This is a genomic window from Daejeonella sp., from assembly GCF_036405355.1.
GTDB lineage: Bacteria > Bacteroidota > Bacteroidia > Sphingobacteriales > Sphingobacteriaceae > Daejeonella.
The window spans coordinates 1-57,671 of record NZ_DASWXT010000093.1 but is presented as its reverse complement, the minus strand read 5'-3'; the positions used below and the strand labels follow the sequence as shown (position 1 = coordinate 57,671).

Below are 57,671 nucleotides of genomic sequence, written 5' to 3'. Positions count from 1 at the left end.
CCTCTTTGTGAAGGTTAAGGTTTGCAGTATACTCACCTACAAATTTAGGCTCAGTATCGAAAGTGATGCGACGACGGTCAACGTCAAAGCCTTCTTTCTTCAAAGCATCTGCAATCTGGATCGTGTTAACAGATCCGAAGATCTTACCACTTTCACCAGCTTTTGCACCAATAGAAAGTTTTATACCTTCTAGTCTGGCAGCAATTGCATCTGCATCCTTTTTAATTTTATCCTGCTTAAAAGCAGCTTGCTTCAGGTTTTCAGCTAATACTTTTTTTGCTGATTCGGTCGCCAGTGTAGCATAACCCTTTGGAATAAGGTAGTTACGTCCAAAACCCGGCTTCACATTCACAACATCATCTTTCTCTCCGAGATTCTTGATGTCTTGTTTTAAAATTAGTTCCATTTCGCTTATCTCCCTCTTATTTTAATGAATCAGTAACATAAGGTAATAAACCGATATGACGCGCACGCTTAACAGCCTGAGCTACTTTACGCTGAAATTTCAATGAAGTTCCGGTCAAACGACGTGGTAAAACCTTACCCTGATCATTGATGAACTTTAACAAAAAGTTTGCGTCTTTGTAATCGATGTATTTAATACCGTTCTTTCTGAAACGGCAATATTTTTTACGGCTCTCGTCAACCTTTGGAGCGGTAACATATTGGATTGTATCTTTTGCCATTATTTCGCTACCTCCTCAGTTTTAGTTTCCTTGTTTTTGTTGAAAGCTCCGCTACGTTTCTTCTCACTGAAAGCAAGTGCGTGCTTATCCAGAGAAACAGTCAGAAAACGCATAATGCGTTCATCGCGTTTGTATTCAACTTCAAGTTTGTTAATAAACTCACCCGGAGCTTTGAATGTAGTTAGGTGATAGTATCCTGTTGTCTTCTTTTGAATCGGATACGCTAGTTTTTTCAAACCCCAATTGTCTTCATGGACAATTTCGGCTCCGTTATCAGTCATAAGCTTATTGAATTTGGTTAATACCTCTTTCACTGCTTCTTCAGATAACAACGGGGTCAGAATGATCACTGTTTCGTACTGTTGCATTGTTGCTATTTGTTTTTTTAATTTATTAAACTCCAAACCCTGTAAATCAGGCTTTAAAGCGGGATGCAAAAATAGACATAATTTTCTATTTATCAAATGGTTTTAAGAGATTGAGGATAGAAATCAGAGAATGTCCCCCACCGGGAGTATTTAGAATTAAAATTTTCTAGGAAAATTTTAATAAAATGGCTTGAGAAAGGCAATAAAATATAAAAGACCTAAGAATTATCTCGTATTACTTCTTATTACGTATGCAATAAACCCAATAGTAAATTTTATAAAATTATTAAATGATTTCATATTAAAATTATGGCTCAAATATCCGACATAACCAAATATTGTGCCATACCCAATAACGGGTATTTTTGTTGCAGGGAGTTGGGAAGGCATAATCCCAAACTACCATTAAATTTACACACTCCTTTTTTATCCTAAAAGAGGTTTAAGCCTGATTTTTTCATGGCCTAAACTGTTAAGAAAAAACTTAATCTAAGTTTGGTTTAACCCATTCCTCTTTCTAATTTAGTCCCGATGGATAATTTCGTAGTATCAGCCAGAAAGTACAGACCAGCAACCTTCCAAACTGTTGTTGGTCAGCAACATATAACTGGCACTCTGAAAAACGCCATTGTAAACAATCAGCTGGCTCAGGCATTTCTTTTCTGCGGGCCGAGGGGAGTTGGTAAAACTACCTGCGCCCGGATTCTTGCCAAAACCATCAATTGCCAGAATTTAACCGCTGATGCCGAAGCCTGCGGGGAATGCAATTCCTGCATTTCTTTTCAGAACGGTAACTCCTTTAATTTCCATGAACTGGACGCTGCTTCCAATAATTCTGTGGAAGATATCCGTAACCTGATTGAACAGGTTCGCATCCCTCCTCAGGCTGGAAAATATAAGGTCTATATCATTGATGAGGTCCATATGTTATCGCAACAGGCTTTTAATGCCTTTTTGAAAACATTAGAGGAACCTCCTCCATATGCGATCTTTATTTTAGCAACTACCGAGAAACATAAAATTCTGCCTACGATCTTATCGCGCTGTCAGATATTCGATTTTAACCGTATCCGGGTTGAAGATATGGCTCAGCATCTCGCAGAGATTGCAGATAAGGAAGGTATTAGCTATGATCAGGATGGTTTACACATGATCGCACAAAAAGCAGATGGCGGATTGCGGGATGCCTTGTCCATGTTTGATCAGATCGTCAGTTTTTCAAATAAGAATGTTAATTATAAAGCTGTTATTGATAATCTGAACATTCTGGATTATGATTATTACTTCAAATTAACAGATGCTATTCTTGCAGAGGATGTGGCAGGTTCACTGCTTATTTTCGATGAAATTTTAAGCCATGGATTTGACGGGAATCATTTCATCACCGGCCTGGCTTCTCATTTCAGAAATTTATTGGTTACCAGGGATAGCTCTACCTTAAAATTGCTTGAGGTGAGTGAAGGGATCAGGCAGAAATATCAGGCACAGTCGCAAATTGCACCTGTTTCCTTCTTAATTTCTTCCCTGAATATCAGTAATCAATGCGATCTGAATTACAAGACCAGCAAGAATCAGCGATTGCAGGTCGAACTGGCATTGATAAAACTATGCCATATCCCATCGGTCATCAACCTTTCAGCTGCAGGAATGCCCTCCATACCGGAAGGGGAAATAAAAAAAAAACTTAATCCCCAGCTAAAACCTGAAATTTCTGCCAATCCGGAATACCCTTTACCAGAAAAGGAAACTATCCAATCGATACAGACTCTTGAAGAACCTGTAAAAATCACAGCAACTGAAATTCTTGCCCAAGCGCCTCAAAAAGATAATCCTAAGCCCGAAACTGAGGTAAAAAAGCCTATTGTCAGTATGCCGAAGCCTTCACTGAGTGCAAACAGTGTATTAATTCCAAATCTGAATGATCTTGAAGCGAATTACAACAAAAAGCAGGAGGAAAGACCTGAATACCTTAGCGGCGACAGCAAAATGGATTTTAATGCAGATTCACTGCTCCGATTCTGGAATACCTATGCTGCTAAGATGAAGAATGAAGGTAAGATCAATATCTTCACGATCATGACTTCCTACCCTCCCCGTCTCCTGCCCGATTATGTTATCGAACTGGACATTGAGAACAAACTTCAGGAAGATCTTTTGCAGGCTGAAAAAGTTGATCTGCTGAATTTCCTTAGAACAGAGCTTAAGAACTTCAGTATAGACCTCCAAACAAAACTATTGGAGCAAACTCAGAAAAAACGTTTGTACACTTCCAACGAAAAATACCAGCATATGCTTGAAAAGAACCCAAATCTGGAGGAGTTCAGAAAGCGATTCAACCTCGATCTGGATTTTTGATCCTGCTTAACAGGATTTTCCTGATTACCAATTATATAATCATCCTTAATAAATCTATTCTATCTATATTTTTACGTTCGTATGAAGCCTGAATTGAGGCCAATTTCAGGCAGATTAGTATTCTTTAGCCTCTATTTCCTTCTGAAGATAGAATTTAGCCGAATTTTCCTCATTATCAGATTTTCAGGTGTATTCAAAATTCCTATCTTTGTCGAAATTCCAAAAACCTCATTATTAAGTATATGTCAGTACAAAAAATTAAAGTTGCAAATCCGGTAGTAGAATTAGACGGTGATGAAATGACCAGAATTATCTGGAAGTTTATTAAAGATAAACTGATTACCCCATACCTGGAACTGGATATTAAATATTACGATCTTGGGATGGAATACCGGGACGAAACTAACGATCAGGTAACCATCGACGCAGCAAATGCGATCAAACAATATGGTGTTGGTATCAAATGTGCAACCATCACCCCTGATGAGGCACGTGTTACCGAATTTAAGTTAAAGCAAATGTGGAAATCGCCAAATGGTACGATCAGAAATATTCTTGATGGTACTGTTTTTCGTGAGCCAATTGTGATGAGCAATGTTCCGCGTCTGGTGCCAAACTGGACCGCTCCAATCTGTATCGGTCGTCATGCATTTGGTGACCAGTATCGTGCAACTGATTTTGTTACTAAAGGAAAAGGTAAATTAACCATCACTTTCAGTCCTGAAGATGGTGGTGAAACACAATCATTTGAGGTTTATAACTTCAAAGGTGATGGTGTAGCTCTGGCAATGTACAACACCGACGAAAGTATCTATGGTTTTGCGCGTGCCTGCTTTAACCAGGCATTATCAAAAGGATGGCCTCTATACCTTTCTACAAAGAATACTATTTTAAAGAAATATGATGGCCGCTTCAAAGATATTTTTGAAGAAGTTTATCAGAATGAGTTTAAAGCAGCTTTCGATAAAGCAGGTATTGTTTATGAGCATCGTCTGATCGATGACATGGTTGCTTCTGCATTGAAGTGGAACGGTAACTTTGTATGGGCTTGTAAAAACTACGATGGCGATGTTCAGTCAGACACTGTTGCACAAGGTTTCGGTTCATTAGGTTTAATGACCTCAGTATTGATCACACCGGATGGTTCTACAATGGAAGCTGAAGCAGCTCACGGAACAGTGACTCGTCACTACCGTGACCATCAGGCTGGAAAACCAACATCAACCAATCCGATTGCATCAATCTTCGCATGGACCAGAGGTCTTGAATTCCGCGGCAAACTGGATAATAACCAGGCATTAATCGATTTTTGCCATGCTTTAGAGCAGGTTTGTATCGAGACCGTAGAAAGTGGAAAAATGACCAAGGATCTTGCTGTTTGTATCCACGGAAACAAAGTTAGTCATGGAGATCATTACCTGTACACTGAAGAATTCCTGGATGCCATTGACCAGAATCTGAAAGCAAAACTCGCTTAATTCCAATTTGAATTATATTGATAGCCGCCATTGAATTATGGCGGCTATTTTTTTTGCACTGAAATCCAGCTTCAATCTTAAATGAGTTCGATATAATTAGGTATCAGCGCTAAGCATTTGAGAAGAATTGGGCCATGAAATTTTACTATCTCCACTCTAAATTTCAATTTCTACTCTATTTCCTATTCCCCATTTCCTATTTCCTATTTCCTATTCCCCATTTCCTATTCCCTATTTCCCATTTCCCATTTCATATCGAAATCTCGCTATTTTAAGTATTCCTGATTATTAGTAAATTGCAGCATGAATACTTCAAACCGAATTTGGCTGATCACGGGTGTTTCCGGCGGACTGGGAAGAGCATTGGCAAAAGAAGCAGCCATGCAGGGAGAGACCGTTTATGGTACTCTCAGAAAACCTGAACAGGTATCTGCATTCAATGAATTGGTACCGGGTAAAACTTTCGGTCTTAAGTTAGATGTTAATCACCACAATGAGATAAAAACTATTATTGAACAGATCATTGCTAAATCAGGGCGACTGGATGTTCTGGTAAATAATGCCGGATATGGCTTATTGGGTGCTATTGAAGAACTGAGTATGGACGAAGCCAGAATGCAGATGGAAACAAATTTCTTTGCTGTGCTGGCAATGACTCAGGCAGTATTACCTATTATGAGAAAGCAAAGGTCAGGTCATATACTCCAAATTTCTTCGATGTCGGGTTTACGGGCTAATTCGGGAACAGGATTATACAATGCCAGCAAATTTGCGTTGGAAGGCATGAGTGAAGCTTTGGCTTTAGAGCTTCAACCATTGCATATTCATTTAACTCTGGTAGAACCCGGACCATTCCGAACCGACTGGGCTGGCGCATCCTCTGTCATAGCCAGGAATAAGATTGACGACTATGAGATCAGTTCAGGAGCCAGACTCCGGCAACTTCAAAGTATCAGCGGAAAGCAACCAGGTGATCCTGCAAAAGCAGCCAAAGCGATACTGCTTGCTGTTAATTCAGAACATCCTCCTCTTCGCTTAATACTGGGCAAAGTAGCTCTTGATGCTGTTCGTGATAAGTTCAGAACTGTGGAAGAGGAATTCTCGAAATGGGAGGCTGTAAGTTTAAATACCTCATTTGAGGATTGAATCTGAGCCAGAAGAGGTTAATATTTATTGTACATAGCGGTCAGGTACAGAGGTATTAGTCAGCTATAGCTTGATACCTATTCCCTACCCGATAGCTATAGGATTCCTATTCCCTATACCAAATTTACCTTCAATCCTAAAAATCCTCAAATCGCTCCCAAAATCCATCCTTTGGTAAGGGAGCAAAGATATTGACTGGTTCCTGCTTTACAGGATGCATGAACTGCAATCTTCTGGCATGAAGGCAAATACTCTTTTTTAGACTGCCACGGGGGTAGCCATATTTATTATCCCCAACAATAGGGCAATTCATTGTTGAAAGTTGCACACGAATCTGATGGGGTCGACCTGTTATCGGATCTACCTCTATCAGATAATAACCCCCGAGCTCTCCTATTAATTTGTAATGAAGTTCTGCCCTCTGACTACCGGAAACCTCCTTATCATAGGCCTTGGTTACATTTTTCTGAGGATTTTTGATCAGCCAATGCACAAGGGCACCCTGTTCAATAGCCGGACGGTTTCTTACCACCGCCCAATAGGTTTTGTGCATATCCCTGCTCTTGAACATCTTATTGATGCGATCAAGGGCCTTACTTGTTTTGGCAAATAGAATTACTCCGCTTACAGGCCGGTCGAGGCGATGCACTACACCCAAAAATGCCCCGTTAGGTTTATTATACTTTTGGGCGATATATCTTTTAACTTTCTCATCCAGAGACTCATCACCTGTATCATCAACCTGCACGATATCACCGGCACGCTTGTTTACTGCAATCAGATGATTGTCTTCAAATAAAATATCCTTATCGGTAATATCTGCAGCAAGGACAGGAAATTTAGCCTTCTTATATTCGGGAGCAGCCATGAAGAGGTATTAATTAATATTGTTCCTTTTCATTCGGGAAGTCGCCTTTTTTCACATCCTTTACATAGGATTGCACAGCACCATTAATCTGATCAAACAGGTTGAGGTATTGCCTCAGAAAGCGGGGCTTAAACCCTTTGGTTAATCCAATCATATCATTAATTACCAAAACCTGTCCATCGCAATAAGGGCCAGCCCCAATCCCTATGGTTGGAATTTTAACTGAATCTGTTACTTCTTTAGCCAGCTTTGCAGGTATCTTTTCGAGCACAACAGAAAAACAGCCTGCATCCTGCAAAACCATTATATCCTGTTTTAGTTTTTCGGCTTCGGCTTCTTCTTTGGCTCTGACTGTATAGGTGCCGAATTTATAGATCGACTGGGGAGTTAAACCCAAATGTCCCATTACCGGAATTCCTGCTGTAATGATTCGCTCAATTGATTCACGTATCTCAAGTCCGCCCTCAAGTTTTACAGCATGAGCTCCTGATTCTTTCATGATCCTGATTGCCGAATTCAGGGCTTCTTTTGAGTTTCCCTGATATGAACCAAATGGAAGGTCAACCACAACAAGGGCACGTTTCACAGCCCTGACCACAGACTGGGCATGATAGATCATCTGATCCAGCGTAATTGGCAGCGTAGTTTCGTGTCCGGCCATTACATTTGAAGCTGAATCACCAACAAGGATGACATCGATCCCACCTTCATCAACAATTGTAGCCATTGAATAATCGTAAGAAGTCAGCATGGCGATTTTTTCGCCCTTTTGCTTCATTTCCTGGATCGTATTTGTCGTGATCCGCTTTACCTCTTTGTGTACAGACATGTAGCAGGAGTTTATTTTGGCTCAAAGTTAGGATTAAAAGAAACAATACTTCCATAATATTCTATATCCGGAAATGAAAAACAATATAAATTTTCATGCTAAATCCCTTTTACTTTTAGTATTTATTCACTAATTTTGTCCCCCGTGATAAATGAAGTAAAAAACTTCAGTGTTCAAGCCTCAACACAACGGAAAATCTTCCGGAATCTTTGCTTTTCAATTGATTTTCAAATCCCTTGTCAATATTTAATAAATGAATAATTACATCAAATTACCTGCTGTTCTCTTACTTGCAGATGGAACTGTCTACCACGGAAAAGCGGCTGGAAAGATTGGTACAACAACCGGCGAAATTTGTTTTAATACGGGTATGACCGGATATCAGGAGATATTTACAGATCCATCCTATTTCGGACAAATTATGGTAACTACCAATGCTCATATTGGTAATTATGGGATTCATAATGAAGAGATAGAATCTGATAATATCAAAATTGCGGGACTGGTTTGCAAAAACTTTAACATTACCTATAGCAGAAAGATGGCCGATACTTCCATTCAGGATTATTTTCTTGAAGAGAAGATTGTTGGAATCTCTGACGTAGACACAAGATCCCTGGTCAGACATATTCGTGATAAAGGTGCTATGAATGCAATCATTTCATCAGAAATACTGGATATCGAAGAATTAAAGGCAAAATTAGCTAAAGTTCCATCAATGGACGGTCTTGAGCTATCCTCACAAGTTTCAACAAAGGAAGCATATGAGTATGGCGATAAAAATGCCCCAAAACGTGTTGCTGTTCTGGATCTTGGTGTGAAGAAGAATATCCTCAGAAACTTTGATAGCAGAGGTGTATTTTCAAAAGTATTCCCGGCAAAGACTTCTTTCGCTGAAATGGAAAAATGGAATCCAGATGGATATTTTATTAGTAATGGCCCTGGCGATCCTTCGGCAATGCCTTATGCTATCGAGACCGTAAAGGCAGTTTTAAAATCAGAAAAACCACTCTTTGGCATTTGCCTTGGTCATCAGTTACTGGCACTGGCTAATGATATCCGCACAATGAAAATGTTCAACGGACACAGAGGATTGAATCATCCGGTAAAAAATATCATTATCAATCATTGTGAAGTTACTTCACAGAATCATGGTTTTGGAGTAATTCCTGAGGATGTCAGAAATTCGGATAAAGTGGAAATTACCCATTTGAACCTGAACGACCAGTCGATAGAAGGAATCAGAGTGAAGGGTAAGAAAGCATTTTCAGTGCAATATCACCCGGAATCATCGCCAGGTCCGCACGATTCAAGGTATCTGTTCGATGATTTTGTGAAACTGATGAATAACTAAATTCTTTGGTCTATTTATACTCAAGCAAAAAATCCGTCAATACTCCTGAAAATGAGTATTTTTATAAATATAAATTAAGTGTATTAAGTACACTATGCAATCAAAATATATACATTTCTTAATAAGATAATATTATGAGTTTAATTCTCGACGTTCACGCTAGACAAATTTTGGATTCACGCGGAAATCCAACCATAGAAGTTGATGTAATCACCGAAAATGGCATTTTGGGCCGTGCGGCAGTACCTTCAGGAGCATCCACTGGTGTTCATGAAGCAGTGGAGCTTCGCGACGGTGACAAGTCGGTTTACCTTGGAAAAGGAGTATTAAAGGCTGTAGCGAATGTGAATGATAAAATCGCCCCTGAGTTAAAGGGAATTGATGTTTTTGAGCAAAACAGTATAGATAGTTTGCTGATTGCAATAGATGGAACTGAAAACAAGGGGAATCTGGGAGCCAATGCCATTCTGGGTGTTTCTCTGGCTGTAGCCAAAGCTGCAGCTCAGGAAAGCCGGCAGCCATTATACCGCTATATTGGTGGAGTAAATGCAAATACTTTACCAATCCCAATGATGAATATTGTGAATGGTGGCTCACATTCTGACGCTCCGATCGCTTTTCAGGAATTTATGATCATGCCAGCCGGTGCTTCTTCATTTTCTGAAGCTTTACGTTGGGGAACAGAAGTATTCCATACCCTGAAAAAAATCCTTCACGACAGAGGATTATCAACTGCTGTTGGTGATGAAGGTGGATTTGCTCCAAAATTTGAGGGTACTGAAGACGGAGTAGAAACAATTCTGGAGGCAATCGAAAAAGCAGGCTATACCCCAGGAAAAGATATATTTCTGGCATTTGACTGTGCCGCTTCTGAATTTTATAAAGACGGGAAGTATGATTACACCAAATTTGAGGGTCCAAAAGGTGCAATCAGAACAAGTGCAGAACAGGCGGAATATCTTGCCTCTCTGACAGAAAAATACCCAATCATTTCAATTGAAGATGGAATGGGCGAGGATGATTGGGATGGATGGAAGTTATTAACCGAAAAGATCGGCTCCAAAGTTCAGCTGGTAGGTGATGACTTATTTGTTACAAATGTAAAGCGCCTGCAGCAAGGTATTGATACTGAAACAGCTAATTCAATTCTGGTTAAAGTAAATCAAATCGGAACATTGACTGAAACCATTAATGCAGTTTCATTAGCACAAAACAGCGGCTACACTTCGGTTATGAGTCACCGCTCAGGAGAAACCGAGGATTATACAATTGCCGATCTTGCTGTGGCATTAAATTGCGGACAAATAAAAACAGGTTCTGCATCACGTTCAGACAGGATCGCAAAATACAATCAACTTCTACGTATTGAAGAAGAACTAGGCAGCAGTGCCCGCTTTTTGGGGAAGAACTTTAAATACGTTAAATAAACATAATACATACTCAGAAACCAGGGCCTCAAAACCTGTTTGTTAATAAGTTGATAATAAGCCATCCCGGAATTTATAATTCCGGGATGTTTTTGTTTTATATTTGTATTGATGTACCGTTTTTTAGATCTGATTCGTAATAAGTATTTCATTGCAGGCATAGCATTTATGACCTGGATGTTATTTTTCGACCGTAATGATCTGATGTCGCAATATGAATACCGCACTCAACTAAACAAGCTACAGGCTGAAAAAGAATTCTATCTCAAAGAATCAGCAAAAGCAGTTAATGACCTCAATGAACTGACTACAGACAAGACAAAGCTCGAAAAGTTCGCCCGTGAAAAATATCTTATGAAAAAGGAGAATGAGGATGTTTTTGTGATTATTACAGAGGAAGCAAAGAAAGAAAAATAGATTCCAATCTCCGGAATTTATGGTATTCGCCTTAGGAACAAATACTCTTTACCTTCTGGGAATATTAGGGCAAGAATTCCAAAAGTCTTATTCAACCAAAAAGAATCCAAATAAATTGTAGGATGTATGCAAAGCAATTGTCAGCAAAACCGCAATAAGTTCATTTTTGTTCTTGAGAATGTAGACATAAAAATAATTTAAAAATAGTCCGTTGATGAATGCTGCGACTACATAAAGCCAATGATACCAATGTGCTTGTGAAAAAGCAAATGACATGACAATGATGATAATTGATGTATTATTAATTCTTGTTTTATCTAATAATCTATAAAGAAATAATTGAAATATCAGGGTCTCTATTATTGGGGCAAATACTATAGCAAAAAAGAACATTTCCTTTTCAGATAGTTGTTCAAAAATCTCATTCTCAAGTTTAAAGAACCTATAATTAATGTAAATGAATACATAACTAATAGTTATCTTAAACAGAAGTATCATAAAATATAATTGAATAATTTTTTTGTCACCTATCCTAATCATATTATGATTTTGTTAGCAGACTATATAAAATAGTCTGCTAATTTTTAAACTTTACTTATATAACATTGGATTACCAAAACTCGAATTACTCTTTAGTGAATCCGAAATATCAGACGCTAAAGCCAAAGCCCTTGTAGCTGCATAAAACAGCTCAAAGAAAAAATTCCCATGGGCTCCTCCAATACTCATCAATTCTTCTGTTGTTAACTCTTGTAGTTTCATGATTTATTAATTTTAATATTTGGTGTTATAAATACAATTAAAACCATCAGAAATATCCGCCTTAATCGCATCCCAGGTTGATGCGGGTTCATAAACAATAGTTTCCTGAATGGTTGTGTTAATTCATTTCAGGCCTTTTGAATTGCTTAATTCCCAGAATTAAGTTCAATTACCTCCAATATCTACAAATTCATAGCTTCTAAATTTTAACTGAACAATAAGACCTAAAAAACTGCAATTAATATTCGAGCTTAAGCGCCCATTCAGGTATGCCTTTACTTGTTCAAGCAAATCCGGTGGTAATTCTCCTCGTATAAAACTCGTAAGCACCACTTGAATACACCCTGTTCCAAAGGATTCAATAAACCCGCATTAGCTTAAAGTCAAAAACCTAAATGCAAATTCTTACTTATTAGTTCAATTTATATTAAACCTACTCTTTCCAGGCTTTTCGGTTTCTGCCTTCTGCTGTACAGCATTGATCGCGATAGTCTAAGTAAAACATCTTCAATACAAAAAAACTATAGTGGAGTAAAATTATTTTAATGCTGAAAAATGAATGTAGGGTAACTGGGGGAGAATAATCGTCAATTGTGGACAATCAAAAAATCAGAAATCGAAATCATTCATTTACAAAAGTTCCGGTATAACCAAATCCAGAGTTATAGTTAAACTACCGCGGTAACTCTTCCTCTCCAATAGTTTTAAAATCAATAGAGATCTTCATCTGAAAACTGTGGCTATAATAATAAGTGCCCATTTGACGGGAATATACAATTGGGGCCTCCCGCAATTTCAACTCATCTATTAGTTTATAAACCATCGAAGTAGATAGATTCAGTCTCTGAGCCAGCTGACTTGGAGTACCTGTACGCCGATGCTTGATTAGCTCATGCAGCCGGTTAATACGCTCAATTTGTTCCAGCAACTTCATTTGGCATCAGATAAACTTCGAAATTCCATGGGCATTTGCTGAGACCATAAGTGATAATACTCTCCCGGATAAGCTATCAGTTCAGTATGTTTTCCCTCTTCCATTACTTTTCCATCTTTTAAAACAATGATCTTTCCGGCCTTCTGAATACTGCTGAGGCGATGGGATATTACGATTACGGTCTTCTTCTCAGAAAGCAAAGATTCTATTGCATTCTGGACATATTTTTCAGACACCGGGTCGAGGGAAGAACTCGCTTCGTCCAAAATAAGGATTTCAGGATCACGGTACAGGGCTCGTGCTATTGCAATTCTTTGCTTTTGTCCGCCCGAAAGACTTGCTCCGTTCTCGCCAAGCTGGGTTTGAAATCCATTGGGTAAATCATCAATAAATTGGGTAATTCCTAACATAGTGCAAATACCCAGGATCTTCTTCATATCAGGTTCATCATCCCCTATAGAAATATTCGTGCTTACATCAGCGGCAAAAAGTTCTATCTTCTGTGGTACTACAGCAATGATATGGCGCAAGGAGCTATTACTGATATATTTTATCTCAGAATCACCAATAAAAACATGACCACTATGAACCGGATAAATGTTCTGCAGGATAGACATAAGGGTAGATTTTCCGGATCCGCTCTCCCCCACTATTCCTGTCATTTTCTGATATGGGATCTCCAAATTTAACTTATCAAAAACCATGACCCGCGAACCATAGCGAAAGGAAACATCAACGAATCTGATATTTCCGAGGTTTGATCTTTCGAGTTCAAATTTATGGTCCTCACTCTCCTGTTCCATATCCATAATTTCAAATAAGCGATCGGAAGCAATGATTGCATCCTGAACAGTTTTATTCATCCCCACAAAAGAAGAAACGGGCCCTGTAAAATAGCCGATCAGGGTATAAAAAGAGAGTAATTCACCCGGACTGATTTGCTTATCCAGAACAAATCCTGCACCGACCCAAAGTAATATAATGGTAAATGAATGGGAAACCAGCTCAGTAGAAGATCCTGAAAAAACTGCGTTCAGACCAGATTTATAAACCGTTGTCAGTAGTTTCATGAAACGCATTTCAGTTTTCTGATTCGCATAATCCTCCAGCCCGAAACGTTTGATGGTTCCTACTGCATTCAGACTTTCTACAAGCTGAGATTCTAAGTTGGCTGAATTCTCCATCAGCTTGCGCTGCACCATTTTATTGAGCCTATTGCTTATCAGATAAATGGCAGAATAGAGTGGAATGAGGATCAAAAGATACAGGGCAAGCTTCCAGTAATAGGTAAACATCATCGTGAAAGCAAATACCAGCATAAAAAAGTTTACCGCCAGATTGATGGACACATCATTTATAAACAAACGAATCTTTACAGCATCCCCAATTCTTGAAGTAATTTCACCTACCCGCATAGTGTCAAAAAACTGCTGAGGCAATTTAAGAAGGTGCTTATAATAGCCCAATATGAGCCTGGCATCAATCATCTGCCCGGTTCGAATTATAAAAATGCTCTTTAAGGTGCCTATAAATATCTGCAGGAAGAGTATGATGAACATCCCGACACTCATCAGGTTGAGCAAATTTCTGTTTCCATCAACCAGTACAAAATCCACAATCTTCTGAACAAAAACAGACATGGAAAGTCCCAGGAGAGTATAGATTAAGGCACCGAACAAAGCCTGAACAAGAACAGCACGATGAGGCTGTAAAAGTTTGTAAAGACGTCTGTAAAGGCTTATTTTTTGATTCCCATGAACAAAACTATCATCCGGTGCCAATAATATAAGTACCCCGGTCCACTCCTCTCTGAAATCGTTCAGCTTTTTCACAAGCAATTTCCCATCAGCAGGATCCATAATGCTGATCTTCTGCTTATTTATCTTATAGATGACCACATAATGATGAAGCTGAACATTGACAATGACATGTGCTATTGCCGGAAGCGGTATTTTAAAAAGGCTTTCAAAGGTTCCCTTAACCCCTTTTGCTTCAAATCCAAGTCGAACGGCAGCTTCGAGCATACCGGCAACATTTGTCCCCCTTATATCTGTTCCAGCATGCTGCCGGATTCTTGCAAGCGGAACATCAAGATTATAAAACCTCGCAACTGAGGCCAGGCATGCTGCCCCACAATCAGATATGTCACGCTGTTTTACCCGGATGTTCATATTTCAGAGGATGTAAGCAAAAGATTTGGATTAAGCCAATCGTCGAGTTTATCATAAAGCAATTCGAACAAAGTACGCTCTGCTACTAAAAAGCGGGCGGTAAAACTCATTCCCTTTTTGAGGTATCCTCTATACTCATTCTTAAGTTTCAAATGATCGCTCCCGAGTACACAACGCACCTTGAATACAGCCACTCCCTGATCCGAAAAAATAACATCATCCGAAATATCAATTACTTTGCCCGAAATAAAGCCCCATTGATTATAATTGAAGGCATCAACCTGAAAGTTTACCGACTGACCTTTTCTGATCAGGCCGATATCTGTTGGCTTAATATAACAGAGAGCAATCAATTGAGCATTTGGAGAAATTTCTGCAATCTTTTGGTTTGCAAAAACGTAAGAACCTGCTTGTATGCCTGTGAGGCTTTGTAACGAACCATTAACAGGTGCCCGAAGAGTAAACAGCTTATTCTGTTCTTTAATTTCAGCCTCCCGCGAAAGCAATTCACTCAGCTCTCTTCGATAGCCGCCGGCTTCAATTTCCCACTGTGATCTCCATCGGTTTATTAGCAGGGCTTGATCAGATACGGACTTATCATATTCAAACCTGACTTTTTCACTTTCTGACAAAGTAATTGCTCCCTTCTCGTACAAGAGATGATACCTCTTATAAACTCGCTCTGACTGATCTCTATTCAACTGGTGTTCTTCGAATTCCTGACAGAACTGCAGCCACGAAGCTCTGTACTGCTCAGTTAAAAATACCGGTTCTGTTGAGGACTTATCCCTTGAACCAGCATGATTGACTATACGCCCTGCATCTTCAAGTAGCTGTCTGAGCAGTTCTGATCGCCTGCTTAAGATTTTGCCTTGTTGTCCAGGTAAAGAGGAATCAATGACCAGAACAGTATCTCCGGCTGATATACTTTGATTGTCCTTCATCCTGACCTCTATTATCCTTCCACTTACTGCTGCAAAAAGATCTGTGCGCTCTAATGACGACTGTATCACACCCCGACTATTAATACTGACCTGAACAGGAATGAAAGGCAACAAAATCAAGGCAACGATGGTCGCAGATAGGATGACAGTATATATAATTCCAGTGCCTGAACCGAAACTATACCTATATCCAATGGATATTAAGGGAGTATGCTGATCATTCCAGGCTGATACTGACATTTTCGGGAATTTATATTTTAAGAGATCGGGTAACCATCGAGATCTATTTTCAATTACCGGAATAAATATAGTTTAGAAGGTTTCAAGCCTGAATTTGATGCAAAGTTTTTTAGCAAGTGGTATCTCCTGTCAAGTAAACGGCAGGTAATTGAGAAAATCAGAAATTGGCACTAAAGCCCGTTTTACAAGATCCAATTTTAGATTTTGTGGTAATTTAATATGTGTTCGAAAATAAAATCTTTCCTGGGCTATATTATATTGGATAGTTTTTCTTGTTGTAAATGCAAGTTATGTTTCTGGCTAGCGCAGCGGCAATGTCATTATTTAATAGATTGGGTTGGTCTCATGGCATCAAAATCTGTGTGGTATACTATTGAGGTTAAGGCTTACGATGGTTCCGTTTCTTTCAGGAAGACAACGTTAACCGGAATGTGTTATCAGGTTCCAGCTTTCGCTGGAATGACAAAATTGTTGGGGGGAGATAGCGGAGATTCCAGCCTTCGCTGGAATCGATTCAGATCACTCCTCATTTCCAAAATTTATCTTTCCTGAAATATACAAAGACAAAAAATGAGTAAATCCACTACATCATATATAATACGGTTCCGTCTTGCGATTCCAGCGAAAGCTGGAACCTCCCGACTCTTAGCAGCACCGGGTAAAATAAACCTTACCGTAGGAGGTAGCTTCCGGCTGTTGGAAATTCGAAATAGAAAGCGATTACATGCCGGAACTACTCCCCGAGGAAAGGGCTGAACCAGCCTATAACAAACAGGTATTGATTTCCAAAACCTAATCCCATGGCTTAAGAGCCTTATCCCCAAATTAATAACTGCACTATTATAAGCTTTCTTCTATCAAACTCAGGTTAAGTCAGTCAATCTTATCAAGCTGATCCAGAAGATCGTCGAGCCCGTCTTCAGTCTTCGTAATCAGTTTCCTGACCTGCATATAAAAAGAATCCAGACCTTCTATATCCGGCGAATATCCGCCATACTCCAGGAGGCCAATTTTTGTGTTTAAATGATTAAATAGTTCAAAGGAAATTGTACCTGCACTTTTACCAATATAGATCTTAAAGTCACTGATAGATGTGTAAAATGTATTTCCATCTGCCTCTTCATTCCAGTGCAGTTTTCCCTCTCTGGTTAGTTTCCTGACCTTATTATAAACTGATAATGTTTTATTTGCTTCCATAATTTAGCTTTAAAGAAGATTAAATTTCGCCATTTCGCTTTCTTGAAAGCCATTCCAGACTCAATAGAGCAAGTATTATAAAAAATAATAGTTTCAGATCTATAAGCTCACTATATTTTGGATTTTCATAAAATACTGATTTCACCTGCTCGTTTGCTTTAATCAAGGCAGGCAATTCATCAAGCTGAGCCGGAAAGAGCATCTGACCGCCATTCTGCTTTGCAACAGTGAATAATAACTGATGATTTGCGATACTCTGCTTGTATTCAGAATCTTGTCTGCTTATTATAAATTGTCCTTCTGTCTGATGCTTTATCTTCCCAAGAGTCGTTCCCGCAGTATAGTTATATTCCCCGGCAACTAATTCTCCGGCATCAAGTTGATATGAGTTCAAAGTTCTTGAAAAAACGAATGAATAGCTTTTTCCATTTTTGTTGTTCAGAGCAATATTGACATCCGGAGTATTTACCAGCTCAAATGCATCATTATATAATTCTGCATTCAGAATGACATGTTCATTTTCATCAAAAGTATTTTTTGCGGCATAAACCCTGAATTTACGCTTATCATCTGCGCTGACCAGGTACTGTACAGTTTTTGTAATCAACTCATCAATAGCCTCATGGCTTGCATTTTCCTGAAAATCCTCCAGCCTCCATCGCCAGATTCCCTCCCCGGCAAGAACAGCCATTCTGCGCTGAACATCCTCTCCAAACAATAATAATGGCTTTTCTGTTGACAATTTTCCAATCTGCTGGTTCATCAACAGACTGGAAGGTCCTTTAAAGCCATAATTACCAAAAGGTGTAAACAGAGGCCCGAAATTACTGATCTTCGTTCTGCTGCTTTCGCTTAGTGTAAAGGCATAAAAATCAGATTTAATAGTGGCGGTAGCTTCCTGCATCATTCCATTTGAATTAAGCGTAATTAAGCTTTGTGAGGCTGAAAAAGCAGGAATATTGCTCTGAGCACCCAACACATAAAGTATAGGCTTGTCAGAACCCAACTTCAGAACATCCCTTGCATTATTACTGATTGAAGGCACCTGATGCAAAATAAGCAGACCAGCTTCCTGAATTTCTGCCGGACTAACCTCCTGGCCCATACGAACCTTCACTGAATAGTTCTTATTGATCTCAATTGATTGCCTGATTGCGCTGATATCCGGATGAGGGGCATTTGCAATAATCAGTACATTCTTTCTCCCGTCAATCACCTCGACAAAAATGGTTTGAGTATTATTGATCAGGGATAACTCATTTGAAAGGGCAGCAAGTTTGATTGTGTAGGATTGAACCCCTTTCTTTTCTGCGGGTAAGTTCAGTAAAATAGTTTGCCGGAATTCATTGGAATTGATCGTTACAGGTTTTGATATGAGAACACCTGATTCTGTACTAACAGTAAGCATAGAAGTATTCCCTTCCGATTGATAAGCCTCTATGCTTAGCCCGATCTGAAACTGATTACCCAGATAAGCAATATTGTTGTAGTTCACATTAGAAATCAGAAGATCGCGCTTTGCTATCGTATCACCAAGTGCAATGGTATAAACTGGTGCTTTGATGTTCTTACTATCATATTGCGGATTTGAGCCTCTGTTATAAATTCCGTCAGTTCCTATAATGACAGCACCAATATTGCGGTTGGAGAACTGATCATCGATCAGCTTAAAAACTGATGAAATATCCGTCAGAGAGCCATCATACTTCACATCAAGTCCGCTTTTAATTTCCTCAGCAAAATTGAATGTACGCAGCTCATAATTAGCCGAGAGGTCCTTCTCAAGCTTTTTGAGTTGATTGTTATAATTCTGACGATTGAAATCTTTAGTTTTGGAGAGAAGGATTGATGCTGAATTGTCCTGTGCAAGGATGATCAGTGGTTTCTCAACTGTGCGCTTAATTGTTTTGACCAGAGGAGAAAAAAGTAAAAATGCAATTGAAGCTATGGCAATGGCCCGGAGAGCAAAGAGAAAATATCTCAGATTTTTATGAAGATGTCCGGATGGTTTATATAAAAGAAAGGCATATGCAATACCCAATCCCAAACAGGCCAGGAGCCATAAATAGCTTTCTGAAGTAAATTGAATTTGAAATAATAGCGGCATAGCTAATACAAATATGCCTTTTTAAATCTAAGCTTTCAATCTTTCATGAGATATTAATCGATCTCGAAATTAGCATTGACTACGGCAATTATTTCCTTTCTGATGGAACTGACATCATTCACACCATAATCAGAAATCAGGTTTGAATTTTCGGGAGTAATTTGTAGAACTCCCATTCTTGCACTTTTGAGTGCTCCCAGTTCCCTTCCGGTTGCTTCTGCTATCCGCTCGCCGCGAATCATAGCATCTTTTGCTGCTGCCGCCTGAATTTCAATCTTTATATCTCCGATTTTGGTATAATAATACTCAGGCTGATTAACCTGAAAGTTAACTCCCCTTTCTACCAGCGAACTGATCTCAATAGACATCGCTTTAATCAATTGAACGTCAGAAGCTGAAATATCTATCGTTTGAGAAGCATTATATGACCTGATTCCCGTATTTTGTCCCTGCTGATTGAAAGAATAGTTAGGGAAAGAAGTGATAGTTTGTACGTTAACCTTATCTCCGGCAAAACCCTTAGACTTAAAATATTCCATCAATATTGGTTTCTGAGCCTGAAGTAAACGATATGCTTCCAATGCTGTAGCAGCCTCAACACTCAAAGTTCCACGCAATACCCCCAGATCAGAAACAATAACCTGTTTGGCAGAGCCTGTCACAGTAATCGTCTGGTTCTCACTTTTGATCTTTCGCCAGGTACCTGAAAATATGAAAGTAGAGACGATCAGGGAAAATCCTAAAATGGCAAATGGAATGATGAAGCGATTGTTTATCATGATATTAATTTAAGCATAAATTATAAACAACACTTACAAATTCTATACCATCTTTAGGATAAAAGTTTGAAGTTGAAAGATAAAAGTAGAAAGCTTGAATGGAATGTTAATTGTGCATTCTCAACACGATAGCTATCGGGTCTCACATCTCATATCTCATATCTCACATCTCCTACAGCATTCCCCCATCAACCGGTATAACCTGGCCCGTGATGTAAGAACTCATGTCAGAGCCTAAGAATACACAAAGATTAGCTACATCTTCAGTTTCACCGGCACGCTTTAGAGGAATAGCCTGTGCCCAGCCTTCCACAACCTTTGGATCTAGAACTTCAGTCATTTCGGTCCTTATAAAGCCAGGAGCAACCACATTTGAGCGGATATTTCTTGAACCCAGTTCTTTGGCAACTGATTTCGAGAATCCGATAATGCCAGCTTTGGAAGCTGCATAATTTGCCTGACCTGCATTTCCCTGCACACCAACTACTGAGCTCATATTGATGAAAACACCTTTTCTGTTCTTCATCATGATTTTAGATGCAGCCTTGGTAACGTTGAATATAGATTTAAGGTTAACGTTTAAAACCTCATCCCAATTCTCTTCAGTCATGCGCATCAATAAACCATCTTTGGTAATACCTGCATTGTTTACTACAATATCAAGACCTCCAAAATCAGCTACAATATCGTTGATCAGTTTCTCGGCTTCATCAAATTTTGAGGCATCAGAACGGTATCCTTTAACTTTGGTTCCAAAACTTTGCAATTCCTTTTCCAAAGCCTCACCCTTCTCAACAGAAGACAGGTAAGTAAATGCTACATCAGCACCATGTTCAGCGAATTTTTCGGCAATCTTACGGCCTATTCCTTTTGAGGCACCGGTAATTAAGGCTATTTTTCCTTCTAGTAATTTCATAACAGATTTTAAACTGTGAAATTAGAATTTTTCTTAAAAATAAATACATTTTTAAGAAAAGGACCTTCAAATCATTTTCAAGATTCAGGATAAAGGTATCACTGCAGAACTTTGGTCTTTTATTCAGCTAAATCTCCCTCCGAATTCCTCAGGGAAAGCAGGCAGACAGCTTAATAATTTGTAGTAGAAAAACGCATAGTAAGCGTGGACTAAACGCGGACTAAACGCACACAAACCCTAGTATTTTTATGCGTTTAGTCCGCGTTTTCTTAGGCTTTAATTTGTACTTATCCGGAAGATGGTAATAAGTTCTCCCGGCACAGTCAGGATTGATGCCTGAGACTAATTAGCAGAAGAGGAAATCGTTGGTCTTATAGGCCCTTCCGGGGATGGGAAAGAATACTTTATTATGAATGATTTCAGCGCGGGATATAAATACAAACGAAAGAAATCAGCCTTGCTCGGATAGCAAAGAATTTCTCCGGACACAGGAAATTTCCTGTTCAAATTAATCAGGAAATACGTGATGCAGAAAGGTTCTCTGCAGAAACAAATTTCATAGAAAGTGAATTCACACAATGACGGGTGTTTTTCGGGGTTAATTTCTCCCCTGTAAAAACATGCCCTAAGTGACCGCCACAATTATTACATAATATTTCAGTCCTATGCCCATCTCTGTCGGTCAGTTTCTTCACTGCACCCTCAATTTCATCGTCAAAACTCGGCCAGCCACAGTGTGAATCAAATTTATCTTCAGACCGGTACAAAGGAGCATTACACTGTCTGCAGCAGTAAACTCCTGACTTCTTATTGTCCAGATACTCTCCTGAATAAGGTCTCTCTGTGCCTTTATGCAGGATGATGTATTCTTCTTCGGGTGTTAATTTGTTGTATTCCATTTAATACAAATATAATGAGGCTGCATAAAAGACATCAAACTCCAAAGAGATATGACATGAAGGATACAATTTAAACTAGTTAATGCCAAATCAATATTATTCGGTTAAAGCTTTTGTTCTTCGACCCCAAAGGGGTCTTATGTTTATAGGAAAATCAAAAATGCCCGTTTTCCGACCCTGAAGGGGTCGAATGTATTTGAAATTCTCACATGCGACCCCTTCAGGGTCGGGATTTTCGTTTTAAATAATACTATAAACATTTGACCCCTTCAGGGTCATTAGAAAGATTCCAACCTGGATTACAATCAATAGAGTTGAAAAACACCCTAAATCTTGTTATTGCTATTTCGGTATCAAGCTTAGCGGTCCTTGAAGGTAGAGCCTTCTTTTGAAAATCGGTCAAAATATTATAAAAACATATTTATATAGAACTTAATTTTAACCGTATACGCGTTAGAACCCAATAGTCTAATCCTTCGGGATTTGATAACAGATCTCCACTCTCGCAACGCCCTTACCATAAAACCCAAGTTCTTTAGCAGCAGCCTGCGAAACATCAATAATAAAGGCTTTGGTATGCGGACCACGATCATTTACCCGAACTTCTACTGTGCGGCCATTATTCAGATTGGTTACGGTCACCATGGTTCCGAATGGTAGCTTAAGGTGGGCAGCAGTCATTTTCTTATTACTGTATACTTCGCCATTGGAAGTACGGCGTCCATGGAATTTGCTGGCATAATAAGTAGCCTTACCTCTGACTGTAATCAGGCTGTCATTTCGGAATACTTCAGTTATGATGCTATCCGTCTGAATAGAATCCTTCAGTAAATCTGTCTGTTGTGCCGAAATCGAAACAATTGAAAAAAAGCTGAAGAATATAAAAAATAGTACTTTCATCTGCTTCTTAATTTGGTTAGTAGGCGCAAAGGTCGCCATTTTGAGGCGAAAGAGCAAATTCAACTGCTTATAACCATTATGTATTGGTGTCAAAACATGCCTCTTTAAATAGTCTCTGCATCTCATCAGTATGAAATAAACTATACAATTATTATGGTAAATATTTTTGCCATAGCATGTTTTCGAAAGCAAACGACTGGGAAATAGTCTCAATTTATTCTTATGGGCAAACAATCGAAAGAAGAATTCATACCCGATGAATTAGCGATGAATAATATCTATTTGATATGGGATCAAAAGATTATGCTAGACAGAGATCTGGCTGAATTGTATGGAGTAAATACGAAAGTCCCCAAACAAACTGTCAGGGATAATTTTACCCGATTCCCTCAAGACTTTATGTTTGGGATAAACAAAGAAGAGTTCGAAATTTGGAGGTCACAGATTGTGACTTCCAAAGAGGACAAGTATGGGGTTACGTAATATGCTATTCTGTTTCACAGAACAACAAGGGGTTACAACGATATTCTGTATTCTGAACAGCGAAAGGGCTATTCACCTAAATATTCAGATCATACGGATCTTTACCCGTTTCAGGCAAATGCTCAGTGATAATACAGAGCTTAGACTGGAAATCGAAAAAACAAACTGAATAATCACACTAAAAATATAGACGTAGTGTTTCATATATCTGGATGAACTATTGGATGAAAAGATACAACCCAAATCTCCCAGGAAAGCGATCGGTTACGAAATAAAGCCACAGGAGGAAGGTAATCAATAAAAATGATGCGAAGCTTCTAAACAAATATTACTTCTCTTTGGTGCTTTACAGAATCAGGTATAAATTGCTAGCATAAAAAAAACCGGCCTCCCAGCCGGTTTATATTTTTAAATATTTAGAAAAATCTTGATTCTTCTTAAACCTATTTTGCCAGTTCTTCAGCCATTGCTGCACCGATCTCTGCCGGAGATTCAACAACGCGAATACCACATTCCCTCATGATTTTCATTTTTGCAGCAGCAGTATCATCGGCTCCGCCAACAATTGCTCCTGCATGACCCATACGGCGTCCCGGAGGCGCTGTTTGTCCGGCGATAAAGCCTACAACCGGTTTAGTACCGTTTTCTTTGATCCAGTAAGCTGCTTCAGCTTCCATTCCACCACCAATCTCACCGATCATCACAATACCTTTTGTCTCAGGATCATTCATCAACAGCATTACTGCTTCTTTAGTTGGTGTACCAATGATTGGATCGCCACCGATACCGATTGCTGTAGTAATTCCCAGTCCGGCTTTAACAACCTGATCAACGGCCTCATAGGTCAAAGTTCCTGATTTAGAAACGATACCTACACCACCTTTTTTGAAGATAAATCCTGGCATAATACCAATTTTAGCTTCATCGGCAGTAATGATACCCGGGCAATTCGGGCCGATCAAACGACAATCCTTATCTGCAATATATTCTTTAACCAGAATCATATCCTTGGTTGGGATACCTTCGGTAATACAAACAATAACTTTAATTCCTGCTTCAGCAGCTTCCATTATCGCGTCAGCAGCAAAAGCCGGTGGCACAAAAATAATTGACACATCGGCGCCTGTTTTATCAACGGCATCCTTAACAGTATTGAAAACCGGTCGGTCGAGATGACTTTGTCCTCCCTTTCCAGGAGTTACACCACCTACAACCTGTGTTCCATACTCTATCATCTGGGAAGCATGATATGTTCCCTCATTACCTGTAAAGCCCTGAACTATTACTTTTGAATCTTTATTAACCAGTACACTCATTGAATATTTTTTTGTACAGCAAAGCTAAGAGAATCGCTCAGAATGTCAAAAAGTAAAGGAAAAAGATTTAGCGTCTGTTTGTAATTCATCTAACATTTTTACAATGCAAATTTTAACAGGCTCTTATTGATTTATATCACGAGTGTTTGGGAGAAAGTTGAAATGGAATTTCATGAGTTTAGGAGGTTCCAGCTTTCGCTGGAATGACAATCCGAGGGGTTGAAAAGGGAGATTCCGGCCTTCGCCGGAATCTAAGTGGAATCCTTAAAGGTGCTTTTTAAAGCAGGCTCTTATTGTTTTTTATTCATAAGAAGACTTGATCACATCTTCAGCAGTTTTGGGATTAATTGCTCTTTTATAAGCCTCCTGATCAAATTCCTTTTCACTTTTTGCAATCACCACTGAGGCGACTCCATTACCGATCAGATTGGTAATAGCCCGGGCTTCAGACATGAAGCGATCAACCCCTAATAAAATGGCAATACTCTCAATAGGCACCACTTTTAAGGCCGTAAGTGTGGATGCCAATACAATAAAGCCGCTGCCTGTCACTCCTGCCGCCCCTTTTGAAGTGACCATTAATACTCCAATGATGGTAATCTGCTGGCCAATACTCAGATCGATATTAAAAACCTGCGATAAAAAGATGACTGACATTGACAGATAAATTGACGTCCCATCCAGATTAAATGAATATCCTGTCGGGACTACAAGTCCCACAACAGATTTAGAACAACCAAATTTTTCGAGTTTTAACATCATACTGGGCAGCACCGACTCGGAGGAGGAGGTTCCCAGAACGATCACTATTTCCTGTCTGATGAATTTTAAAAACTGCCAGAGACTAAACTTATAGAGATAGCAAATCAGGTTCAGCACCACAAAAATGAACAGCGCCATGGTCATATAAACAGCGATCATCAGCTTTCCGAGTGGATAAAGTGTTGATAAACCATAAGTTCCAATCGTAAAGGCCATACCACCAAATGCTCCAAACGGAGCCAGCTTCATGATCATTTTCATGATATTGAATATCACCTGCGATAATTTTTCGAATGTTACAATCAGGGAGCTGCCGGTTGATCCCATACGGCTCAGCGCAAAACCAAAAAGTACCGCAAAGAACAGAATCTGAAGAATATCCCCTTTGGCAAAGGATTCGAATATATTTTTGGGCACGATATGGGCAAAGAATTCGAGCCAGTTCATCCCTGAGGCTGATTCCTGGTAAGTCTGTATTTTTGAAGGGTCGGCATGAGTTGCAGCCACATCAACACCTTTGCCGGGTTTAAATATATTGGCAACCAGCAATCCTATGATGATTGCCAGTGTGGTTATCAGTTCGAAATAGAGCAAAGCTTTGCCACCTACCCTTCCCACTTTTTTCATATCACCCATTTGCGCAATACCAAGCACGATGGTAAAAAATATGATCGGAGCAATCAGCATACTGATCATATTGATGAAAGTCTGACTGATCAGTTTGGCTGTAGGAGCAAATGCCGGAAAATTCATGCCGACGAGAACGCCGATGAAAATTGCGACAAGCACCTGAAAGGTAAGATGGGATACAACTCGCTTCATAAAATCAGGAACAAAATCATAAATACCGATTTAATTTATTTTTAAGGATCAGTAAGCTAAAAACTAAGGTTTTGCTATACCCTCTGAATTAAACTGAAGATCATATAATTTTCTGTAAAAGCCATTTAATTTTAAAAGTTGTTGATGAGAGCCCATCTCCTTAATTTCACCATGATCTAACACTATGATCCGATCCGCATTTTGAATGGTTGAAAGGCGGTGGGCAATTACTATCGAAGTTCGGCCCTGCATTAATTTATTGATTGCATGCTGAATAAGTTCTTCCGTTTCGGTATCTACAGATGCAGTTGCTTCATCCAGTACCAGGATTTGTGGATCATATACCATTGCCCGGATAAATGAAATCAGCTGAGCCTGCCCGGCAGATAATGTTGCTCCCCGCTCCATCACATCATAATCGAAGCCTCCGGGAAGTTTCATAATGAATTCATAAGCACCCACCTCTTTTGCCGCATGAATAAGCCTATCTCTGCCAATCTCCATATTACTCAGATTAATGTTATTGGCAATGGAATCTGAGAAAAGGAATACATCCTGCAAGACAGTCGCAATATGTGACCTCAGATAACTTAACTTGTATTCGCGGATATCATTCCCATCGACAAGAATAACACCCTTATTGATCTCGTAGAAACGATTTAATATATTAATGATGGAAGATTTTCCGGCTCCGGTTGCCCCAACAAGTGCAAGCGTTTCTCCAGGTTTAACATGGAATGAAATATCTTTTAAGACCCAGTTTTCATCGTTATAGGCAAACCAAACGTTTTTAAATTCAATATCGCCTTCCAATTTTTGAGGTTGCAAGATGCCTTTGTCTTCAGTCTGCTCATCCGTATCAAGAACATTAAAAATACGCTCAGCACCTACCATACCCATTTGCAGCGTATTGAACTTATCAGCAAGTTCACGGATCGGCCTGAACAGCATATTGATATACATGATGAAAGAAACAACCACTCCCGGACTTATCTCATCCGAAAGGATCGATTTTGATCCATACCATACCAGAAGTCCGATTGAAACTGCAGAAATGATCTCGACAACAGGGAAGAAAATGGAATAGTACCAGTTTGAACGAATATGTGCATCACGGTGTTTTGAGTTGATCTCTTTGAATTTCTTCATCTCCTGATCTTCCCGTGCAAAATATTGTATGATCCTTATTCCGGTGATATGCTCCTGCAAAAAGGTATTCAGATTGGCCACCTGAGTCCGCACATCCTGAAAAGCTGATTTTATTGCTTCTTTAAAAACCAGGGAAGCCATGATCAGTAAAGGCATCGGAATCAATACCACCAGGGTAAGTTCCCAATCAACATAAAGCATCACGGCAATGATTGCAATTACCTGCAGAATATCACCAACAATTACAATAAGTCCCTCAGAAAATATATCTGCAATGGTTTCAAGGTCTGAAACCGTCCGGGTAATCAACTGACCAATGGGTGTACGGTCAAAATATTTAAGTCTCAGACTACTGATATGATTGAATACTTTAATACGCAGATCCTTAATTACTGATTGCCCTAAAATATTTGTAAAAAAGGTATGAAAATACTGAACGACAGTCTGGATCAATAGTAACCCGACCATCAAAAGGCTCATATCAATTAAACCGGTGTGGTCATTTAAAAGAATATATCTGTCGAGTGTAAACTGAATCAGCCATGGACGAAGCGGAGCCAGAATGGCAAGTAATATTGTTAAAACGATTGACCATATAAATATACCACGGTAAGGAGTAACGTACCGGAATACCCTTCTCAACAGGTTGATATCTACTGCATTACCGCTAACCTTAGCCATTTTTATTTTCGATCATTTATTTTTTAAACTAAACCCTGCATTTAAATTTCATCCGGAATATATGGGTACTTCACTTCTGTGAGGAATAAGCCACAGGCTGGCACGGACTCACCGGCATTTGAGCGGTCCTTACTTTCGATAATCCCATGAATATCCTCCACATTCATTTCCTTCTTACCTATTCTGACCAGAGTACCGACAATTGCGCGAACCATGTTTCGAAGGAAGCGATCGGCAGAAATATGAAAGACTATTCCTTTATCTTTAAGAAGCCATTCTGCCCTGCTAATTACACAATTATTGGTAAAAGTTTGGGTATTTGACTTACTAAAACAGCTGAAATCACGGTATTCCATCATCAATTCTGCAGCCCTATTCATCAATTCTATTTCGGGCTTATCACGCAAAAGCCATGATAAATTATGAAGAAACGGGTCTTTTGAAAAATGAATATGGTACTCATAAGAACGTAAACTTGCATCAAAACGGGCATGAGCCTCCGGTGCAACTTTGATGAACCTTTTGAGCACAATATCATAAGGAAGCATTGCATTAATACTGAGCAGAAATCTTGGATTCATTACATCGATATCAATCGGGATATCCGCATGTGCAAAAAGCTGCCGGGCATGTACTCCGGTATCGGTACGGCCGCATCCAAGGGTTTCAATTTCCTGTCTGCAAATTGTTGTCAATGCTTTGTTGATCATTTCCTGAACTGAAAGGGCATTCTGCTGAATCTGCCACCCATGATAGGCCGTTCCATTATATGCCAGTTCCAGAAAATATCTCTGTGTTGTATCCAATCTCTAAACTAATATGAAATGCCAAAGATACTCAACCGCAGCTTCAATACATTGCATGAATGAATAATCACAAGGCTAAAATATTTATATTTGTTTCAAATTATCAACCCATGCTTCAACGAGTACAAACCATCTGGCTTTTTTTTGCTACCGCTGCAATTTTTAGTCTGTTTCTATTTCCTTACCTGCAAGTAATTAATCCTGATGGCACTTCAAAAGCTGTAAAAGTAACCGGTGTCTATGAAAGTATCGGAGGGAATATCGTTCAGACTGAACCTTTCCTTGCCTTAACCATAGTAACAGTCATACTCGGATTAATCCCCTTTCTGGCTATTTTTCTATTTAAAAACAGGAAAAGGCAAATGATGCTTTGCTATATCTGCATTGCAGGAATTCTGGGTTTTAGTTTCTGGATGGTTCAAACCGCAAAACAGGTACTTGGGAATATCACCTTGCAAACTGAAAATTACGGACTTGGAGTCATACTCCCATCATTGAGTGTATTGTTTGTTATTCTGGCACTCAGAGGAATCAGAAGTGATGAGAAACTGATCAAATCGGCGGAGAGGTTGAGGTAATGCGGGTCTTGCGGGCCAAGCCCGCAATGACAAGGATCGGGGTACGCAATGACACGAGTCAAGCACCATGTCATTATTTAAGAGTCCGGCTAGGCTCATTGGGTTAAAATAGCTGTGCAGAATATGGTTTGAGGTTCCCGCTTTCGCGGGAATGACAAGGGTTGTTTTGGGGTGAGGAGATTCCAGCCTTCGCTGGAATCGCAAAACGGAACCGTTAACCGAACCGATTCCAGCGAAGGCTGGAATCTCCCTAACTATCCCACCAGATTTGTTATCCGATAGCTATCGGATCCAGCGAAAGCTGGAACCTCCCAATCCTTAAATAATAAATCCGCCTATAATCCCGGACTTGATCCGGGACGGGACTATTGCGCAGTCCAGCCACCATCTACAGGCATCGAAACACCTGTTATCATTGAAGCATTTTCTGATGCTAAAAACAAGGCAAGGGCAGCGATCTCTTCAGGTCTGACAAAGTTTTTGACAGCATGCTTTTGTAAAATATTTTTCTGAATCACATCGGCTTCGGGGATATTCTGTTGCTTTGCCAGATCGACTATTTGCTTTTCTACCAATGGGGTCTTAACAAAACCCGGGCAGATGGCGTTCACTGTAATTCCAAAGTTTGCACCTTCCAGAGCCAATGTTTTGGTCAATCCGATAAGTCCGTGTTTGGATGCTACATAGGCAGATTTGTTTTCTGATGCTACTAAACCATGTGCAGAGGATATATTGATGATCCTTCCCCATTTTTTGGCTTTCATACTCTTCCAAACAGCCTGAGATGTACAAAAAGCAGCGGTAAGATTTACATTAATGATATCATTCCATTTATGCAATGGTAAATCTTCAACAGGTGATACATACTGAATCCCCGCATTATTCACCAGAATATCTATATCACCAAGGTGGCCTGATGCCTCTTTCATCATTGATGAAATCTCTGCAGGTACTAGCAGGTTTGCAGGCGAAAAAAAAGTTTTGATCTGATATTGTTTTCCTATCTCAGCAGCAATTTCAGCACCATTTTGCTCAAGTCCGTGAAAAGCTAGGTTATACCCTGATTTTGCAAATTCAATGGCAATACCCAGACCAATACCGCTGGTACTTCCGGTTATCAAAACATTCTTCACTTTCATAGAGCTCTTCCTATTTTGTATAGATATGCGACCTAATCCTTTATGCATTCATCTGCAAGGTACAGAACTGACTCATAGTTCTTACCTACTGCTTCAGACATTGCGATCTCGCAGGTCTTACCTGAAGAATAATAGCCCTCGTAAGTACCTTTTTTGACTTCCATTGCTTCAGGAGCAGTTGCTGAAGCAGTCAGTTCGGGATAAAGAAAACCCCGGTCTCCTGCCATTCCACAACATCCTGAATGTACAGGAACATCCGCGGTATTGCTAAAATGAGAAGCAACTGCAACAAACTTCCTCTCAAGTCCCATTTTCTGTAGAGAACAAACCGGATGAAGCACAATGGTTCCTTTTTTTTCTAAAGGTCCGCAGGCAGGAATCACATAATCATGGAGGTAATCAATGCTATCCAAAATACTCAAACGATCATACTTCTCCTTATTACTATCACTCAAGACCGGCCGGCATTGCTGAAGGGTATGGGAACAGGAGGTCACATCCAGAATTACAGGCAGCATACCTCCATTAGTTATTGTCCAGAGCTTCTCAATAGTCTCGTTTACCTTATCTGCATAAGCCAGATTATATCCTTTTGAAGAAAAAAGCTGCCCACAGCAAAGTGATTCAATTCCCTCAGGAATGATGACCTTAATCCCGGATTTGGATGATACACTTAAAAATGTATCCGGGATATTCTTTTTACCCATAGTCCCACCCATTACTCTTGAAATACAGGTTGGGAAATATACTACAGCCGGGCCTTTATTAGTTTCTGAATCAATTAAACTCTTGTAATTTTTTGAAATAGAGCCACTTACGATCAATTGATTACTCCACAGCGGAAATGCCGGGATGATCTTTTTTATTCCCCTGGTCATCAGGTTCATTGAATTCTTTCCAAAGACCGTATTGATAAATGTACCTGCCTCAAGTGCAAAATTTACAATATATGTTACCAAACGGAAGTTTCTCGAAACCCATATTGCTACCTGATTAGAAAAACCCGAATGGCTTTCTCTTCTCAATCGTTTAACCAGATCTCCTGTATTAATATCCACCGGACAACTCGTTGCACAAAGGCCATCCACCGCACAAGTATCTAGTCCATCGTATTGAAACTGCTTAACAAGTTCGGCATGTTCACCAGTATTACCTTTGGATTTTAATAAAGCCAGTTCACGTCTGACAACTATACGCTGTCTTGGTGTTAGGGTTACATTCCTACTCGGACATTTATGCTCACAATAGCCACACTCAATACATCTGTCGACTTCCTGTTCAACACTTGGCAGAGATTTCAGGTCGTGTAAATGTGCATTCTTATGTTCATTGATAATGACTCCGGGGTTCAGCAGGTTCTGCGGATCTACCACCTGCTTCAGACTTTTCATGATCTGATAAGCTTCAGAACCCCACTCTGTCTCCACAAATGGCGACATATTCCTGCCGGTTCCATGTTCAGCCTTCAGCGTACCATCATATTTATCGACAACCAGCTCAACAACTTCCCTTAAGAATTTATCGTAGCGCACAACTTCCTCTGCTGAATTAAAGGACTGAGTGACTACAAAGTGAATATTGCCATCCTTGGCATGGCCGAAGATGATTGCATTTTCATATTCATACTTTTCAAAGAGAACATGCAAATCAAGAATAGCATCTCCAAGTTTAGCAACAGGGAAAGCAATATCTTCCAGAATTACGGTCGTCCCGCTTGCGCGGACAGCACCAACAGCAGGAAACATGCCCTTTCGGAGTTTCCAGTAAAAAGCCTGAATGTATGGGTCTTCTGTGAAGCTAATAGGCTCAAGTAGTAAAAATGAGCTGGCATGAGGCAGGAGGCTGTCAATTTTAGCCTGTAATTCTTCCTTGTTGTTACTCTGATATTCAACCAATAATGCTGCCGCAGTTTCAGGCAAAGTTTTTAGTATTTCAGGAGCACCCTTCAAATCTTCGATCGACCTTAGAGATGCTCTATCCATTAATTCAACGGCCTCTGCCCCTGATGCAGTTAAAGGACCGATTGCCTGACAGGCAGAATAAATAGTCTCAAAGTAGATAAATGCGGTTGATTTGAACGGATAATCGGGTACGGTTTCCATCACTGCCTCTGCAATGAAGCCAAGCGTACCTTCTGCACCTATCAGCAGGTGTGAAAGAATATCGAGTGGATCGGAATAATCAATAAAGGCATTCAAGGAATACCCAACTGTATTTTTAGTGAGATATTTTGTTCTGATCCTTTGAGAAAGCTCAACATTCTCAGCAATCTGATTTTTTAAATTTAATAGTGTGGAATAGATATCCGGACATTCCTCTTTAAAGCGGTGGTAATCTGCTTTGACTTCAGTTGAAAAGCTTTTACCGCAAGGCAGAATAAAACGAATGTGTTTTGTGGTATGATAAGAATTCAGGCTTACCCCGCAGCACATCCCGCTCGAATTATTTGACAGAATCCCGCCTATCATTGCTGAGTCGATACTGGATGGATCAGGTCCTATTTTGCGCTTATGTTTCTTAAGGAAAGTATTAACCATCGAACCGGTAATTCCCGGCTGCACTCTTACAAGGGCCCCATTTTCTTCAATAAGCAATTGATTCCAGTACTGGCTCAGATCTACCAGGATACCATCAGTAATGGATTGACCCGACAAGCTGGTCCCTCCTGTTCTAAAGGTCATAGGAATTTTATTGCGGTGTGAAAATTCAAGCAAAGAGATGATTTCTTTCTCACTAACCGGCTGCACAACTGCTTTTGGTCTCAGATAATAAAAACCCGCATCAGACGCATAAGCAACAAGGTCAATTAATCGGCATTTAATTCGTTCTTTTGGCAGAATAGCTTCCAAAAGCTTCCCAGTATCCATATTTTTTGTTTAGACCCCTAAATTGAAATATTTTCTAATGGAATACAAATTCCAAAGAAAAGCTATTAATTAAATAGTACTCAAAACACGCTTGGATACCGCTATCGCGTGGTCAATATCAGCCTCAGTATGGGCAGTACTAATATACCATAAGCCTCTGCCAATTATCCTGATTCGCTCATCATGCATTGCAGCAATGAATTTACCCAGTTTTGCCTTATCGTAAGTCAGGGTATCCCGATAATCTTTCACCTTCTTCAGGTCTGTAAAACCAATATTAAACATCGGGCCCGGACCCTGAACAAGTAAATTATGATTATTGCCAGTAGCTGCCTCTCTGAGTCCATCGATCAGTTTGTTTCCTAGTCTGAACATTCTTTCATATGGATTTTCCTGTTCAAGAACTTCAATAGTTGCCAAAGCGGCCGCAATAGTCGGATTGCTTGAGTTCATTGTTCCCGCATGAATCACTTTGGCCTCTTCAATCAGTCCCATCCACTCTCTTTTTCCGACAATGGCGCTGATCGGGTATCCGCTACCCATTGCTTTTGCGAAAATTGACATGTCAGGAGTAATTCCGAAGTATTGCTGGGACCCCCCAATACTCATTCTGAAGCCGGTGATTACCTCATCAAAGATTAGTGCGATACCATATTGATCACATAAACTGCGCAAGCCGGCATGGAAGCCTTCTTCAGGCATGATACATCCATTATTACACATAATTGGCTCAGTAATTATCGCAGCAATCTCACTATGACGCTCTGCAAGAGTTTTCTTCACCAGTTCGATATCATTCCATGGAAGTATGATGAACTCATCCTTTGAATGTTCCGGTATTCCGGCAGACCAGGGATATACATTTGGGTTTTCCCTGCTTCCGAGTGCCTCGGCAGATGGAGTAGAAATTCCCCAGGCCACATTATCCAGCCAGCCATGATAATGCCCTTCAAAGCGAAGGAATTTTTGTTTACCGGTTTTCGCCCTGGCAACCCTGAAAGCAGTTTGAACTGCCTCAGAACCATCCAGACAGAAACGCATTAGCTCTGCTGAAGGTATCAGCTTATTAATTTTTTCAGCAAGTTCAATTTCCCTGATATGCTGCCCGGCATAAAGCTGACCCAGCTCAGAATATTCATTTACCGATTTTAAGACATGAGGGTGTGAGTGACCCAGAATCAGAGGTCCCTGGCTTAAGGTAAAATCAAGGTAATCATTCCCGTCCACATCAAATAAGTGGCTTCCTTTACCATGTGTATAAAATATCGCATGCGGATGATTGTATTTTCTGAATTCTGAAGAAACGCCCCCGGCAAGTACTTTCTTTGCCCTTCCAAGTAGTTCTGCTGATTTGGAATAGTCTAAACTTTTCATGTAGATTTTGTTAATTTATTGAATATGAGACCATATTTACATTGGTTCACATTATTTAATGTTATATGTTTTGTTTTAATTGATATCCTCTTTTAAAAATCGGATGAGCTGCTCTTCCCTTTTCTGATTCATTTCTTCCGAGAACTTCCCATCCCAGAGATAAAATCCTGCTCCATTTTTTTGCCCAAAGTGACGTTGAGCAACCAGCTCTTTCAAATTCGAAGATGACTGATCCGCATTACTAAGATCTTTGAAAAGGTAATCCGAGATAGAAGCGAAAACATCCAGTCCGCCCATATCGGCTGAGAGCAAAGGTCCAGTTACAGGCAATCTTCGCCCGATACTGTAAGTTACAGCAGCATCGATATCCTCTTTACTTGCGATTCCCTGCTCCAAAAGATATTGTGCCTCCCTGAAAAGCGCGAACTGAAGCCGGTTTCCGACGAGTCCGGGTACTTCCTTTTTCACTTCGATCGGTTTTTTTTTCATAAACTTCAACATATCAATCGCCCTGTTGAAGGTTTTATCATTCGTAAACTCAGCTCTTAACACTTCCACCAAAGGAATAAGATGAGCCGGATTCCAAAAATGTGTTGCAAGAGTCCTTTCAGGATGTTTTAAATTCAAGGCAATACGACTTGGGCTTAGTCCGGAAGTATTTGTTGCAAGAATAACCTCCCTGCCACACATTTGATCCAGTTTTCTGAAAAGATCATTCTTAAGCTCCAGAACTTCAGGGATACATTCAATGATAAAAGTAGCACCATCAACAGCTTCTGACAATGAAAATGTTCCGGTAATATTTTTGAGAATCCGACTTAGCTGATCTTTGGTTACCAGATCATTTTTAAGAAGCGTGTTTAATTTATCATTAACGCCTGACAATCCATTTTGGATATCATTCGCATCAATACCATACATCTTCACCTGCATACCCACCCAGGCAGCATTCAGGGCAATGGAATGACCCATGGTACCACAGCCTATTACTGCAAGTTTTTCCATCTCATTTAAACCGGGCACAATTGATAAATTACTGGAAGATTAGCGTTCCAAAGAACTGGGGAAGATGAAAATTCGGTCTTGGATTGTCAACGAAATTCCAGGTGATATAATTTGGATTTGAAGTCCTGCTTCCTGTTTTATAAAAATTTGCTTTCCATATTACACCGGGTGCAGGACGGCTAACATTTGAGAATTTAGACAACATTGATAGAGGTATTCTGTATTCTATAGTCCAGGTTACGGGTTCAGTGATCTCAGGATCAACTTTTGATGGCAATGAATGTGCAATTTCAATTTCTTCAATCTCACTCGCTTCAAGTTTTACGTAAGGAGTAGCTGGGTAAGGGTGTTTAATATAAAAAATCAAAGGTGTACCTCCGGCATTGATTTCAAGATTAAAATAACTTAATGGCAGTGAAGAATCAGGTGCGAAGAAAAATTCTACACAGGAATCGCCCGACACATTGCCATTATACTCCTGAACTACACTTTTAACAAAGCGGTCTTTCACCCGGAAGATTACATAAACATTATCATTATCGTACATCATTTTGGCTTCAACCGTTGGTTTGAACGGAGGAATTGTACCCATATAGTTTTCGATTTTAATCGTTTCTATATTCTTCCATTGCGCCTTATTCCAGTCTGCATTGATGGTTAAAGCGCCCTTCAATTTAGAAACCTTATATTTTTTATCTTCAGCAGGCTTTGTTTGAGAAGCAGATGATGAAGATGAGACTGGCTTCTCAGGAGAAAGAATATCTCCGCCTTTCATCAAGAAAGGCAGAGATATAAATAACAGATAGGTGATAAATTTCATGTTTTTTATTTATCTATCGACGTCCAGCGCGATATCTGGACACTTCATTTGCAGTAATCGCACTTGAATTATTTCCAAAGCTTGATCTGACATAAGTTAATATTTGTGCGATTTCAGTATCTTTCAGATAACCATGAGGAGGCATAGCTTCATTGTATCCTACACCCTTAACTGTAACCGGACCTGAAAGACCGTTAAGTACCACTTCAATTAATCTTTTTCTGTCGCCATTTACCCATTCAGATTCAGCAACAGGAGGGAAACGTGTTCCATCGCCTTTACCATTCTGCTGATGACATGATGCACAATAGGTATTATATAATTTAGCACCTGCAGCCAACTGACCTTTCATCAGGTTATCTTTTTCGAAATCAGGTGTTTTAACGTTTGGTGAAGTTAATTTACGGACTGCCATTCCGGCTAGCTGGCTGGTACCGAATTTCTTCTTATCACCTTTGAACATCACTCTCCAAATCTTTCCCTTCTCACTATCATTCATGTAAAGAGATCCATCAGGTCCCTGTGCAAGGCCCATCGGGCGGTACTTAGCATCAGAAGTGTAAACGATTGTATCTACACCGCCAAATCCATCAGCAAACAATTCCCATTCGCTTGAAAATTTGCCATTTATAAAAGGAACAAAGGCTACACAATAACCTCCCTGCGGATAAGGTGCACGAATTGTAGAACCGTGAAATGCAATGAATGCACCATTTTTATAACGCTCAGGGAATTGATTTCCGGTATAGAAAAGCAAATCGTTTGGAGCAAAGTGGCCCGGAAAACCAATAATTGGCATGTTATATTTAGCTGCATCACCCTCTTTTTTACCATCACCACCATATTCAGGGTTTAATAATTTTTTACCCTGCATAAAATCATAGTAGTAGTATGGCCATCCTGAATCAGAACCTTCGGGAACTTTCAGAAACTCTTCTGAAGGCAATAAAGCGCTATGCCATGAAGTGTAAAGATTTGACCATGTTCTGGAAAAATCATCACGTCCATGCTGCATTGCGTACAAGGAGTTGTCTACCTTGTTCCATTCCATACCTACAATACTGCGAATACCTGTAGCATACATGGTACCGTCACTTTGTTTCTGGTTTAATTTACTCTCACTGAATTTCCAAACACCTGCATGCTCTTTCAATTCAGGGCAAGGTGTCTGACCCAAAGAACCAGGTTGACGGTCAGCAATCTGACAAACATCACTTGGGGAACCAAAAGGAACATACATGTTTCCTTTATTATCAAAAGCAATTGGTTTTGCTATATGGGAATATTTTCCTCTTTTGTAATTATCAACAACAATAGTTTCTGTTTTGCCTTCAGGAACTAATTTTCCAGGAGTCAGTTTGGTTCTTAAAACCTCTCCTGCTGTACTGAAATACAGATAACCTTTGTGAATACGCATAGCAGTCCCATAATTTCCGGTATCCGGATAGCTTCCGAAATACTCAATGATATCTGCTTTACCATCGTTATTATTGTCTCTCAAGGCAACACTACCACGTTTTTGGGCATCAGGCACTCTTAATTTAACATAAATATCTCCATTCTTGTTAACTGCAAGATGTCTTGCACGGCCAAGAGAATCAGCAACTACAACCGCCTCAAAATCGCCGGGAAGTGCAAGTCCACCATTATCAGGATCACCCTGCGGCAGTCCGCCAGGTCCTCCTGAATTAATAAAACTGATCGTGATCAGAAATGCCAGACCTAAAAAAGCAACTAGCTTTGTGCGAAGATTAGTCCTGTATAAATTTTTAAAATTGACTTTCATTTTTATTGAATTTTGCTTTTAAATTGGGTGTTGTTTAAATACGATGCATATTCTTGACTTTTTACTGATTTTCCAAATTAAACGCGTATTATTTCTGGTATATTTTAAAAAAAAGTATCAGCTGATTAAATAAATTTTTACGAAATGACTAACCTTTGTTCTTAAAGGCATCCGGAATCATAAACTCATACTCCTTAGGGTGCCATGGGGCTATACTTTGTCCGGTTGGTCGTGGTGCGGTAGGTCTGATAGGCTCATAACCTGCTGCTGAATATTTAATATTTAAAAACGGAGTTTGCTTCACTTTGCCTTCAGCCAGTGAACGTATTCCCATATCAATAATACCGCTTGTCAATAAGTTTCTTTCTATTGGAGCAGTAGGTCCGCTGACAATGAATTTCTGTATATTCAGAGCGAGATAGCTAAAATGGGCATAAGTTGGACCTCCGCTTAGCACAAATTCTGTTGCAACCATTCCTTTAGAAGTGTTTGCAGAATAAGCCCAACCTGAATTAACGTACTTATCCAGCATCATAATTGTACCTTTTGTACCGTCTGTATAATTAACAATTACAGCATAAGGCGTAGTTACTATTTCACGCATATTTCCGGTAGCCTTACCCTGTATCGTATCACATGCTGCATCCACCAACTTTTGAGAAATCTTTCCTGAATCGATAGCTTTCCAAACATCATCCCCTTTCAAGCCTTCAACACTTTTAACACCGGTTTCTCCACCAGCTCTTCTCTCAACCATACACTGCAGAATTTCAGTTACGTGAAAACCATAAGCATCCAGTGAAGCATAACCGATTGCAACAGCTTCAGATATCTTAACTCCAATTGGATGTACCAGAGGCTTATCTCTCCAGCAGTATGGTAAAGATGAGCCGGCCATCATAGGAACATTCAATTCTTTAGCACGATCATAAATCCATCTGCTATCCAACCAGCTATAAGACAGGGCCTTATCTGTAAAGACAGGTACCGATCTATTGGATGCATCAAACACTCTGAATATCCTCTCGAGATAATTCATGCGAGGATATAATTTCATACCCAGTCTGTTATAAGGATATTCACCATGCTCACCGACATAAATCACCGCATCTACAGCAAGTTTATCTCCGCCAAGGGTTAAAGCTTCTTCAACTGTTGGGTACACCGGGGTATTATTCATATTCGCGATTCTGATACCAGTATCATTAGCGCCAACCTGCTCAATATATACCGAGGCAATCTTTATCTGAGGAGCCACCATTCCTTCATCTGTTGGAATACCAAGAAAAAGTTTGGTGCCGATAACATCAGCATGAGCACTATTTCTGTATATGTGCGTTATGAATGCAACTTTCTTAATCCCATCCTGACCGGCTAGAGCTCTTGATAACTCTTCGGTAATTGAAGTGATATTTCCATTTTCACCCATTACAAAGCCGGGAATAATACTAATACCGGCTGCTGTTAGAACTGATTTTTTTATAAAGTCTCTCCGGGGATTTATGCTTTTTGCTTTCATTTTAATATGTTTTTTGTATAATAAATAAATTCCAGGGATTACCAGCCTACTGCATAACCATTCCTTCTCAGATCTGCACCACCCATAAGCCAGCCGGTTTTATGGTCTATGGTTATTCCTTGCGCTCCTCCTACAGTCATTGACCAGTCGCCCAGACTCGTGTCTATCACATATCCCATTCCTCTTAAGGTTTTGATAACGTTTGGTTGTACCCTGGTTTCCATGATAATTTCCTTTGCCGGTACTGAGCCCAATTCATCCTTCCATCTGAAACGGGGTGCACTGATCGCATCCTGGATGTTCATTCCAAAATCAATATTATTCATTGCTACCTGAGGAACAGACTGTAAAATACCGAAACTACCAGGTGAACCTACAATTAACTGAGGTTTGCCATCCTTGTGAAATTGCATCATCCCACCTATACACCACCCAACAGCTTTACCGGGAGCAACAGTATTTGGTTTACCCGGCTCCAGTGTCATCCAATCCAATGCACTGTTAAATACCACACCGGTATTTCCGGCTACATAACCTGAACCAAAACCTCCACCATGAGTCTGAATGATTACAACTGCATTACCCCATTTATCAACTGCAGAAAGACTTGTAGTTGCATATCTGTATTTGGATGCATTTGGATCATCAACAGGATCCGGGCTAATATTCTGTGAAGTCTCAGACTTTAATCCGGCTTTTCTTTCTTTCACCTTAGCGATAACCTTTTCGCGTTGTTTGGCGATGTATGCATCTGAAAGCAACATATCCACGGGAACATTGACGAATTTTGGATCACCAATATATTTATCAGAATCAATTCTGCTCAAATTAACCGCCTCAAGCAAATGTGCCAGATAGTCTACGCTGTTATGCCCCATCTTTTGCAAATCAAAACCTTCCATGATCTTCAGCGTTTGTAATTGCTGGAGACCCATTCCCGGAGGGGGGTTATTGTAAACTGTATAATCACGGTACTTAATAGAGATAGGATCGACCCACTGTACTTTATCAGGTACAGAGGCAAGGTCTTTTTCAGTGATAAAACCTCCATCACGGGCAAATGCAGCAGCCATTTCTTTAGCGATCTCTCCTTTGTAAAAAACATCGATCCCTTCACTTGCAATCCTTCTCATTGTTTTGGCCAGAGGCTTGTTTGAGAAATAATCACCGATTACGAACGGATCTTTATCATTCTTGAAGAAAATCTTCCTTGATTCAGCATGAGGAGCAATCCTCTTAACCGTTCCTGCCCACATTGCCTGATCAAATTCGGTGATTGGAACCCCATTTTCAAGATAATCTATTGCACTTTCAAATACTTCAGAAAGAGGCATTGTTCCATAATCCTTCAATGCCTTTGCCCAACCTGCAAGATTGCCGGGAACGGACGCAATTCTTGGCCCTATACTTTCCATTGCACCATGACCCGCACCATCAGCAACTTTAACATCGGTTTTAAATTTTGTGATTTTGAATGTTTCAGGCACCCAGCCTCCAAAAACCAGAGATCTGACCCTGTTTTCCTTTGCCGAGTAAAATAACATATACCCCACGCCAGCAGTACCCGACATATAAGGTTCTGCAGCATTGAGGGAAGCAGCCGCTGCAACAATGGCATCAATCGCATTTCCGCCTTTCACTAAAATCTTCTGGCCTGCAAGTGTTGCGAGCGGATTTGCTGTCGCAATCATACCATTCTTTCCAAGCGCTGCAGGACGCAGGTTATCTTTTGCTGCCTGAGCATTTACCTGTAAATTCAGCAGCATCAGTAAGAATGCCATTCCATAGACTAGAATAGCTGTCCTGCTTATGTTTTGGTTAATCACCTGTCTATTCATAATAAATCACTTTAAATTAGGTTTCCCAAAGGATGAAATTTAATTACTTACTAAAATATTATCCTTTATATTAATTATTTTTCGAAAGGAAATAAAGGCTTTCTCCTATGTTCAAATTTAAACAGGGTCATATCAGCCTGCGTAACACCAGGTGTATTTACCTGAATAACAGTCGGACAAACCGGCGCATAGGCCGCAATCGGAGCATTCACCCCTTTAGCTACTATCGCATCAAAATCAGAAGGCTGAACACCCTGAGAAATTAATTGCTGTAAGCTAAAGGGCATTACTCTCAGGGAGGTTAGCATGATCTCACTACCCTGTTCGGTACTAACTACGGCGGTTTTACCCATATTAAAATTGATCTGTCCGCCATGCCTTGGATTACTTTCCTGGAATTCACCATTTGTTACCCTGAGTAATTTTACATTAAGCCTGTAGGTTCTTATTCCATCCTTCCCTGTACCAACAATAATAAGCTCGAACCACTCTCCCGGCTGATGGTTTCCGGCCATACGAACAGCCTCCGGATCATAGATGCAAACGAAATATTTGTACTTTTTACTTTCTTCGAAGGCTTCCAGGATGCAGCAGTTATTTGCGGGACCACCCCCGCCTACGTTATCACCCATATCGAGTAATAAAACCGGCTTCTCACTTTTACCGATCAAATTCAGCGACGATTGAATATCGTATTTAACTCCTACAAAACTTTCCTTTCTATCGAGAATATAAGTCTCTAATTTCCTGGCAATTTCCAGTGCTTTCTCTCTGTTACCATTGGCTACCACAATTATTGAGGTGCCCATTTCTTCAACATCAGCGTAAGGAAAACCGTGCTGAATACTGAGGGATAAAATCTCAGGATCCCGGCTTAATTCATTAGCATAAGCATAAAGACTTTTGCAAGGTTCATTAGCAGTTAACTGCTGCTCAATGCTGATTGCAAGCGGAACCTGAACCAGAACCTGAACCGGATTTGTCTTTCCTTTTAAATAATCAGCCAGCAAATTCGCAGCTTCGATACCCCGCTGTCTCATATCAATATGCGGATTCTCTTTATAGGCCACCAGAGCATTAGTGGATGATACCATCAGTGGACTGACGTTTGCGTGTAAATCAAGAGTTCCGAAAATAGGAACTGAATCACCTACCTTTTTTCTTAGCAGGCTTAACCAATGTCCGTCCATATCTGGAAACTCTTCTGAAACTCCGGCACCATGAGGGATAACAAGGCATGCATCAACGGGCAGAACTTTGTCGAGTTCATCCATCATGTTTTTCAACAGCCCATTATATGTATTTGCAGAAAGAGCACCACCGGGGGTTGCGGATGCGAACAGAATCGGAATAACTTCCATTCCTTCCCTGTCCATTACTTCGAGCATCCCGCCTACTTCATTATGGGCGGTTTGATACTCTTTTCTGATTGCTTCACCTGTTAAATATTTACCGTTCCTAAAGTCGGCAGTGGTTGTAGCCTGAGGAACAAAAGTATTTGACTCGTGGTAGATCCCCATTAGGGCTATTCTAAAAGACATGATATGGTATTCTAATATTAAAAATTCAAAAATTCAGGATTTAAGCTTCTGCCATTCCGGCTGAAGCCTCCTCTTGAGGCGGATTACTATTCCAGTATGAAGCCAGAATAGATGATGAAAAACCCATAATCGGCCCGCAAACCGCTGTTGCAAGTCCAACGGTTGCAATCTTACCCATAACTTTAGCAATCCCTGAAACAAGTCCGGCGTTCTGAGTGCCGGTGGTAATTGATATTGTACGGGAATCAAATTCAGATAATTTAAAAAGTCTTGCCAGCCAATAGCCAAAGAAAAACCCAAATAGGATCATGAGAAAAACTACGATGATCAGCTCAAGTCCGATATTCAGTATACTGTCTCTTCCCGCAGCCATAATTATAGCAACAATAAATGCAACTCCTATCATAGAAACCAGAGGCATCGAATCATCCAGCCATTTCGCCTTCCCGTGCAGGAATTTATTGAAAATGAGTCCCGCTCCAATAGGAATAAATACCATTTTTACTATACCCCACATCATTTCCATGACATTTATTTCAATGAATCCACCAGCGAGTACTTTCATCAGCAGAGGAATAAGGAAAGGTGCGAGCAATGTTGTAATGGCAGTAATCGTAATTGCGAGCACCACATTTGCTTTAGCCAGATAACACATTACGCTTGCAGTAACAGATGTTGGGGCACAACCCAGCAGGATGATTCCAGCTGAGATTTCAGCAGGAAAGTCAGTAAAACTGGCAAGTGCAAAACCAAGAAGTGGCATGATCGTGTACTGGCTGATTACACCAACAATAACTGATTTAGGAGATTTCGCCAGGGCTATAAAATCTTTCAGACCCATCGAACAACCCATTCCAAACATGATTATCTGGATAAGAGGGGTAATTAAAGTGGCAAATTCAAATCCGTTATATTCTTTGAAATATTGCGGATAGTACAATGAAGTTGCAACGACTGAAAGGATTGTTGTAGTAAATGTTAGTCCGCGAAGTACAGGAAAACCCCTGAAGCTAATCGCCAGTAATAACAAAAAAGCAATAACAAACGGCCCTGCCTCTGCAATATTGCCATTAGAAGCCATATAAAGGGAAATCAACAAACATACTATTGAAATACCCATTAAGAGTTTGGAAAAAGCACCCTTATTCATCGTATCGGATCGGATAAAAATTAACTTAAAAAAATTAAACAGATGCTTTTAATAACTCTTCTTTAACTCTGTTAGCCACGATTTTCTCCTGACCTGGTTTTAATTGCCAAACAGAAAGTTCAATTCCATCTCTTTTACCTCCCATTGTCCCTCCACCCATAACTTCAATGCCCGGATTACCATTCCACAAGCGCTCTTTCAGCTGCCTGCCCGTCATTTTTATCTTGGTTTCATCCCATGAAAGGTGTAAGGTTGGCGTATTATTGGCGATCTCAGGAATGAAAACTTCAGTTTTTACTCCATCTATATTTTTAATGGTATTCACTACAACAGCCATACTGGCTTCCCACATCTTCCATTCCTTTTCATGATCCATTTTAATATGTCTTTCTAATGCAACATACATGGCAAGAATTTCTTCCTTGTTCACCTTATGTCCACGGCAGATACCGCTATTGGGTGGTGCACTTAAACGAGATGCGGCAATCAGATCTTTTTTGCCCATGAGTATACCTGTACTTTGTGGTCCTCTCATTGCCTTACCACCTGAAATGGCGACCATATCGAAACCCATATCATTGAATTTCCAGAGATTTTCCACCGGATGAGCATCCGAGGCAATATCAATCATGGTTGGAATATTATGCTTTTTACCCAGGGCAAGCCATTGCTCATAGTTCAATTTACCTTTGTTTAATTCCCTGTTCAAAAACCAAAGCATTGCAGTCTTCTCACTTATTGCCGCTTCAACTTCTTCTAAGGTTTCAACGATTATTAGCTTCGCCCCTGTATTGGTCAACGCCTGATGATATCCATTTGCATGCGCTTTTTGGAGTATCACTTCCGACTTCATACCTTCCACATTTGGTAGCTGCATCACCTTTTTACGGTCCATGCCAGTCATTGCACCCGCAAGTCCCTGAACCAATGCCGACCAGCAACCGGCGGTAACTGTAGCAGCTTCGGCGTGACAAAGCTCAGCTATTTTAGCACCAACTTTATCCTGAACATCATTGAGCAGTACAAATTCTTCTGCACCTTTAGCAATTGCCTGGGTAACTTCAGGCGGCATTAAAGAAGCAGTCAAAGTTGTACAAACGCATGAAGCGTTTATAAATGTTTTAAGTCCCAGTTCTTTAAAAAGGTCACGTCCAGCAACTGCAGTTGTTACTTCTTCAGCAGATGCTGACTGCACTGTTAAACCGTTTCCAATTATTCCACCTGCCAATGGAGCAGCTGATAAAAATTTAATAACGTCTCTACGTTTCATATTTATAATTTTTAAATATTAAAAAATCAATCCTTCATTTCTACAATCATCTCAACCTCTACCGGGATATTTCTCGGTAATGATCCCAGTCCTATCGCTGAACGTGCATGTTTGCCATTCTCTCCAAACACCTCAACCATCAGATCAGAAAATCCATTGATTACCTGAGAGTGCTTATCAAATTCAGGAACAGCATTCACCATTCCCAAAACTTTTACAATTCGCTTCACATTATTCAGATTTCCAACATTGGCTTTCAGGGCTTCCAGCATACTAATCCCTGTTAAACGGGCAGCATTTTTAGCTTCCTCAAAATTGAGATCCTTACCAACTTTACCAATTATATATTTACCATTCTCTATTAATGGCCCCTGACCGGAAAGATATACCAAATTACCCACCCTAACAGCTCCAATAAAACTCCCGGATGAATTCCCCCCGCGAGTCCTTAACTTGATACCAAGTTCATTGATTCTTGTTTCAGGATCTGCTGCTAAAGCTTGTGCCCTGACAGAATTTATCCTTAAAACACTTACTGCTAAGAATAGAAGAATAAATGTGATTTGTTTTTTCAATTGAACATATTTATACTAAAAAAATCAGTCTTTCATTTCAACGATCATCTCAATCTCAACCGGAATATTTCTCGGCAATGATCCCAATCCTATCGCTGAGCGCGCATGCTTACCACTTTCACCAAATACTTCAACCATCAGGTCAGAAAATCCGTTGATCACCTGAGAGTGATTATCGAATTCAGGTACGGCATTCACCATACCCAAAACCTTTACAATTCTCTTTACATTATTCAAGTTGCCTACTTCAGCTTTTAATGATTCCAATAAGCTTATTCCTGTTAAACGGGCAGCATATTTTGCCTCTTCGAAGTTGAACTCTTTACCAACTTTACCGATCATAAATGTTCCATCTTCTTTTAGCGGTCCCTGTCCTGAAAGAAAAACCAGGTTACCTACTCTTACCGCTCCTAAAAAATTTGCTGATGGCGGGCCGGGAGTCCTTAATTTGATCCCCAGTTCTTTGATCCTTGTTTCTGGATCTTTAGCAACAGATTGAGCTTTAGCAGAATTGAATACCAGAACACTTGCCAACAGTATAAAAAGTATAAATGTGATTTGTTTTTTCATGTTATTTAAAAATATATTATTTATTAAAGATTAAATTATCAATTGTATTAGTGGCCTGGCTTATTGAGCCATTGGGAATGACAAAGCATTCAGATCATACATGATCTTTCCATCTTTAATGGTCATTTCGCATTCAAGTAAATTTTTTCCTTCTTTTTTGAACCTGGCAACATCATAGAACCCGAATTTGCCTTCGCGAAGATTCAGAACTGTTATATCAGCTATTGCTCCAACTGAAAGATGACCTAATTCTTCATGGTTTATTGCTTTTGCAGCAGACCAGGTACTGGCTTTAACTACATCTGCCAAAGGCATGTTAAGAGCCATAAATTTAGACATCACATTCAATTGATCCTTCATAGCAGAGTTCATGCTGCCGGTGTGTAAGTCTGTACTGATTGTTTCCGGGAAGAATCCCTGCTGAGTTGCCGGTATAGCTTGTGAAAAAGTAAAACTTCCACCACCATGACCTACGTCAAAAATGATTCCCCTTTTCCTTGCTTCGAGGACATGCGGATATAATTTCTTTGTTTCAAGATCAACAATAGTCTCTTTTGTTTTGATTATTTGTCCGTAAGTATGTGTAAAAATATCACCAGGACGCATTTTTCTAAGGAAAAGTTCTTCGAGGGATAATCTCGGGATTGCTCCTCCAAAATCAACCATAATTGGCTTATTAGCAAGTTTTCCTGCTTCAACCGTTCTGTCTACGGCAACCCAATCAGATTTGTGATAGTGTGCTACTTTAAACCCTACAATATATTCACTGTAATGTTTGGCTACATCTGCTGCCAGCACAGGATCAAAGAAACTATTATTTTGCTGCTCCAGAGAGAACTCACTGCCGTACATTCCCTTTCTGGAAATATTCAAAAATGCGAGAACACGCGTTTGGGATTTGTCAATAACATTTTTCTTGAATAATTCAAAAGTCTCGGCTCCTGCATCACCACAATCAACGATTGTTGTTACACCCACCCTGAAGGTAAATCCGTCAGCAGGTAGTGATGAAAATCCATTTTCAAGTTGACCATCGGGATCAGTACCCGCAAAAACGTGTCCGTGAATATCGATCAATCCGGGGGTTACATATTTTCCGGTGATATCAATCACCTGTTTTGCCATTTTAGGATCTATATTGGCGGCAACTGCTGCAATTTTACCATCCTGAATGGCCACATCCATTACTTTGTTAATGTTGTTCTTTGCATCAATGAGATGCCCGCCTTTCAGCAAGGTTTGATAAGTCTGTGCCTGAACTGAAAAATTAGCGAGTAAATACAGCGCTGCTAATAGGAAATAACGTTTTTGCATTTTTATTGATTTTTGATTTTAGATTTATACTGAAGCCTTCAAGAGTTCTTCTTTTAAACGACTTGCCACAATTTTTTCTTCTCCTGCTTCAAGAACATGCATGCCGCAACGGAGGGTATTCGGTGCTTCCCAGGAAATTACCTCTACAGAAGGGCTTCCCTTGCGAAGACGTTCTCCCATTTCTACATTCGTTAGTTTAATCTTATTCGGATCCCAGGTAACTTTAAGAGTAGGCATTTTATTATCTTCTGTTGCCGGAATATGCGTACTGGTACTAACACCCGGAATAGACTTAATAACACCCGCGATATAGGCTATTTTTCTTTCCCACATTTCCCATTCCTTTTTATGATCCAGATTAACAAAACGTTCCAGAGCAGCATACATCCCAAATACTTCTTCTTTATTTACCTTTTGTCCGCGGCCAATACCACCTCGTGGGTTATTACTCAGACGGGCAGCGTCAACATACTTCTTCTTACCCATTAAAATTCCAGCACTCTGTGGACCACGCATCGCTTTACCGCCTGAAATTACAACCAAATCGAAGCCCATATCATTAAATTTCCACAAGTTTTCAACTGGTGGTACGTCAGCAGCAATATCGATCATTGTTGGAAGATTATACTTTTTACCCAATTCAAGCCATTCCTGATGTTTGATCTTACCAACATTAACTTCACGGTTAAGGAACCACAGCATAGCTGTATTCTCATTGATTGCAGCCTCAACTTCTTCCCGGGTTTCGACCTTGATCAGTTTAACCCCAGCCTGAGTCAGAGCATGATCGTAACCCATCGAATGACTCTTCTGAAGAATCACTTCAGATTTCATTCCGGTTCCTGCTAGATTTGGAACCTGACTAACCCTCTTTGAATCCATTCCTGTCAAAACACCTGCCATACCCAGCATTAATGCTGACCAGCAACCTGCAGATACTAATGCAGCTTCGGCATGACATATTTGTGCAATGCGTTCACCTACCTTTTCCTGTACATCATCAACAAGTGCAAATTTCTTTGAAGCTGCATTGATTGCATCCATTACTTCCGGTGGCATCAAACAACCCGACATGACCGTGTAATTTCCTGCGGCATTTATAAAAGTCCGGATACCCAGCTCTTTAAACAGATCGCGACCAGCCGCTGGTGCCGAAAGCATATTGTTCAATGGTGCAGCTGTCGCTGTGATCCCACCAGCCAGCGGAAGCAGGGTGAGGGATTTTAAAATTTCTCTGCGTTTCATTATTGAGATTATTACTATTAATTATTTATTATTCCTGCTTAGAGGAAGGATTATAAAATTCAATATTTATATAGTTTAAGGCTCTGTTTACGAAAAACAAAAATTAGAAAACCTGATTTTGGGGACTATCTCCTAAACCAATGCTTTGAAAAGCTCCTCCCTTATTCTTGATGCTACTATTTTTACCTCATCCTTTTTCAGCATATGGGATGTTACATTAATGCTTCCACCCTGACCGCCCATTACCTCTATAGATGGATTCCCATTCCTCAGGACAGCTGCCAGATTTTCCAGTTTTATCTTTGATTTATCCCATGAAATATTCAGGGTAGGAATACGATTAATCAATGGCAGAGGAATCAATTCAGCCTTTACTCCCGGAACAGAGGCAGCTTCTTTCGCAATGACAGCTATTCTGTCCTCCAGCATTTTCCATTCTTTTTCCTGATCAGTATTAATAAAATGCTCCAAAGCGATATATAAACCAAATATTTCTTCCTTATTCACCTTCATCCCACGGCCAATGTTTGATCCCCGCGGAGGGGCACTCATTCTGGCTGCAGCAATAAGCTCTTTCTTTCCACTCAGGATTCCGGTACTTTGCGGTCCTCTCATAAATTTACCCCCAGAAACACAAACCAGATCAAAGCCCATATCATGAAACTTCCATAAATTTTCTTTTGGGGGAAGATCAGCAGCCATATCAATCATGGTTGGTATCCTATGTTTTCTGGCAAGCTCTAGCCATTCTTTATGTTGTATTTTACCCAGAGAAGACTGATAATTTATAAAATACATCATGGCTGTCTTCTCGCTGATTGCCTTCTCAAGGTCTTCAACTGTTTCCACAGTGATTAATTTCACCCCGCAATTGGTCAGGGCATGAGCATAACCATCATTATGAGCCTTCTGCAGGATGACTTCAGTTTTCATCCCCGAGCCTTCCAGCCTGGGAATTTGGGAAACTTTCTTTTGATCAGTTCCACTTAGTACTCCTGCCGTCCCAAGCATCAGGGCAGAAAATGCACCGGCGGTGACCATGGCCGACTCAGCATGTAACAGACTGGCAATCCTTTCTCCCACTTTATCCTGCACATCTTCAAGCCTGCAAAAAGATGTAGCAGTTTCACGTATTGCATCAGCGGCATCATGCTGCATCAATGATCCGCTGAGACTGGTAAAATACCCCGAGGCATTTATAAACGTTCGTATCCCAAACTCCTTAAACAAATCACGTTTTGATGCAGGAGCTGCCTGAGCAGATGTTACCAATGAACCTGAATTCCCTATTGCGCCTGCAAGCGGCAACATGCTTAAGGTTTTGAGAATTTCCCTGCGCTTCATTTATTCGATAATATAAGTACTCATTATTTAGTAAGGTCGGGAAGCGGGTTTACGATGCCATTAAGGTCATAAACAATTTTACCTCCGAATATGGTCATTTCACATTCGAGCTTTTCATCACTGTCCATCTTAAAGCCCTGCATATCATAAAAACCAAATTTTCCTTTCCTCATCCCAAGAATGGCGACATCTGCGATAGCACCTTCTGTAAGATGACCCAACTGTGGGCGGTTAATTGCCTTGGCCGGAGCCCAGGTGCTTGCATTAATAACTGCTGGAAGATCCATTCCCAATTTCAGGAATTTAGACATTACTAAAAGCATATCTTTCATTGAACCTTTCATACTGCTGATATGTAAATCTGTACTGATTGTATTCGGGTGGAAACCGGCCTTTGCAGCTGGAATCGCCTGAGAATATCTGAAGCTCGAGCCACCATAACCCACATCAAAAATAACCCCTCTTTTCTGAGCAGCCATTACGAAAGGCTTTAAGGCTTGTTTTGCTGTATCAACAATAGCCTCTTTTGTATCGAGTAATTCACCAAAAGTATGGGTAAAAATATCCCCCGGGCGTAAACGTTCCATTAACAGAGAATACAGAGATAGACGTGGTTTTGTTCCCCCAAAATCGATCATAACCGGCATATTTGCCAATTTACCTGCAGCTACCCCGCGATCAACATTGGTAAAATCAGGACTTGTAAAATGGGCGACCTTTATACCTACAACATGCTCTTTATAAGCCAAAGCAGCTTTTGCAGCTATTTGCGGATCCATGTCAGTTGTATTCTGTTCTATAATACCTCCACGCATACCATTGCCAACAATATTCAGGAATGCCAGTACGCGCGTTTGAGAATTGTCAATAATATTTGTTTTAAATGTCTGGAAATCTCTCCAGCCCGATCCACCGGCATCAACAACAGTTGTTACTCCTACACGCTGATAAAAACCGTCCGGCATAATGCTGTTAAATCCATTACTATACATATGATTAGGCTCCGTTCCCGCAAAAACATGACCGTGAATATCGATCAGCCCCGGGGTTACATACATTCCGGAAGCATTGACCACATTACTTGCCTCAGAAGCATCAATGCTTGACGCCACTTTTGCGATCTTACCATCTTTAATGGCCACATCCATAACACGGTTTATATTATTTTTTGGATCAATAACATGCCCGCCTTTAATAATAATGTTGTAAGGTTTTGTTTGTGCGAATAGCGCAATTGGTAACAGGATACTTACAAAGAAAATACAGAACTTCCTCATTTTAATTGTTGATTCTAAATGTTTACGAATTTGATAATTGAAATAAATTAAATAATACCAGTTTAACGGAATAATCCGACCTATTATCAGTCTAATCGCTTCCCATTTTTGTCCCATCCTTTGCTAAAAAAATGCGATTCCGGAGAGCTGAGGTAACGTACCCGTGACAATTCAGGTGTCTCCAATATTTTATATCCCAAGATACGGGATTCAAGTGCAAAATCCAAGATACCACTGCTAAGCATAGTGCGCTCAACCGGGTAAGGAGCCTTGCCTGTCTTGAACATGATCTCCATATTTTTAACAAGACATCCGAAATGATAATGTGGTTTCCCGGCCTGTAATTTCATAAGTGTAGAAAATGGCTTTTGCTGGCCCTCGATATCAACGGCATAGGTAAAGTCCTGAAGCAGACCGGTAAGCAGAAATGCGGCAGCTTTCAGCCCATCATTGTAATCGATAATAAACACTGCGGGTTTTTTAACTAATTCCTTCATATCGCCTGCCACCCGTGTTTCACTGTGTGAGATCGCCTGATCAAAAAGCCGTTTCACCCATTCATTTTGTTCCAAATAGTTCCAGCAATCCTGTCCTTCAAGACACTGAACCGCACGAACACCTGTTTCACCGCCCTTCCTTCTTTCTACAACTGCCTGCAATCCGTCGAGTAAGTGAAAACCATAGATATCAAGTCCGCTGAAAGAAATTCCAACCGCATATTTTTGCTTTGCACCATAAGGAGTATCAACCGCAGGAATACGCCAGGAAACAGGAATAGTAGATCCCGCTAACATCGGAAATTTTAATTCTTTGGAAATTTCAACCATTCGCTTAGCCTGTCTCCAGCTCCATGAAAGATGCTTATCATTGAATACCGGGACTGACTTCTTATACTGACGGAATACATCAGTAATCTTCAGAAACATTTCAAACCTCGGATACAGTTTTTGCTCCTTGTCGTTCGTAGGATAAACTCCATGTTCTCCGATAAGGATAACCCCATCAACGGCAAGCTGATTACCGCCCAGAGTCAGGGCATCTACTACTGTTCTAAAGATTGGAACATTGTATTTCTTCGCTAATGGGCGACTCATATCATTTTCAGGAACCTGTTCAGTAAACATTGAAACGATCTTCGAATCAGGGTAAGGTGCCATTTGATCCTGATTAAAACCTTCCAGGTATTTTCCGATAATTACATCAGCATGTGAACCTGGCCGATATTCTGTAATAATTGCTGCAAGCCGTTTTGGCCCTGATTGAAATTCAGGTTTATAATCCGGGATTTCTTCAGCCTGAACTGACTGCAGGGGCAATACAGCACCTGCTACAGCTCCGGAAACCGGCAAAACTGAGAGGTATTTAATAAGTTCTCTACGCTTCATCTCTTTTAAAAAGGAATATTTATCTGTGAATTAAATTAAAAAACAAAGAGGAAAAATTTATATCCTAAGATATAAATTTCCCCTCTCTGATCATAAAAAATTACTCTTTATCCCACCAAACACGACTTAGAAGTGTATTATCACCACTTTGTCTTGCCTTAGCGGCCAGGAAGTTCTCCCTGTTCAAAGTTTCTTCAGATTCTGGTACAATATAACGGCGTGGAATTTTTCCACCTGTAATATTCCCAGGATAATTAGTTGGAATTAACACCGGATAACCCGTACGTCTCCAGTTAGAGTAGTTTTCAATCTGGTCAAGGTAACCTAACACCCAGCGCTGAGTAGAGATCTGCTCAAGCTTCTGCTCAAAGGTACCTGCAGTAAGGAATGGATTATATTTCAGATAGGTTGTTACCTTATCGGTAGAAATTGCACCACCTGCACCGTATAGCGACCATTGTTTCATCGCAGATGTTACACCATTATTATAAGAAGTTGCGGCATTTCCTGCATACCACCCTCTGATTGAAGCTTCAGCTAGCAGGAAATGAACCTCTGCAGCGCCCATTACAATTACAGGAGCATCATATCTCATCACTGTATTTGGGTTTGGTTCAGAATAAGTTTCAAAATCAGCAGGATATCCGTTATACTGCGCGTTCTGCATCCCTTTCTGTAAAGCTGTAGCTGTATCTGCCACATAGCCTCCAGTAGGTTGTTTTACCCATAATACTGCAATTACATTCAGTCTCGGATCTTTGGTGGTAGTTGAGTTTCCTTTTAAATGATCGATAAATCTTTTAGAGATTTTGGATCCCTGTATGTTCAGAGGGTTTTGTCCATCTACATAATCAAGAACTCTAAACTGATCTGAGAAAGGATTCCGGTTACTTGCAAGACCTCCGTCAGCATAGGGTGCTCTAGCCAAATCAGCATCATCCAGGATCGGACCACCAGCAATTGCTTTTTCTACCCAGGTTTTTGCGATGGTAGCGTCGATTTTGGTCAAACGCATTCCTAGTCTGAGCATCATTGAGAAGGCGAATTTTTTCCATTTCACAGTGTTCCCATCGTAGAATAGATCAGCAGATCCAAAAGTTGGTTTAGATGCATCAAAAGAAGCTGCAGACTCTTCAAGCTCTTTGAACATATCTTTGTAGATATCCGACTGAAGATCATATTTCGGCTGATATTTCCCGTCAAGACCGTTAAGAGCCTCAGAATAGGGTATATCACCATAAAGGTCGGTCAGTTGATTAACTATATAAACCTTCCAGATTCTGGCAGCCGCAAGTTTATTAATGCTTGCCGGATCTTTCCTTGTTTCGTTGATGACCAATTGAATTTGATTTAAGCAGCCTGAATAGGCAGCCCAATTATTTCTAACCCAACCCTCAGCAAAATACTTGTCACCAGGTGCAGTTACCTCACTATAGGTAGCTTCCTGCTGAAGCATTTGCATATTATTAAAACGGTTACCATTTGGGTTTAATCCAATAGCCCCCAATTGAGCCTTTGTAAACAGAAAATTTGCATTTACACTCTCGTAAGCATTCGGATTCTTATTCAGCTCTGCAAGATCCTTTGTACATGATGACAAAGAAATCGCTAAAATAAGAGCCGTATATATTGGTTTAAAACTTAGATTTTTCATCTTGAAAATTTTAGATAACATTAATTAAAACCTTACAATTAAATTAACCCCAATGTCACGAGTACGAGGTATTGTATTGGACGATTGCCCCTGTGTATTGCCGATAGTATAGGCAGATTCAGGGTCAAAATCCGTGATATGCTTGTAAAGAATAAACGGATTCCTTGCGACAAAAGAAACATCAGCAGACTGAATTTTCAATGCTTTCAGTTTCGCAGCAGGAATTCTGTAGCTCAGGATAAGACTACGAAGTTTAACAAAATCGCCGTCAAAAACCGAAGTCGTTAATGGACTGATACTAGCCTGGTTATTATAATAGGTATCTAACTGATCAACCGGCCAGGTCTTAGTGAAAGGTGCTCCATCTTGATCAACACCGGAAACAGTCAAGCCATTCTCTCTTCCTGGAAGTGTGTTCTTGGATAATCCGAAACGGTACATGTAGCGACTTAATCCGGATTGAACAATATTTCCGAATTTTGCATCAAGAAGCACGTTCAGGGAGAAATTTTTGTACCTGAAATTGTTTGTCAATCCCATGGTATATGGAGGAACGCCCTGTCCATATTCAATTTCAGCACTTTGCACTTCGTAACCACTAAGTTTGTTATAAACACGAACACCGCTTGCATTTGTTAAATATGTTCTTCCTCTGATAGTATTGTAAGGTCTTCCAACACCTGCACCTCCAACTGTACTAAGTCCTGGGGCAAGTTTCTCGATCTCACTTTTATTGTAGGCAGCATTATAGCTTACATCCCAGGTAAATTTATTGGACTTGATTGGCGTACCAGTTAATAAAATTTCAACTCCTTTATTACTTAACTCTCCTACATTTAAAAGAGCTGATGTATACCCTGAAGTTGCTGCAATAGATGTACTAAGAATATCATCAGTGGTTTTACGATTATAATATGTAAAATCCAATCCTAAACGATTATTGAAAAACTGAATATCGATACCTCCTTCATAAGTAGTTGATGTCAGAGGTCTCAGATCTGGATTTGATAATGCACTTGATGTATTCTGAACCGGCCGGCCGATATGTCCACCTTGTTCAAAAGTATAGAGTTGATTGATTTGATAAGGACTTACTGTTGCACCACCTACCTGAGCCCATGAAGCTCTTAATTTCGCAAAGCTAATCGCTGAAGGAAGTTTTACAGCATCAGAAAGAATGAAACTGGTACCTACTGATGGATAGAAAATCGCATTGTTGCCTGGATTTAATGTTGAGAACCAATCCTGTCTTCCTGTAAAGGTAAAGTAAAGAATACTTTTATAACCGATATCTGCTGATCCAAATACCGAATTCTGACCGAAACGGCTCAGCCCAATTCCTGAAGATTGAATTGCCAGATTGGAATAACTGATAAAATCAGGAACTATGAACTCAAATCCTGAGTTTGAAGTTGACTCAGAAACGTTTCTTTCCAGGTTTGCTCCTGCCATAGCAGATAACTGAAAATCAGAAAAGAAGGTTTTATTGTAATTCAATAAGGCTTGTGCAGTAGTTTTAGTTACAAAAGAAGTCCCTGAATTAAACAACCCCTTAGGAAACTTTGCAGTACCAATTGGCATATAATCCATAGACTGGAACCTGTCTATATCCCTCATTCCGCTAACCTTTACAGATAATTCATCCAGAATATTGTACTGTACACTTGCCTGACCCATGAAGCGGTTTTTTGTATCCCTGTTTCCCATTCTGTTGATTACGAAATAAGGATTTTGAGCCTCAGGAACCTGCTGCCATTGAACTTCGTTGAAATTCGCATCATATCCGGGGGCTAAGTTGCGAATATCAACAGTATTAGCTAAGAGGTTTGTTGCCCATGAGGTGGTGTTATCCGCATATCCATTACCAGGACGATTAATACCTCTGTCAATATTATACTGCATTGTTGTCTCAACTATGAACTTTTTACCAAGCTCAGATCTTAAACTTAAATTACCAGTTTGTCTGCTATAGCTTGATCCTGGTTCCATAGCCTGTGATTCAAGATCAGATACTGATAATCTATAGGTCAACTGACGACTACTTCCACCTGAGAAGGCAACTGTATTGGTTAAATTTGTACTTGGTCTGTAGAAGTTTTTCCAGTTATCCTTTACGTTAACAGGAGAATATGGACGCATCACCCCATCAAACTGAACATAAGGTTGTCCATCCATTGGAGCTCCGAAAGATAATCGACCAGAACTAATCGCTTCAGCCTTGGTTGTTGGTTTTTTACCATCCAAACCCTGACCATACTGATATTGCAAATCAGGATACATGGAGGGGCTTCCAACTGTAAAGTTACTGCTCACTTCAACTCCTACACCTTTCTGTGCTTTCCCGCTTTTCGTTGTAATCAGAATTACACCATTTGATGCCTGACTTCCGTACAATGCTGCAGCAGGTCCACCCTTCAGAACGTTAATTGTTTCGATATCATCCGGATTGATTGAAGAAATACCATCGCCACGATCTAAGTAAGTTGCGTTTTGACCTAATGCATTTGAACGACCTGTATTATTCATTGGCATCCCATTGATAACATACAATGGCTGGTTATTGCCACTTAATGAACCATTACCTCTGATAATTACACGGCTCGAACCGCCCGGACCTGTTGACA

The 57,671-nt window shown here is 40.0% G+C and carries 48 protein-coding genes (1 of these 48 running past the window's edge); 8 read left to right on the top strand and 40 right to left on the bottom strand.

The annotated features are described in order from the left end of the window. The 3 genes in view from rplI to rpsF are tightly spaced (at most 16 nt apart) and all read right to left on the bottom strand, a layout consistent with a single transcriptional unit that may run on beyond the window. Positions 1–406, bottom strand: partial view of a 50S ribosomal protein L9 gene (gene rplI, locus VGE44_RS11700; RefSeq protein WP_331079212.1) — the 5' portion only. It extends 38 nt beyond the left edge of the window; 406 of the gene's 444 nt are visible here — the first part of the coding sequence; its start codon is at positions 404–406; its stop codon lies off the left edge, out of view. A gap of 16 nt (positions 407–422) precedes the next feature. Then, the gene (gene rpsR / locus VGE44_RS11695) at positions 423–686 is read right to left on the bottom strand and encodes a 30S ribosomal protein S18 (RefSeq protein ID WP_305363252.1); all 264 of its coding nucleotides are present in this window, start codon (positions 684–686) and stop codon (positions 423–425) included. Then, positions 686–1,054, bottom strand: a complete 369-nt coding sequence (gene rpsF / locus VGE44_RS11690; RefSeq protein ID WP_305363253.1) for a 30S ribosomal protein S6 — start codon at positions 1,052–1,054, stop codon at positions 686–688. The genes rpsR and rpsF overlap by 1 nt, the downstream gene beginning before the upstream one ends. 531 nt (positions 1,055–1,585) lie before the next feature. Between rpsF and VGE44_RS11685 the strand changes: the two genes are divergently transcribed. From VGE44_RS11685 to VGE44_RS11675, 3 genes are all read left to right on the top strand, one after another. Further along, the gene (locus tag VGE44_RS11685) at positions 1,586–3,409 is read left to right on the top strand and encodes a DNA polymerase III subunit gamma/tau (RefSeq protein ID WP_331079208.1); all 1,824 of its coding nucleotides are present in this window, start codon (positions 1,586–1,588) and stop codon (positions 3,407–3,409) included. Between the two features lie 242 nt (positions 3,410–3,651). Then, complete coding sequence (locus VGE44_RS11680) at positions 3,652–4,887, top strand: isocitrate dehydrogenase (NADP(+)) (protein WP_305363255.1); 1,236 nt, start codon at positions 3,652–3,654, stop codon at positions 4,885–4,887. Between the two features lie 303 nt (positions 4,888–5,190). Next, entirely contained in the window at positions 5,191–6,033 is an 843-nt protein-coding gene (locus VGE44_RS11675; RefSeq protein ID WP_331079205.1) for an oxidoreductase, read from the top strand. 136 nt (positions 6,034–6,169) lie between these two features. Here VGE44_RS11675 and VGE44_RS11670 read toward each other — a convergent pair whose 3' ends face one another. Together VGE44_RS11670 and panB are read right to left on the bottom strand one after the other, a co-directional pair. Further along, positions 6,170–6,901, bottom strand: coding sequence for an RluA family pseudouridine synthase (locus VGE44_RS11670; RefSeq protein WP_331079203.1), 732 nt, complete (start codon positions 6,899–6,901; stop codon positions 6,170–6,172). Between the two features lie 13 nt (positions 6,902–6,914). Beyond that, positions 6,915–7,730, bottom strand: coding sequence for a 3-methyl-2-oxobutanoate hydroxymethyltransferase (gene panB, locus VGE44_RS11665; RefSeq protein ID WP_331079200.1), 816 nt, complete (start codon positions 7,728–7,730; stop codon positions 6,915–6,917). 253 nt (positions 7,731–7,983) lie between these two features. On the opposite strand from panB, the gene carA reads away from it, so the two are divergent. The 3 genes from carA to VGE44_RS11650 all read left to right on the top strand — a co-directional run bounded on the left by carA (position 7,984) and on the right by VGE44_RS11650 (position 10,928). Next, the gene (carA, locus tag VGE44_RS11660) at positions 7,984–9,084 is read left to right on the top strand and encodes a glutamine-hydrolyzing carbamoyl-phosphate synthase small subunit (protein ID WP_331079198.1); all 1,101 of its coding nucleotides are present in this window, start codon (positions 7,984–7,986) and stop codon (positions 9,082–9,084) included. A 134-nt stretch (positions 9,085–9,218) separates the two neighbouring features. Further along, positions 9,219–10,511 carry a phosphopyruvate hydratase gene (eno, locus tag VGE44_RS11655; RefSeq protein WP_331079195.1) on the top strand — a complete coding sequence of 431 codons (1,293 nt, stop codon included), beginning with the start codon at positions 9,219–9,221 and terminating at the stop codon, positions 10,509–10,511. Between the two features lie 111 nt (positions 10,512–10,622). Continuing rightward, positions 10,623–10,928 (top strand): FtsB family cell division protein, encoded by a 306-nt coding sequence (locus tag VGE44_RS11650; RefSeq protein ID WP_331079193.1) that lies wholly within the window; start codon positions 10,623–10,625, stop codon positions 10,926–10,928. An 87-nt stretch (positions 10,929–11,015) separates the two neighbouring features. Here VGE44_RS11650 and VGE44_RS11645 read toward each other — a convergent pair whose 3' ends face one another. The 11 genes from VGE44_RS11645 to VGE44_RS11595 all read right to left on the bottom strand — a co-directional run bounded on the left by VGE44_RS11645 (position 11,016) and on the right by VGE44_RS11595 (position 22,777). Beyond that, entirely contained in the window at positions 11,016–11,426 is a 411-nt protein-coding gene (locus VGE44_RS11645; RefSeq protein WP_331079191.1) for a CPBP family intramembrane glutamic endopeptidase, read from the bottom strand. A gap of 93 nt (positions 11,427–11,519) precedes the next feature. Continuing rightward, positions 11,520–11,690 carry a hypothetical protein gene (locus tag VGE44_RS11640; protein WP_331079189.1) on the bottom strand — a complete coding sequence of 57 codons (171 nt, stop codon included), beginning with the start codon at positions 11,688–11,690 and terminating at the stop codon, positions 11,520–11,522. Between the two features lie 673 nt (positions 11,691–12,363). Then, positions 12,364–12,624: an HTH domain-containing protein gene (locus tag VGE44_RS11635; protein WP_331079187.1), complete on the bottom strand. Its 261-nt coding sequence runs from the start codon at positions 12,622–12,624 to the stop codon at positions 12,364–12,366. Beyond that, a complete protein-coding gene (locus tag VGE44_RS11630) occupies positions 12,621–14,795 on the bottom strand; it encodes a peptidase domain-containing ABC transporter (RefSeq protein ID WP_331079185.1) in 2,175 nt (724 codons plus the stop codon). Before VGE44_RS11630 ends, VGE44_RS11635 begins: the two co-directional genes overlap by 4 nt. Beyond that, on the bottom strand, positions 14,792–15,979 hold the full coding sequence (locus tag VGE44_RS11625) for an HlyD family secretion protein (protein ID WP_331079183.1): 1,188 nt from the start codon (positions 15,977–15,979) through the stop codon (positions 14,792–14,794). The genes VGE44_RS11630 and VGE44_RS11625 overlap by 4 nt, the downstream gene beginning before the upstream one ends. A gap of 873 nt (positions 15,980–16,852) precedes the next feature. Then, positions 16,853–17,176 carry a hypothetical protein gene (locus VGE44_RS11620; RefSeq protein ID WP_331079181.1) on the bottom strand — a complete coding sequence of 108 codons (324 nt, stop codon included), beginning with the start codon at positions 17,174–17,176 and terminating at the stop codon, positions 16,853–16,855. A gap of 19 nt (positions 17,177–17,195) precedes the next feature. Continuing rightward, a complete protein-coding gene (locus VGE44_RS11615; protein ID WP_331079179.1) occupies positions 17,196–19,283 on the bottom strand; it encodes a hypothetical protein in 2,088 nt (695 codons plus the stop codon). A gap of 53 nt (positions 19,284–19,336) precedes the next feature. Further along, entirely contained in the window at positions 19,337–20,062 is a 726-nt protein-coding gene (locus VGE44_RS11610) for an SIMPL domain-containing protein (protein ID WP_331079177.1), read from the bottom strand. A 172-nt stretch (positions 20,063–20,234) separates the two neighbouring features. Beyond that, positions 20,235–20,978: a 3-oxoacyl-[acyl-carrier-protein] reductase gene (fabG, locus tag VGE44_RS11605; protein WP_331079175.1), complete on the bottom strand. Its 744-nt coding sequence runs from the start codon at positions 20,976–20,978 to the stop codon at positions 20,235–20,237. Between the two features lie 512 nt (positions 20,979–21,490). Beyond that, positions 21,491–21,877, bottom strand: coding sequence for a methionine-R-sulfoxide reductase (locus VGE44_RS11600; protein WP_331079173.1), 387 nt, complete (start codon positions 21,875–21,877; stop codon positions 21,491–21,493). Between the two features lie 468 nt (positions 21,878–22,345). Continuing rightward, entirely contained in the window at positions 22,346–22,777 is a 432-nt protein-coding gene (locus VGE44_RS11595; RefSeq protein ID WP_331079170.1) for a septal ring lytic transglycosylase RlpA family protein, read from the bottom strand. Between the two features lie 222 nt (positions 22,778–22,999). Here VGE44_RS11595 and VGE44_RS11590 point away from each other — a divergent pair, with 222 nt between their 5' ends. After that, positions 23,000–23,260, top strand: coding sequence for an ORF6N domain-containing protein (locus tag VGE44_RS11590; protein WP_331079168.1), 261 nt, complete (start codon positions 23,000–23,002; stop codon positions 23,258–23,260). A gap of 443 nt (positions 23,261–23,703) precedes the next feature. On the opposite strand, the gene sucD is transcribed toward VGE44_RS11590, so the two are convergent. From sucD to truA, 4 genes are all read right to left on the bottom strand, one after another. Continuing rightward, a complete protein-coding gene (gene sucD, locus VGE44_RS11585; protein WP_331079166.1) occupies positions 23,704–24,576 on the bottom strand; it encodes a succinate--CoA ligase subunit alpha in 873 nt (290 codons plus the stop codon). A 300-nt stretch (positions 24,577–24,876) separates the two neighbouring features. Then, positions 24,877–26,160: a C4-dicarboxylate transporter DctA gene (gene dctA, locus VGE44_RS11580; protein ID WP_331079163.1), complete on the bottom strand. Its 1,284-nt coding sequence runs from the start codon at positions 26,158–26,160 to the stop codon at positions 24,877–24,879. 63 nt (positions 26,161–26,223) lie between these two features. Then, positions 26,224–27,990, bottom strand: a complete 1,767-nt coding sequence (locus VGE44_RS11575; RefSeq protein ID WP_331079161.1) for an ABC transporter ATP-binding protein — start codon at positions 27,988–27,990, stop codon at positions 26,224–26,226. A gap of 41 nt (positions 27,991–28,031) precedes the next feature. After that, positions 28,032–28,796 (bottom strand): tRNA pseudouridine(38-40) synthase TruA, encoded by a 765-nt coding sequence (gene truA / locus VGE44_RS11570; RefSeq protein WP_331079159.1) that lies wholly within the window; start codon positions 28,794–28,796, stop codon positions 28,032–28,034. A 110-nt stretch (positions 28,797–28,906) separates the two neighbouring features. Here truA and VGE44_RS11565 point away from each other — a divergent pair, with 110 nt between their 5' ends. Continuing rightward, positions 28,907–29,374, top strand: a complete 468-nt coding sequence (locus VGE44_RS11565; RefSeq protein ID WP_331079157.1) for a DUF4293 domain-containing protein — start codon at positions 28,907–28,909, stop codon at positions 29,372–29,374. 365 nt (positions 29,375–29,739) lie between these two features. On the opposite strand, the gene VGE44_RS11560 is transcribed toward VGE44_RS11565, so the two are convergent. From VGE44_RS11560 to VGE44_RS11465, 20 genes are all read right to left on the bottom strand, one after another. Further along, positions 29,740–30,513 (bottom strand): 3-hydroxybutyrate dehydrogenase, encoded by a 774-nt coding sequence (locus VGE44_RS11560; RefSeq protein ID WP_331079155.1) that lies wholly within the window; start codon positions 30,511–30,513, stop codon positions 29,740–29,742. A 32-nt stretch (positions 30,514–30,545) separates the two neighbouring features. Then, a complete protein-coding gene (locus tag VGE44_RS11555; protein WP_331079152.1) occupies positions 30,546–33,380 on the bottom strand; it encodes an FAD-binding and (Fe-S)-binding domain-containing protein in 2,835 nt (944 codons plus the stop codon). A gap of 69 nt (positions 33,381–33,449) precedes the next feature. Beyond that, complete coding sequence (locus tag VGE44_RS11550; RefSeq protein WP_331079150.1) at positions 33,450–34,754, bottom strand: aspartate aminotransferase family protein; 1,305 nt, start codon at positions 34,752–34,754, stop codon at positions 33,450–33,452. Between the two features lie 75 nt (positions 34,755–34,829). Next, positions 34,830–35,759 (bottom strand): 3-hydroxyacyl-CoA dehydrogenase family protein, encoded by a 930-nt coding sequence (locus VGE44_RS11545; protein ID WP_331079148.1) that lies wholly within the window; start codon positions 35,757–35,759, stop codon positions 34,830–34,832. Between the two features lie 28 nt (positions 35,760–35,787). Beyond that, positions 35,788–36,579: a carbohydrate-binding family 9-like protein gene (locus VGE44_RS11540; RefSeq protein WP_331079146.1), complete on the bottom strand. Its 792-nt coding sequence runs from the start codon at positions 36,577–36,579 to the stop codon at positions 35,788–35,790. Positions 36,580–36,592: 13 nt separating this feature from the next. Beyond that, a complete protein-coding gene (locus VGE44_RS11535) occupies positions 36,593–38,365 on the bottom strand; it encodes a c-type cytochrome (protein WP_331079144.1) in 1,773 nt (590 codons plus the stop codon). Positions 38,366–38,513: 148 nt separating this feature from the next. After that, positions 38,514–39,884 carry a hypothetical protein gene (locus VGE44_RS11530; RefSeq protein ID WP_331079142.1) on the bottom strand — a complete coding sequence of 457 codons (1,371 nt, stop codon included), beginning with the start codon at positions 39,882–39,884 and terminating at the stop codon, positions 38,514–38,516. Between the two features lie 38 nt (positions 39,885–39,922). Then, positions 39,923–41,722 (bottom strand): gamma-glutamyltransferase, encoded by a 1,800-nt coding sequence (gene ggt, locus VGE44_RS11525; RefSeq protein ID WP_331079140.1) that lies wholly within the window; start codon positions 41,720–41,722, stop codon positions 39,923–39,925. Between the two features lie 74 nt (positions 41,723–41,796). After that, on the bottom strand, positions 41,797–43,263 hold the full coding sequence (locus tag VGE44_RS11520) for a M81 family metallopeptidase (RefSeq protein WP_331079138.1): 1,467 nt from the start codon (positions 43,261–43,263) through the stop codon (positions 41,797–41,799). A gap of 40 nt (positions 43,264–43,303) precedes the next feature. Next, the gene (locus tag VGE44_RS11515; protein WP_331079136.1) at positions 43,304–44,413 is read right to left on the bottom strand and encodes a bile acid:sodium symporter family protein; all 1,110 of its coding nucleotides are present in this window, start codon (positions 44,411–44,413) and stop codon (positions 43,304–43,306) included. Between the two features lie 34 nt (positions 44,414–44,447). Further along, positions 44,448–45,683, bottom strand: a complete 1,236-nt coding sequence (locus VGE44_RS11510; RefSeq protein WP_331079134.1) for a selenocysteine synthase — start codon at positions 45,681–45,683, stop codon at positions 44,448–44,450. 26 nt (positions 45,684–45,709) lie between these two features. Next, positions 45,710–46,258, bottom strand: a complete 549-nt coding sequence (locus VGE44_RS11505) for a RidA family protein (protein ID WP_331079132.1) — start codon at positions 46,256–46,258, stop codon at positions 45,710–45,712. A gap of 24 nt (positions 46,259–46,282) precedes the next feature. Beyond that, on the bottom strand, positions 46,283–46,828 hold the full coding sequence (locus VGE44_RS11500) for a RidA family protein (protein ID WP_331079130.1): 546 nt from the start codon (positions 46,826–46,828) through the stop codon (positions 46,283–46,285). 60 nt (positions 46,829–46,888) lie between these two features. Beyond that, entirely contained in the window at positions 46,889–48,142 is a 1,254-nt protein-coding gene (locus tag VGE44_RS11495; RefSeq protein WP_331079128.1) for an amidohydrolase/deacetylase family metallohydrolase, read from the bottom strand. 24 nt (positions 48,143–48,166) lie between these two features. Then, entirely contained in the window at positions 48,167–49,387 is a 1,221-nt protein-coding gene (locus VGE44_RS11490; RefSeq protein WP_331079126.1) for an aminotransferase class V-fold PLP-dependent enzyme, read from the bottom strand. A gap of 132 nt (positions 49,388–49,519) precedes the next feature. After that, entirely contained in the window at positions 49,520–50,731 is a 1,212-nt protein-coding gene (locus VGE44_RS11485) for an aminotransferase class V-fold PLP-dependent enzyme (protein WP_331079124.1), read from the bottom strand. A gap of 23 nt (positions 50,732–50,754) precedes the next feature. Then, a complete protein-coding gene (locus VGE44_RS11480) occupies positions 50,755–52,008 on the bottom strand; it encodes an amidohydrolase/deacetylase family metallohydrolase (RefSeq protein WP_331079122.1) in 1,254 nt (417 codons plus the stop codon). An 86-nt stretch (positions 52,009–52,094) separates the two neighbouring features. Further along, positions 52,095–53,393 (bottom strand): hypothetical protein, encoded by a 1,299-nt coding sequence (locus tag VGE44_RS11475; RefSeq protein ID WP_331079120.1) that lies wholly within the window; start codon positions 53,391–53,393, stop codon positions 52,095–52,097. 100 nt (positions 53,394–53,493) lie between these two features. Continuing rightward, positions 53,494–55,047, bottom strand: coding sequence for a SusD/RagB family nutrient-binding outer membrane lipoprotein (locus tag VGE44_RS11470; protein WP_331079118.1), 1,554 nt, complete (start codon positions 55,045–55,047; stop codon positions 53,494–53,496). Positions 55,048–55,071: 24 nt separating this feature from the next. Beyond that, on the bottom strand, positions 55,072–57,671 hold a 2,600-nt coding region (locus VGE44_RS11465), incomplete at its 5' end, for a SusC/RagA family TonB-linked outer membrane protein (RefSeq protein ID WP_331079116.1).

Excerpts from the sequence above, each read along its gene's own strand:
- rpsR (WP_305363252.1), bottom strand. The coding sequence starts at position 686 with ATGGCAAAAGATACAATCCAATATGTTACCGCTCCAAAGGTTGACGAG.
- rpsF (WP_305363253.1), bottom strand. The coding sequence starts at position 1,054 with ATGCAACAGTACGAAACAGTGATCATTCTGACCCCGTTGTTATCTGAA.
- VGE44_RS11685 (WP_331079208.1), top strand. The coding sequence starts at position 1,586 with ATGGATAATTTCGTAGTATCAGCCAGAAAGTACAGACCAGCAACCTTC.
- VGE44_RS11680 (WP_305363255.1), top strand. The coding sequence starts at position 3,652 with ATGTCAGTACAAAAAATTAAAGTTGCAAATCCGGTAGTAGAATTAGAC.
- VGE44_RS11675 (WP_331079205.1), top strand. The coding sequence starts at position 5,191 with ATGAATACTTCAAACCGAATTTGGCTGATCACGGGTGTTTCCGGCGGA.
- VGE44_RS11670 (WP_331079203.1), bottom strand. The coding sequence starts at position 6,901 with ATGGCTGCTCCCGAATATAAGAAGGCTAAATTTCCTGTCCTTGCTGCA.
- panB (WP_331079200.1), bottom strand. The coding sequence starts at position 7,730 with ATGTCTGTACACAAAGAGGTAAAGCGGATCACGACAAATACGATCCAG.
- carA (WP_331079198.1), top strand. The coding sequence starts at position 7,984 with ATGAATAATTACATCAAATTACCTGCTGTTCTCTTACTTGCAGATGGA.
- eno (WP_331079195.1), top strand. The coding sequence starts at position 9,219 with ATGAGTTTAATTCTCGACGTTCACGCTAGACAAATTTTGGATTCACGC.
- VGE44_RS11650 (WP_331079193.1), top strand. The coding sequence starts at position 10,623 with ATGTACCGTTTTTTAGATCTGATTCGTAATAAGTATTTCATTGCAGGC.
- VGE44_RS11645 (WP_331079191.1), bottom strand. The coding sequence starts at position 11,426 with ATGATACTTCTGTTTAAGATAACTATTAGTTATGTATTCATTTACATT.
- VGE44_RS11640 (WP_331079189.1), bottom strand. The coding sequence starts at position 11,690 with ATGAAACTACAAGAGTTAACAACAGAAGAATTGATGAGTATTGGAGGA.
- VGE44_RS11635 (WP_331079187.1), bottom strand. The coding sequence starts at position 12,624 with ATGAAGTTGCTGGAACAAATTGAGCGTATTAACCGGCTGCATGAGCTA.
- VGE44_RS11630 (WP_331079185.1), bottom strand. The coding sequence starts at position 14,795 with ATGAACATCCGGGTAAAACAGCGTGACATATCTGATTGTGGGGCAGCA.
- VGE44_RS11625 (WP_331079183.1), bottom strand. The coding sequence starts at position 15,979 with ATGTCAGTATCAGCCTGGAATGATCAGCATACTCCCTTAATATCCATT.
- VGE44_RS11620 (WP_331079181.1), bottom strand. The coding sequence starts at position 17,176 with ATGGAAGCAAATAAAACATTATCAGTTTATAATAAGGTCAGGAAACTA.
- VGE44_RS11615 (WP_331079179.1), bottom strand. The coding sequence starts at position 19,283 with ATGCCGCTATTATTTCAAATTCAATTTACTTCAGAAAGCTATTTATGG.
- VGE44_RS11610 (WP_331079177.1), bottom strand. The coding sequence starts at position 20,062 with ATGATAAACAATCGCTTCATCATTCCATTTGCCATTTTAGGATTTTCC.
- fabG (WP_331079175.1), bottom strand. The coding sequence starts at position 20,978 with ATGAAATTACTAGAAGGAAAAATAGCCTTAATTACCGGTGCCTCAAAA.
- VGE44_RS11600 (WP_331079173.1), bottom strand. The coding sequence starts at position 21,877 with ATGGAATACAACAAATTAACACCCGAAGAAGAATACATCATCCTGCAT.
- VGE44_RS11595 (WP_331079170.1), bottom strand. The coding sequence starts at position 22,777 with ATGAAAGTACTATTTTTTATATTCTTCAGCTTTTTTTCAATTGTTTCG.
- VGE44_RS11590 (WP_331079168.1), top strand. The coding sequence starts at position 23,000 with ATGGGCAAACAATCGAAAGAAGAATTCATACCCGATGAATTAGCGATG.
- sucD (WP_331079166.1), bottom strand. The coding sequence starts at position 24,576 with ATGAGTGTACTGGTTAATAAAGATTCAAAAGTAATAGTTCAGGGCTTT.
- dctA (WP_331079163.1), bottom strand. The coding sequence starts at position 26,160 with ATGAAGCGAGTTGTATCCCATCTTACCTTTCAGGTGCTTGTCGCAATT.
- VGE44_RS11575 (WP_331079161.1), bottom strand. The coding sequence starts at position 27,990 with ATGGCTAAGGTTAGCGGTAATGCAGTAGATATCAACCTGTTGAGAAGG.
- VGE44_RS11565 (WP_331079157.1), top strand. The coding sequence starts at position 28,907 with ATGCTTCAACGAGTACAAACCATCTGGCTTTTTTTTGCTACCGCTGCA.
- VGE44_RS11560 (WP_331079155.1), bottom strand. The coding sequence starts at position 30,513 with ATGAAAGTGAAGAATGTTTTGATAACCGGAAGTACCAGCGGTATTGGT.
- VGE44_RS11555 (WP_331079152.1), bottom strand. The coding sequence starts at position 33,380 with ATGGATACTGGGAAGCTTTTGGAAGCTATTCTGCCAAAAGAACGAATT.
- VGE44_RS11550 (WP_331079150.1), bottom strand. The coding sequence starts at position 34,754 with ATGAAAAGTTTAGACTATTCCAAATCAGCAGAACTACTTGGAAGGGCA.
- VGE44_RS11545 (WP_331079148.1), bottom strand. The coding sequence starts at position 35,759 with ATGGAAAAACTTGCAGTAATAGGCTGTGGTACCATGGGTCATTCCATT.
- VGE44_RS11540 (WP_331079146.1), bottom strand. The coding sequence starts at position 36,579 with ATGAAATTTATCACCTATCTGTTATTTATATCTCTGCCTTTCTTGATG.
- VGE44_RS11535 (WP_331079144.1), bottom strand. The coding sequence starts at position 38,365 with ATGAAAGTCAATTTTAAAAATTTATACAGGACTAATCTTCGCACAAAG.
- VGE44_RS11530 (WP_331079142.1), bottom strand. The coding sequence starts at position 39,884 with ATGAAAGCAAAAAGCATAAATCCCCGGAGAGACTTTATAAAAAAATCA.
- ggt (WP_331079140.1), bottom strand. The coding sequence starts at position 41,722 with ATGAATAGACAGGTGATTAACCAAAACATAAGCAGGACAGCTATTCTA.
- VGE44_RS11520 (WP_331079138.1), bottom strand. The coding sequence starts at position 43,263 with ATGTCTTTTAGAATAGCCCTAATGGGGATCTACCACGAGTCAAATACT.
- VGE44_RS11515 (WP_331079136.1), bottom strand. The coding sequence starts at position 44,413 with ATGAATAAGGGTGCTTTTTCCAAACTCTTAATGGGTATTTCAATAGTA.
- VGE44_RS11510 (WP_331079134.1), bottom strand. The coding sequence starts at position 45,683 with ATGAAACGTAGAGACGTTATTAAATTTTTATCAGCTGCTCCATTGGCA.
- VGE44_RS11500 (WP_331079130.1), bottom strand. The coding sequence starts at position 46,828 with ATGAAAAAACAAATCACATTTATACTTTTTATACTGTTGGCAAGTGTT.
- VGE44_RS11495 (WP_331079128.1), bottom strand. The coding sequence starts at position 48,142 with ATGCAAAAACGTTATTTCCTATTAGCAGCGCTGTATTTACTCGCTAAT.
- VGE44_RS11490 (WP_331079126.1), bottom strand. The coding sequence starts at position 49,387 with ATGAAACGCAGAGAAATTTTAAAATCCCTCACCCTGCTTCCGCTGGCT.
- VGE44_RS11485 (WP_331079124.1), bottom strand. The coding sequence starts at position 50,731 with ATGAAGCGCAGGGAAATTCTCAAAACCTTAAGCATGTTGCCGCTTGCA.
- VGE44_RS11480 (WP_331079122.1), bottom strand. The coding sequence starts at position 52,008 with ATGAGGAAGTTCTGTATTTTCTTTGTAAGTATCCTGTTACCAATTGCG.
- VGE44_RS11475 (WP_331079120.1), bottom strand. The coding sequence starts at position 53,393 with ATGAAGCGTAGAGAACTTATTAAATACCTCTCAGTTTTGCCGGTTTCC.
- VGE44_RS11470 (WP_331079118.1), bottom strand. The coding sequence starts at position 55,047 with ATGAAAAATCTAAGTTTTAAACCAATATATACGGCTCTTATTTTAGCG.